This is a genomic window from Streptomyces triticirhizae, from assembly GCF_003696235.1.
GTDB lineage: Bacteria > Actinomycetota > Actinomycetes > Streptomycetales > Streptomycetaceae > Streptomyces > Streptomyces triticirhizae.
On sequence record NZ_RFFJ01000025.1, the window covers coordinates 1 to 44,882 of the forward strand.

Consider the following 44,882-nt stretch of genomic DNA (forward strand, 5'->3'; position numbering starts at 1 on the left):
CAGCCCGCGCAGCAGGTCGGCCCCGTCGCGCGCGACGACGGCCGCTCGGTGTGGCCCGCCGGCGTCAACGCGCGCCAGGGCGCGGGCGACGGCGGTCGGGTGTCGGCGCGTGGCCGGCTCGTCGAGGCCCTCGACGAGCCCGGTCAGCGCGGCGGCGTGGCGACGCAGCGAGGCGGGACCGGGAGCCGAGAGCGGCCACAGGGTCACCGGGGCGGCGGCAGGGGCGGCGGGGGCGAACTCGGGCTCTGGTGTCATGGGACTGGCCATTAATCCAGCATTGGGGTATCCCCTTAACGAACACTGATCGAGATCTTAATGAGCCGGCGATGTCCGGTTCCGCCATAGCGGCAGGTCAGAAGGGGAAGCGGCCCGTCTGCCACGGTTTGCCCGCTGGGGCGCCGCCACTCTTCCGAAGGGGGGCTAGGGGAAGCGATTAGGGGTAGGGGGAAGGGCTTGCCTTTGAGAGGCTCCTTCCGAAGTCCTTAATGGCCCCAGATTCACTGGGAATGGGGGAACATGAAGTACGAAGTGCTTGGACCGCTACGGGTGACCGGAGCGGGAGGGACCTCTTTCATCAGCCCGAGGAAGGCCGAGACACTCCTCGCCGTCCTGTTGACCAGGGCCGATCAGGTCGTCTCCACCGATCAACTCCTGAGCGAGATCTGGGCGATGGCCGCACCGCGCCGGGCCAACGCCGCACTGCACGTGTACGTCTCGCAGCTGCGGAAGATCCTGCGTGGCCCGGCCGGCAGCGGCACAAGCCCGATCGTGACCCGTCCGCGCGGCTACCTGTTGCGCACCGGCCGCAGCAGGATCGACGCCGTCGAGTTCCAGCAGTTGGCCCAGCAGGGCCGGGCACACGTCCGCGAGGGCCGCTACGAGGAGGCGGCCGCCGCCTTCGAGGCGGGGCTGAAGCTGTGGACGGGGTCGGCGTTCAACGGCCTGACCGACAGCCCGCTGGTCTACGGCTACGCGATCTGGCTGGAGGAGTCGCGGCTCGAATGCCTGGAGATGCTGATGGAGACCTACCTGATGCTGGGCCGGCACCGCGAGATCGTCGGCCGACTGCGGAAGTTGAGCGCCGAGCACCCCATGCGCGAGTCGTTCTACCGGCTGCGGATGATCGCGCTCTACCGGTGCGAACGACAGGTGGAGGCCCTGGAGGTGTACCGTGCGGCGCGCAAGCGGCTGACCGACGAGGTCGGCCTGGAGCCGTGCCAGTCGCTCCAGGAGGTCCACAACGCGATTCTGCTGGGTGAGGACCCGTCTCCCACGCGGATGCGGACGCTGGCCGAGACCGGGCCGGCCGCCGCGCACTCCGCCTGACGTCCTGACGTCGGAGCGCACGGGGGTGGGGGAGCCGGACCGGCCAACGGCCGTCAGGAGGAGGCCCGCTGGCGCCGCGTGGCGCGGTTCCGGCTCACCCGCAGAACGACGAAGGCGATCAGGGACAGCAGCAGGAGGATGGCGAACGCCCTGCTGAACGTTCCGACATACCCCTCGACCCGGTACCACTGGTCGCCCATCCAGTAACCGGTCATGATCAGCAGCGAGTTCCACACCAGGCTGCCGAGCGCGGTCATTCCGATGAACGTCGGCAGCGGCATCCGTTCCACCCCCGCCGGAACGGATATCAGGGCACGCAGCAATGGCAGAAGTCGCCCGTAGGCCACGGCACTTCGGCCGTGTTTCGCGAACCACGCCTCGGCCCGCTCCAGGTCGGACGCGCGCACCAGCGGCATCCGGTCCCACATCCGGTACAGCCGGTCCCGGCCGAGCTTGGCGCCCGCCCAGTACAGGCCGAGCGAGCCCACCACCGAGCCCAGGGTGGTCCAGAAGATCAGCGACCAGATGTTCATCACGCCCTGGGCGGCGGCGAATCCGCCCATGGGGAGAAGGATCTCGCTGGGGAGCGGCATAAAGAAGTTCTCAACGGCCACGATAATTCCGGCGCCGGGAGCGCCGATGGCGTCGACGAGGTCGGCCGACCAGCCGGCTATACCACCGTCGGGTTCATTGGGGAGTGCGAGGTGAACGGAGACCATGCGGGGACTCTAGGACCGCGTTCTTCGCATTCTCTAAAATTCCGCCGAAACCCCGGGGTTCGGCCGACGAAAGGGCCCCGGCCGCGCGGCCGGGGCCCTTCCGGGAGGGGAACGTCTCCTCAGCGCGTGACGAGTCCGATGAAGGTCTGCCAGGCGTGGGTGGAGACGACCAGGGGGGTGTGGTCCGGGGTCTTGGAGTCGCGGACGGGGACGATGCCGGGGTAGCCGTCAGCCACCTCGACGCAGTTGTTGCTTCCCCCGTTGCTGTAGCTGGACTTGCGCCAGCGGGCGGCGCTCAGGTCGGGGTGCGAGGCTCGCATGATCTCTAGATTTCCTTCATCAGCGTGCGGATGAACTCCAGGGAGTCCTCCTGGGATAGCGCACGTGCGCAGACCTCATCGTAGGAGAGTTTCAGCTGCCCGACCTCCTCCGGCTCCTCGATGACCTCGCCGCCCTTGGAGTGCTCCTGATAGGCGGCTGAGGACCCGTCCGGCAGCCAGAGCAGGGCGAGCGAGCCGCCCAGCAGATCGTGCAGTCCGGTGCCGAAGGGGAGCACCTGGAGCGTCACATTGGGCAACGCCGCGTCGTCGATCAGCCGTTGCAGCTGCCGCTTCCACGCCTCCGAATCGCGCAGCGGCCGCGCGAAGACCGCCTCGTCCAACACGAAGCGCACATGTGCCGGCGAGGCATCCCGGCGCAGCAGCAGTTGACGGGCGATACGCAGCGCCAGTTGCTCCGCAAGCGCCTCCTCCTCGTCCGGCCGGTGCGGGGTCGACCACAGCAACTCCCGCGCATACTCCTCGGTCTGAAGCAGTCCATGGATCGTCTGGGAGGTGTACGCCTGGATGATCTGGGCCTGGTCCTCCAGCTCCATGTACCGCTGGTACCGCCCCAGGTAGGCGTCGTCCTTCGCGAGCCACCACAGGTTCTGCAAGCCACGCCCGGTGCCGTAGAACTTGTCGAGTCGCCGGGCCGTGTCCAGGTCGCCGAGCCTTTCCCCGCGCTCCAGGCGGTTCAGGTACGAGCGGTCGAATCTGACCCGCTCCGACAGTTCCCCGAGCGACAGGCCGGCCTCCTCTCGGAGTCTGGCCAGTTCCTCCGCGTACCGCCGGCGGGCCGGTGCGAGCCGTTTGGGGTTCGGCCGTGCTGTGGCTATCAACTCCCCCTTACCGAGTGATGGTTGTTGTCCAGTCAAGGGGCATCGCGAAACCCCTGGTCAGCGTAGCGCCATCGGCCGAGGCTTGTAGTCGAATCGTCACAGGAAGCAAGAGGAAGCCCGATGTCCGCGCACCCGAGCACCCTTCAGGAACCACCGTCCGCTCTCTTCAGCTGCGAGGTCCTCGCGGACGCGCGGGGGATCGAGACATGGCGCCGGACGGTGGCTCAGGTGATGCGGTCCTGGGGGGCCTCGGACGCGGCGGTGGAGGTCGCCCGGATGGGACTCTCCGAGCTTCTCGCGAACGTCGTCCGCCACGTTCCCGTTCCCCGTTGCCGCCTGTGGGTCGTCTGCGACGGGCGGCGGGTCACGGTGGCCGTGGCGGACGGGTCGCCGGAGATGCCGGTGGTCCGCGAGCCCGACTGGGACGCGGAGTCGGGGCGCGGGCTGTGGCTGCTGCGGGAGATGGTCGACGCGGTCGGGTGCTACCCGAGGGGGTACGCGACGCCGGCCGGGCCGGCCGAGGGCAAGGTCGTCTGGTTCACGTGCGCCTTCTCCTGCGCCGCCGGCTGTGCGGAGGATGCGAACTGATGAACAGGGAGTGGGATTTTCTCCTCCCGATGCCGGGGCGTCCTGGCCCCGGCACCTGGGTCATCGGTCCGTGCTGGTTCTTCTGCGGCCACCAGGTCACGGCCGTGGTGTGGATCGGGGCGGTCACCACCGTGGGGGCCAACGCCCCGCTCTACGCCTGCGGCGGCTGCCTCGACCAACTCCACGCGATGGCCTGGGACTTCACCGAGTCGGGGTGGAAGGCGCGCTACCGACGGCCGCGCACCTCGTTCGGGCGGCGCCTGCGACGACTTGCCGACGCCTACCAACCAACGAAAGGAAACGACGGGGGATGACCGATACCGATAGCGAGAGCATCACCGGGATCATCGTGAAGGCCGCCGACTGGGTGCTGCGCGAGGAGCGCGGGCCGGGGGTGCCGGAGGGCATCCACGGCGCGGAGTGCATGTCCTGCGACGCGCGTTCGCCGCTCTTCGACAACGACCCGACGCCCGTCGCGGTCTGGAGCGTGCAGCACACCCAGGAGCACCCGGACCACACGCTCTATCTCGCCCGCACCGAGAAGCACTGGCGGGTGGTGCCCAGGCCGGACGAGGCCCCGGCCCCGGCCAACGACCGGACCGCGCGGGTCCTGGGACCGGCGTTCGTCGGCCTGATGTGCCTGCTGACGGCGCTGTCCGGGCTGCTGCCCGCCCTCACCTACTGACCGACCGAACCGACCGAGTAACCAACTCACCAACTCACCATCACAGCAAGGAACAAGGAACCCTCATGCGCACGACCATCCGCACCTCGCCCGTTCCGTTCACCTTCCACATCCTGGCCACCACCGCGACCAACCACGTGCTGATGGTGCGGGGGAAGCGGGAGGGGATGGACGACGGCTGGGTGCTGCCGCACGGCACCGTCCCGCAGGGGCGCTGCGCCATCCTCGCCGCGCGGGAGCTGCTCAACGAGACGACGGGGCTTGACCGTTCGCTCTCCGAGGTGCTGGCCGTCACGCCGACCACCGACGACGACGGCGCGTTGACCGGCTTCTCCTACGTCCTGGACGGCGGGGTGATCCCGGAACTGCCCTCCAACGACCCGGCCGAGGGCGCGAGTTGGGTGCCGATGCGCGAGCTGCACGAGCCGCCGGCGCTCTACCAGTACGCCATCATCGCCGCCGGCCAACGCCGCCGCCTCCCCCTCCTCGTCAACGCCGACCGCCCCGACGCGGCCTTCATCTGACCTCCGGCCTCAGGCCCCGTGGCGCCGGCCGACGAGCCGGCGCCGTGGGGTCGTTCAGTCGCGGTCCCCCGGGCGTGGCCGGCCCACCCGGACGCCGGCGACGGTCATCGGCACCCGCGCCAGGTGGCCCACCAGGAAGAAGCCGAGCACGCCCACCACCAGCGCGGCGACGCCGGCCTGGGTGAGCCAGCCGTCGAGCCACGCCCCGAGCACGTCCTCGCCCAGCCCGCCGCCAGCATCCCGAGGTAGGTGACCAGGCCCGGTATCCAGCCGAACCGGTGGATCGCCAGGCCGCCGAGCACGAACGCGAGCAACAGTGGCCCCAGGACGGCCAGTCCGCCCACCGCGATGCCGGCGATCAGCACGGCCCAGACCAGGTTCCACCTCGGGTCGCCCTCGGGCACGTTGCCGTCGAAGCTGCCGCCCAGCGCCAGGCCCACCAGCACCAGTGCCACGCCGACCCCGAGCCCGATCAGGATCGTCCGAACCAGCCGCTTCTCCCAGCGCGCGATGAAGGCGGGCCCGAACCGGTAGGGATACCCTCGCCGTTCGCCTCGTTCGCCTCGTTCGCCCCGTCCGCCCCGTGCACGTCCGTCTCGTCGGTCGTCCTTGGTCGTCATGCACCGAACCTAAGAGTGCGGTGAATGTCCACTCCAGGGCCCCGGCGGGACTGTCGCGCGACCGTTACGCCCGTTCCCGCTCCCGGGCCGGGGCCCTCACCACGTCGCGACGGTCGGCGCCCCGGCCGCGTGCTGCCGCCAGGTCGCGTTGACCCGCGCGAGCCGGCGGGCGCCGGCCATGCCGCGCAGGGCCGCGACCCTGCCGCCGCTGACCTCGAACACCACGCTGCCGACGACCCGTTCGCCGACCACGGCCAGCACGGCCGGCGAGCCGTTGACCGTCACGAAGTGGAACGTGGGCGAGCCGCCCGCCAACCGCCGCTTCGCGTCCGTCGGTTGGAAGCCGGCCCGCACAAAGGTCGCCACCCGCGCGGGCGTGCTGCGCCGCAGCAGCCGGCCGCCGAGGCCGGCGCCGTCCGAGACCGCCGTGACATCGTCGGTGAGCAGCGCGACGAGACGTTCGGTGCGGCCCGACACGGCGGCGGCCAGGAACTCCTCGACGACCCGGCGCGCCGACGCCGGATCGGCCTCGCGGTCCTGGCGGCGCTCGGCGGCGATCCGGGCCCTGGCCCGGTGCGCGTGCTGCTGGCTCCCCGACTCGGTGATGTCGAGAATCCCCGCGATCTCGGCGTGGCTGTACGCGAACGCCTCACGCAGCACATAGACCGCCCGCTCGACCGGCGACAGCCGTTCCAGGAGCGTCAGCACGGCCAGCGACACCGACTCGCGCTGCTCGAAGGTCTCGGCCGGGCCGAGCATCGGGTCCCCCGCGAGGAGCGGCTCGGGCAGCCAGGCGCCGGCCGGCCGCTCGTGGCGCGCCCGCGCCGAACGGAGCCGGTCCAGGCACAGGTTGGTGACCACCTTGGTCAGCCACGCCTCCGGCACCTCGATCCGTTCCCGCTCGGCGGCCTGCCAGCGCAGGAACGCGTCCTGCACGGCGTCCTCGGCGTCGGCGGCCGAGCCGAGCAGACGGTACGCCAGCGAGGCCAGCCGGGTCCGGCTGGCCTCGAAGCGTTCGACGGCCACGCTGTCCATGCGCCCGAGCCTAGGCGGCACCCCGCACCCCGGCCCGCTCGGGGACCGTCACCACGCGGCGCCGGCGCTTCGGCATCCCGAACGTCGGGTGCGCGACGCCCCAGCCGGCGCCCAGGAGCACGCCCGCCTTGAGTCGCGAGGTCGCACGGCCGCGCAGCGACCAGGACCTGGCCCGCGCCTCGCCGTCCACCATCTGGAAGACCGCGTCCCACTTGCCGAGGCTGATGTGGTTGCCGAAGTACTTCAGGTCGACGGTCGGCACCTCGCGGCCCGTCAGGCGCGCGATGATCGCGGCGGTCGCCTGCATGTTGGTCACGCCCGCCGAGGCGCAGGACATCGGCAGCGGCTGGCCGTGCTCGCCGATCGCGTGCACCGCGTCGCCGGCGGCGTAGACGTCCGGGTGCGAGACCGAGCGCATGGTGCGGTCGACGAGGATCTGGCCGGTCTCCGCGACCGCCAGGCCGCTGGCGGCCGCGAGGGGGTGCACGGCGAACCCGGCCGTCCACACGGTCACTTCGGCCGGCAGCGCCGTGCCGCCGGCGGCGATCGCCCGCGTCGGCTCGACCGCCTCGACGGTGGTGTGCTCGTGGACGGCGATGCCGAGCCGGTCGAAGGCGCGGCGCACATGGCGGCGTGCCTTCGGCGAGAGCCAGGCGCCCAACTCGCCCCGGGCGGCCAGCGCGACGGAGAGGTCGGGCCGGCGCTCGGCGATCTCGGTGGCGGTCTCGATGCCGGTCAGCCCCTCGCCGACGACCAGCACGGTGCCCGAGGCGCCCAGCCCGGCCAGGCGTTCGCGCAGCCGCCGCGCCGAGGCCCGGCCGGCCACGTCGTAGGCGTGCTCGGCCACGCCGGGCACGCCGTTGCGGGCGGCGGAGCTGCCGAGCGCGTAGAGCAGCGTGTCGTACGCGATCTCGTCGTCCCCGCCGTCCCCTTCGGTCACGGAGACGGTCGCGCGCTCGGGATCGACGGCGGTGACCCGCGCGACGCGCAGCCGCACCCCGCTGCCGGCGAACACCTCGGTGAGCGGGCGGAACGCGATGTCCCGGCCGGCGGCGAACTGGTGGAGCCGCATCCGCTGGACGAAGACGGGATCGGCGTTGACGACGGTGACCTCGACGTCGGCGGGGGAGAGCCGCCGGGCCAGGTTCCCGGCGGCGAAGGCCCCGGCATACCCGGCCCCGAGGACAACGATGCGGTGCTTCATGGCGTTGCTCCTGTCTCGTTCGCGTGCCCCCTGAACGAGACGGCGGCCCGAACCCTGACAGCGCCCGGGTGTGACGCCGGTCACTCGGTTGCGGGCGCGGGTATACGGTGGGCCGGGGGTTCGGCGTGCGGGCCGAACGCCCCCGTTCCGGTTGTTCGTTGAGGTTGTGTGGGGGTTCCGTGCGGTGGAGAGTCGCCCTCGTCGCGTTCTTCCTCGTGCCCGGGCTCTGGGGCGCGACCAACCTGGTGAGCGCCCTCACGGCGTCGACCGAGGTCGTGTGCCCGGGGGAGAACGTCGGCGAGGACGGCGAGGAACACCCAGGACCCATGCGGCCGGGGGACGCCGAGTGCGCGGTGCTGGACGGATCGGTCGCCGTGGGAACCCGCACCTACGAGCAGCAGCGGCAGGTCCAGTCCCTGGAGCGCCGGCGGGACGCCAGGAACGGCACCCTGCTCCTGGCCTACGGCGCCGCCGGATCACTCCTGTCCTGGCGCGCCACCCGCCCGACCCCCGGCCGGGACTGAACCCCACACCGGGCCGAGCGGCACCAGTCCGATCCGGCAGACGGGTGGTCACGAGGTGTGGTGCGAGCGGCCGGGAGCCCCCCAGGCACTTCCATGGCGGCATGACCCCACCATCCGAGCCCGCCGGGCCCGCCCCCGCCGCCCAGCCCGCCGCTCCCCCCCCCCAGCCCGCCCAGCCGTTCCTCGCCCGAGCGGCGTCGGAGCTGCGGGGACGACTGCCGTTCTCCGACACCCAGGACTTCGAGGACGCGACGCGCGGGCTGATCGCGCGCCGCGAGCCGGGCACCGTCACCGCCGAGGACGGCCGGGTCCTGTGGGACAACGACGCCTACGCCTTCCTGACGGGCGACGCCCCCGACACCGTCAACCCGAGCCTGTGGCGGCAGTCCCAACTCGTCGCCCAGCAGGGCCTCTTCGAGGTCGTCGAGGGCGCCGTATCACCTCCTGGGACCACCATGGCCCGCATCCTGTGGCGCAGACGGATCGCGTTCAGCGGGCTTCGGCCGCGGACCAGGGAGACCTCGGACCGCAGGCGACTTCGTCAGGGAAGCAGGGGCCTCGTCGCTCGACGAGATGACGCGTCGGCAGCCACCCGGTGGAGACGGGTGAGGACCTATCCGTACGTCGGGCCTGCCGAGCATCTGGCCAGAGCTTCTGTGGCAACCGCCGGCCGCCCCGTCACCACCGCCCACGCACTCGCGGTATGGCTCTCCGAGCAGCCTCCGGACGACGTGGCCGAGCCCTTCACCTACACGGTCGACACCGGCCTGCTGCTGCGCCTCGCCCCGCGACGAAGTGAACATGTGGTTTGCTCCGGTGGAGTTCCGGTGATCGCCGCTGGAGAGATGAGTTTCACCCGTCAGGGGGGAAACTGGGAAGTCGACGGCGTTACCAACCAGTCAACGGGCTACTGCCCGGACCCGGAATCCTGGGCGGCTGTCCACGCGGCACTGGAGACCGCAGGGGTCGAACACCCCGCGTACTTCACCCACGCCTTCACCTTTCGGAGGTGCGCGGGCTGCGGACACCAGAACATCGTGCGCGATGAGTACTTCTTCTGCGCTCTCTGTGACGAGCCGCTGCCCCCGTAGGGGGACCAACCGGGGACCGGATGGTGATCGGACCACCCAACAGGGCCGGCCCGTCCCGCGCGTTCCCGCCCCGCCCCGCGCCGAACGCGCGGCCACCCGGCTCCCGCCCCGCTCACAGCCCGCGCCCCCGCCCCGTGCGGGAGACGTAATCCCCGGCGCGCCCGCCGCGTGACGGGCCGGTAATGCGCGCTTCCTACCGTTCCTGATCACGGGCCGCCCCGGCAGGTGGGGCGGCCCGACAGGCAGCCGGGCGGCCCGCTCGACGGGAACGGGCCGGCCCGAGGGACCGGGGCGCCCCCGAAAGACCGGGGCGGCCCGGCAACGGACAGGCCGGGGAGGGAGGTTCGGTGGCGGCAGGCGCGAAGGACGGCGGGGCGCGTACCGTCTGCTCGTACTGCGGCGTCGGCTGCGGCATCGTGCTCGACGTGACGCGGGACGACGCGGACGGCCGCCGCCGCGCGACGCTCGCGACCGGCGACCGGGCGCACCCCGCCAACTTCGGCCGGCTGTGCACCAAGGGCGCCACCAGCGCCGACATGCTGGCCGCGCCCGGCCGGCTGGCCACGGCGCTGGTGCGCGCCGAGCGCGGCGCCCAGCCGGCCGAGACCGACGTGGACCTGGCCGTCGCCGAGGTCGCCGGCCGGCTGCGGGCCGTCCTGGACGAACACGGCCCCGACGCCCTCGCGTTCTACGTCTCAGGACAGATGTCCCTGGAGGCGCAGTACCTGGCGAACAAGCTCGCCAAGGGCTTCGTCCGCACCCAGCACATCGAGTCCAACTCCCGGCTGTGCATGGCCTCCGCCGGCTCCGGCTACAAGCTGTCCCTGGGCGCCGACGGCCCGCCCGGCTCCTACCAGGACCTCGACCACGCGGACACGTTCCTCGTCATCGGCTCCAACATGGCCGACTGCCACCCGATCCTGTTCCTGCGCATGATGGAACGGGTCAAGGCCGGCGCCCGGCTGATCGTGGTCGATCCCCGGCGCACCGCGACCGCCGAACGGGCCGACCTCCACCTCGCGATCCGGCCCGGCACCGACCTCGCCCTGCTCAACGGCCTGCTCCACCTGCTGGTCGAGAACGGCCACACCGACGAGGAGTTCATCGCCGAGTTCACCGAGGGCTGGGACGAGATGCCCGCCCTCCTCGCCGACCACCCGCCGTCGCGCGTCGCGGAGATCACCGGCCTCGCCGAGGACGACATCCGGCGGGCGGCGGAGTGGATCGGCGAGGCCGACGCGTGGACCAGCTGCTGGACGATGGGCCTCAACCAGTCCACCCACGGCACCTGGAACACCAACGCCCTGATCAACCTGCACCTGGCCACCGGCGCCATCTGCCGCCCCGGGGCCGGCCCGTTCTCGCTCACCGGCCAGCCCAACGCCATGGGCGGCCGGGAGATGGGCTACATGGGCCCGGGCCTGCCGGGCCAGCGCTCGGTCCTGGTCGACGCCGAACGCGCCTTCGTCGAACGGCTGTGGAACATCCCCGAGGGCTCGCTCCGCACCGAGGCCGGGCGCGGCACGGTGGAGATGTTCGAACGGATGGCCGCCGGCGAGATCAGGGCGTGCTGGATCATCTGCACCAACCCCGTCGCCTCCGTCGCCAACCGCGGAACCGTCATCGCCGGCCTTGAGGCCGCCGAACTCGTCGTCACCCAGGACGTGTTCGCCGAGACCGAGACCAACGCCTACGCCGACGTCGTGCTGCCGGCGACGCTCTGGGCGGAGTCCGACGGCGTGATGGTCAACTCCGAGCGGAACCTCACCCTCGTCCAGGGCGTCGTGGACCCGCCCGGGCAGGCGTTGCCCGACTGGGAGCTGATCGCCCGGGTGGCCCGCGCGATGGGCTTCGTCGAGGGGTTCTCCCACGCCTCGTCCGAGGAGGTCTTCGAGGAGATCAAACGGGCGTGGAACCCGGCGACCGGCTGGGACCTGCGCGGGATCAGCTACGAGCGGCTGCGCGCCACGCCCGTCCAGTGGCCGGCCGCCACCGCCGAGGGGCCCGACCGCAACCCGATCCGCTACCTCAACGACGGGATCAGCCAGGCCCCGCTCGAACGCGAGGACGGCACCCGGCCCCGGCTGGCCTTCCCGACCCCGAGCGGGCGCGCCAGGTTCTACGCACGGCCACACCTGCCGCCGGCCGAACTCCCCGACGACGACTACCCGTTCGTCCTCAACACCGGCCGCCTCCCGCACCAGTGGCACACCCTCACCAAGACCGGCAGGGTCGCCAGGCTGACCCGGCTCAACCCCGGCCCGTTCGTCGAGATCCACCCCGAGGACGCGGCGGCGCTGGGCGTCGCGGCGGACGACCACGTCGAGGTCGCCTCCCGCCGGGGCCGCGCGGTGCTGCCGGCCGTGGTGACCGACCGGGTCCTGCCGGGCACCTGCTTCGCGCCGTTCCACTGGAACGACCTGTTCGGCGAGTACCTCAGCGTCAACGCCGTCACCAGCGACGCCGTCGACCCGGTCTCCTTCCAGCCCGAGTTCAAGGTCTGCGCCGTCACCCTCACCAGGACGGCCGCGCCCGTCCCCGCCGCGCGGCCGGAGGCCGAGCCGGCGGGCGCCGCCCCGACGGCGCCAACGGAACGGGCCCAGGCCGCCGTTCACGCCCTGGCCACGCTCTGCGGCATCACCGACCTCGCCCCGCAGGCGCCCACCGAGCGGGAGCGCCGCTATCTCTCCGGCTACCTCTCGGGGCTCGCCCTGGCCCCGCCCGACGGCACCGTCCCCGTCCTGCCGCCCGACGCGGCCGTCGCCCCCGAGCGGGCGCTGTGGCTCAACGGGGTCCTGGCCGGCATGTTCTCCCGCGTCCCGGCGCCGGCCGCGGATCTCGCGTCGGCCACGGAACGGGGGCGCCGCGTTGTCGTGCTGTGGGCCTCGCAGACCGGCAACGCGGAGGAGTGCGCCACCGCCGCCGCCGGCCGGCTGGCGGAGGCGGGCCACGCCCCCGAACTCCTCGCCATGGCCGACGCCTCCCCGGCCCAACTCGCCGACGGCACCGACCTGTTGGTCGTCACCAGCACCTTCGGCGACGGCGAAGCCCCGGACAACGGCGCCGACTTCTGGCGGGCGCTCGCGGCGCCCGACGCCGCGCGCCTGACCGGCGTGCGGTACGCGGTGCTCGCCTTCGGCGACTCCAGCTACGACGACTTCTGCGGCCACGGCCGCCGGCTCGACGAACGGCTGAGCGCGCTCGGCGCCACCCGGCTGGTGGCGCGCGCGGACTGCGAGCCCGACTTCGGGGAGGCCGCCGAACGGTGGCTCCACGAGGTGCTCGCCGCCCTCAACGCGCCCCCGGAGCGGCCGACTTCGGCCACGACGCCCCGGCCGACGGGCGACCCCGCGCCCGCCCCCGCCCGTTACACCAAGGCGTCCCCGTTCCTCACCTCCCTCGTCGGCAACCGGCTGCTGAGCCTGCCCGGTTCGCAGAAGGAGGTGCGGCGGTTCGCCCTCGACACCCGCGGCGGCGAGCTGGCGTACGAGGCCGGCGACTCCCTCGGCGTCTGGCCCGTCAACGGCGAACCCCTCGTCGAGGAGTGGCTGGCCCTCACCGGACTCGGGCCCGAGGAGCCCGTCGACCTCGGCGACGGGGCGCCGGTCCCGTTCCGGGAGGCGCTGCGCGGCCGCCTCGACATCACCCGCCTCACCACCGACCTGCTCCGGTTCGTCGCGGACCGCACCGGCAGCCGCGAGCTGCGCCGGCTGCTGCGGCCCGACAACAAGGACGCGCTGGCCAGGTGGAGTTGGGGCCGGCAGGCCGCCGACGTCGTCGCCGGTTTCCCGGTCCGCGCCTCCGCCGAGGAGTGGGCCGGCGTCCTGCGGCCGCTCCAGCCGCGCCTCTACTCCATCTCCTCCAGCCCCCTCGCGCACCCCGAGGCCGTCCACCTCACCGTCTCCGTCGTCCGCTACACCAACGACCTGGGCCGCAAGCGCGGCGGCGTGTGCTCCACCTACCTCGCCGACGGCGCCCACGACGCGCCGGTGCGGGTCTTCGTCCAGCCCACCCCACGTTTCCGGCCGCCGGCCGACCCCGCCACGCCGCTGATCATGGTCGGGCCCGGCACCGGGGTGGCGCCGTTCGTCGGCTTCCTCCAGGACCGCGCGGCCCGTGGCCACACCGGCCCCAACTGGCTCTTCTTCGGCGAACAGCGCCGGGCCACCGACTTCTACCACCGCGAGGAGTTGGAGGCCCACCTGGCCTCCGGCCACCTGGACCGCCTCGACCTCGCCTTCTCCCGCGACCAGCGCAACAAGGTCTACGTCCAGGACCGGATGCGGGAGAACGGCGCCCGCCTGTGGCGCTGGCTCCAGGACGGCGCGCACTTCCTGGTCTGCGGCGACGCGGGCCGCATGGCCAGGGACGTGGACCGGGCCCTGCGGGACGTCGTCGCCACCCACGGCAACCTCACCCCCGACGAGGCCGCCACCTACGTCCGCCGCCTCACCACCGAACGACGCTACGTCCGCGACGTCTACTGACCGTTGACCCGCCGGGGGGCCGGCCACGCGACCTCCCACCAGGGGGGCAACGCGTCCACCGCGATGCGGACCTCCGAGGTCGACGCCAGCACGCTCCGGGCAGCCAGTTGCTGCGACAGGGCGAGCCCGGCACCCATGTGTTGGCGCTGCGGGGCGGGGTGACCAAGGTGGTGGCCGGGCGCCGAGCCTCGGACGGCGGCGCCTCGTTGCGCGCCCCGCAAATTTGCGAGGCAGGCAATTTTCGGTAGAGTGGGCCCGTGCCAACTGGACCGAGCGTCCCCCGCAGGGCAGGCGTGGCGCACCAGGTGGTCCGGTCCTGAGCCGCAGGCTGCGGGGAGCCGGACCGGGGCGCGCGCGATCCCCGTGAAGTCCCCATGGAACCTCGCGCTGCCACGGCGCGCGGCCACGGACATCGGCACCGGACGGTCGGTGCCCGAGAGGTGAGAGTTGGATGAACGAGATGCCGAACACAACGATGCGCGCCGTGCGTTACGACCGCTACGGTCCGCCCGAGGTGTTGAGGGTCGCCCACGTCCCCATGCCCAAGCCCGGGCCCGGGCAGGTGCTGGTGAAGGTGCACGCCTCCAGCGTCAACCCCATCGAGGCCCAGGTGCGCGCCGGCAAGATGCGCCCCATGAGCGGCCTGCGTCCCCCCAAGGGCATCGGCCAGGACTTCGCGGGCGAGGTCGTCGCCGCCGGCCCCAAGGTCGACGACGGGCTGGTCGGCAGGCGCGTGTGGGGCACCACCTTCGCCCTCGGCGCGGCCAACACCGCCGAGTACATCACCGTCAAGGAGTCGTTGGTCGCGCCCGTGCCCTCCGGCCTCGAACTGGTCAACGCCGCCGCCCTGCCCACCGTCGGGCTCACCGCCCTGGTGGCCCTCGGCGCGGCCAACGTCCAGCGCGGGCAGCGGCTGCTGATCGTGGGCGCCGCCGGCGGCATCGGCAGCGCACTCATCCAGATCGCCCACGCCAGGGGCGTCGAGGTCGCCACCGTCAGCAGCGGCGACAACCTCTCCTTCTGCTCCGACCTGGGCGCCAAGGAGACCTACGACTACGCCTCGCTGGCGGCCCTGCGAGAGGCCGACACCTTCCACGCCGTCGTTGACCTCTACGGCGCCAACCTCGGCACCTACCGCTCCCGGCTCCGGTCCGGCGGACGGATCGTCACCCTCGCCGCCAAGGGCATGGGGTACGCGATGGTCTCCCTGCTGCTGCCCGGCCCCCGCGTCCGGCTGGCGCGCGCCAAGCCCAGGAAGGAACTCCTCGTCGAGCTGGCGCAGTTGGTCGAGAGCGGCGACCTGCGGCCCGTCGTCGAGAAGGTCTACCCGCTGGAGGAGATCGGCGAGGCACACCGCTCGGTGGAGAGCGGACACAGCCGGGGCAAGCGCGTCATCCAGGTCGTGGGCGACGTCGAGAGCTGACCTCTTCCGGACGCTTCGAAGCGTTTCCAGCGCTTCCGGACGCTTCGAGGGGCGTCCTCCGGGCCGTCGGTTCTCCGCCTTCCCGTATTGCTCGTGCCGGGGGCTTGTCCCCGGGTGCTCGTGCCGCGTTGCTCGTGCCGAAAGTGACTCCGGCACGCCTGCTCGGGAGAATCGCGGCGCGCCCGCCCCGTCGAAGTACGCCGTGGAACGCGACAACGTGCCGCCCGCGCCCGGCGGAAGCAGTCTGCCGATCAGCACCGAGGGACCGTCGGCCGCGTTGGCGACGAACGCGCCGTGGACCTCGCGGTCTTCGATCAACTCGCGTGCCTCGTCGGTGGTTTCGACCCTGGTCACGTCGAAGTCCCCGGGGAGGCTCTCCGTCAGACGCTCGCTCAGTTCGTCGCCCGCCTGCCCCTCGCCGACCACGGCCACGGGAACGTCGTCGGGCCCGAGATGGATCCGCGGCAGCGCGAAGGCGAGCAGGATGCCGGCGAGGAACACCGTGACGATCGCCCCGGGCGGCCGGGCTCGCCGAGCCCCGCGCCGACCGCGCGCCGACCTCGCGCAGCACCGCGCTCAGCAGATCCGGACAGGAGCAGGTCTTCTCGGTGTCCAGCCAGTGGCACAGCGCCGCGCGGATCGCGCCGACGGCGACCGAGGCGGCCATGCCGGGGAAGAGGTCGGCGTGCGGGGTGGTACCGGTGCGGGCGGCGATGACCAGGGCGAGCGAACGCTCGATGTCGGCATACGCCTGGAGCTGCTCGGCCTCCAGCGAGGGGATGTCCCTGATCAGCCGGGCCCTCACCCTCCGATGTTCCGAGGGGGCGGGCCGCACGTGCTGGATCGCCGCCTCGGCGATCGCGGTGCCGATGCCGCCCGAGCAGGGGCGGTCGGGGCAGACCACCCCGCAGTCCGAAGTCGTCTCGTCGAGGCGGCGCACCACGCCGCGCCGGACGCGCGGCGTGGCGGCGGCCCCGTGGATCAGCGCCGGGCGACCCGTCCACCCGGCTGGCACCCGGTCGACGAACGGCGACGCCGCCCCCGCCGGGCGGGCCCCGGTGCTTGGCGCCGCCGGGGACGTCGGCCGCCCCGGGTTTCAGACCCGGCTGCCCTCCAGCGCGGCGAGCAGCTGGTCGCTGGTGGCGACCGCGCCGAATATGCCGCCCTGCATACTGATCATGTTCAGGGCCGCCCGGTGGTTGCTCAGCTCGGTGGCGCCCGTGCAGTCGGAGAGCAACAGGCACTCGTAGCCACGGTCGTTGGCCTCGCGCATGGTGGTGTGGACGCAGACGTCCGTGGTGATGCCGGTCAGCACCAGGTGGGTGATGCCACGGGTGCGCAACAGCAGGTCCAGGTCGGTGGCGTAGAAGGAGCCCTTGCCCGGCTTGTCGATGATCGGTTCCCCGGGTTCGGGGGCCACCTCGGGCACGATCTGCCAACCGGGCTCTCCCCGCACCAGAATCCGGCCACACGGACCGGCGGAGCCGATCTCGGCGCCCATCCGCGCCGAGCGCCAGCGCTTGTTGGCCGGCAGGTCCGCCAGGTCGGGGCGGTGACCCTCGCGGGTGTGGATCACGGTCATGCCGGCCGCGCGGGCTGCGGCCAGGACGCGCGCGGTGGGTTCGAGACCGGCGCGGGTGAGGGAGATGTCGTAACCCATGGCGTCGACATAGCCGTTGGGGCCGCAGAAGTCGGTCTGCCAGTCGATGCACAGGAGGGCGGTACGGGCGACGGTCACGTCGCCGTCGAAGGGCCAGGTGTAGGGGGTCGCGTCAACGGAGGCCATGGTTCTCGTTCCTTGCGGGTGCGGGTGCGGGTGCGGGTGCGGGTGCGGGTGCGGGTGCGGGTGCGGGTGCGGGTGCGGCGGTGGGGGTGGCGTCGGCGGGTGCGTCGGGCGCGTGGCCGCCGGCTGTGGCGGGGAGCAGCCGTTCGGCGAGGACATAGATGACGGCGGCGGCGACCATGCCGGTGACGGCCGAGCAGAACTCCGGCCCCTCGTAGTGCGCGAGCGTGGCCAGCGCGGCGCCGCCCGCCCAGGCGAGCAGCGGCGAGGGCCGCAGTCCCGGGACGACCGGCCGGGCCGCCGCCGCGCCGCGCCGCAGCAGCTGGTCGGTGATCATCACCGCGCCGATGGGCGGCACGAAGACGCCCAGCAGGGTGAGCCAGGTCTCGAAGTGCTCCCAGACTCCGGCGAGGGCGACGCCCAGGCCGAGCACCCCGATGACGAGCACCAGGCGTCGCATGGGCGCGCCCGTCAACTGCCCCCAGCCGACGGCCGCGTTGTACAGGCAGTGCGCGGAGACGGAGCCCAGGTTGACGAAGACGAAGACGACGGCCGCCGCCGTGAGCGCCCCGCCCTGGTCCGTCAGCAGGCCGAGGAAGTCCCCGCCCGCCGAGGCCGGCGCCACCGCCGCACCAGCGGCGACCACCACGGCGCCGACGACCAGCGCCACCAGGTTGGCCACGGGGAAGGCCGTGAGCGAGGCGAGCACGGCCTCGCGACCGCTCCTGGACCAGCGGGTGAAGTCCGCCGTCATGGTGCCGGAGTCGACGAACCCGGCGATGACCATGGTGACGCAGGCCCCGAAGGCCAGGGCGCCGCCGGCCGGAGCCTGTCCCTCGTACGACAGCACGTCGGACACATCGGCCTCGCGGAGCGCCAGCACGATGGCCACGGCGCCGAGCACCAGGTACATCGGTGCCGCGACCCAGCCGATGGCGGAGAGGGCGCGGATTCCGGCGTAGGCGAGGGCGACATAGAGCACGCCGGCGAGGAGCACGGTGCCCTCGGTGTGCCAGCCGAGGGCGGCGTGCAGGGTGGACCCGGTGAGGCCGACCTGGAAGGCGAACCAACCGATGACCACGGTCGCCAGGAACGCCGAGGCCAGGACGGCGCCGTGGGGACCGAAGGTGACGGCGGCGATCCGGGCGAAGGTGTTCCCCGTGCGGCCGGCGAGGAAGCTGAGCGCCCCCACGTAGCCGCCGAGGACCAGGCAGCCGACGAGGATCGCGAGCATCCCGACGGCGAAGCCGAGGTTGTAGGTGATGACCCCGCCGAAGACGGCGTTGGTCAGCACCATCGGGAAACCGAACCAGACGGACGAGACGGACAGCAGCGAGCGCCGGTGCTCCGGCGGAACGGGGCCGTCCTCGAACTCGTCCTGGAGCCGCACGCGGCGGTCGGGGGCCGAGGGAACGGGCGGGAAGTCGTCGGATATGTCGGCTTGCTGTGGGGTTGTGGGACGCACTGAGGGCATGAGGAGGCTCCAGACGGCCGGCGGAGGCCGAGCAGCGGTTGACGGAGGCCGGGGGACGAACGCGGTGGAGTGGCGGGGGTGTTCAGACCTGGTGCAGCGCCATCCGCGCGATGGCGTGCGCCGCGCGCTTCTCGACGACGTCGAGGGACTCCCCGATGTGCCGGCGAAGCGCGGTGAGCGCCTCGGGCAGGCGCCCGGCGAGGACGTGCTCGACGATGTCGAGGTGTTCGGCGACGGTCCGCTCGACCCGGTCCTCGGTGAGGTAGTCGTACATTCGCGCCGGCCGGATTCGGAGGGTGACCGATTCCAGCGTCTCCGTCAGCCGGGGGTTGCCCGACGAGCGCAGCAGGGTGTGGTGGAACTCCTCGTCCTGAAGCACGAACCCGGGGTCGGGGGCCGGCAGGTCGGCGCGCAGCGCCCGCCAGTGATCGCGTAACGGTTCGAGGAGGGCGGCATCGTGCGTCACCGCTTCGGACTCCAGGGCGCGGGCGATGCCCCGCAGTTCCACGGTGACCCGCAGCTCATACAGGTCGCGCAGCTCGGTGAGGTTGAGCCTGACGGTGTGGAAGCCGTCCGGCAGCCGCTGGAGCAGTCCGTCGGCGACGAGTCGAACCAGCGCCTCGCGGACGGGGGTTCGGGAGACGCCGAGTCGCTGGGCGAGGTGCAGTTCGACCAGCCGGGTGCGCATCCCGAACTCGCCCCGCAGCAGCATGTCGCGCAGTGCGACGTAGGTCTCCTCGCGCCGGTTCCGTCCGGCCCCGCCGGTTGCGGGGGTCCCGGACGGCTGTGTCGACACTCGTGTATGCGCGGCTGCATCCATGGCCGGAGACGCTAAGCAGCCGCAGTTTCCGTCGCTTTGATCGTTTATTTCTTCGCTGTTAAGGGATCGGCAGGACGCGAACGGGACCGGCCGGGCTCCCCGCCACCGCCAACCGGCCCGCTCGCTCCGGAGGCGCCCCGTGCTCTCTCCCATGGAGCGGCCGGGGCTGGTTCCGCTTCGCGGTCACCGCCCGCCGAGCGGCCCCTGGCACGCGCGGCGCGTGGGGTGGGGCCGGCGGCGACGTGGCGCCGCCGGCCGGCTCCGGTGAGCGGTGTCTATCCGCCGTATGCCGCGAGCAGGCGGTCATACTCGGCTGTGGTCACCGGGAGTACGGTGCCGTGGCGCGGGCTTCCCGGCATGGCGTGGTCGGTGACCAGGCGCCAGTCGCCGCTGGCCAGGTCGGTGGTTTCGAACGGCACATAGCCTCGGCCGCCGTACTCGTCGATGAAGAGGTACCACCTCTCCTCGGTGTTGGACCTGAAGACCAGCGGACCTTCGCCACTGCTGATGGCGCCGTGGCCGATGCCCTCGCGCACGGCGGTCCACTCGCCGGTGAGCGCGGTGCCCTGTTCCTGGAAGACCATCTTGCCGTACGGGTTCGCGTCGTCGGCACCGCGCTCGTCCTTGGAGAAACGCTGGTAGACACCGTTGTGCTGGATCACGGTCGAGTCGATCACCGACCAGCCGCGGTCGATCCAGACCCGCGCCTCGGTGAAGCTGACGAAGTCGGTCGTCGTGGCGTAGAGCATCCGGTTGTAGGAGTCGCCGGTGTGGTCCGGGTTGTCATAGAGCTTGGACGCCCAGTAGACGACGTACACGTTCCGCTCGGCGTCCCAAGTGGCCTCGGGGGCCCAGGTGTTGCCCGCCGCCTCCGGCGAGACCATGGCCAGCCGGGGCGCCGACCAGTCGACCAGGTCGTCGGACTCCCAGACAACGATGGCGCGACTGCCGTGGCGCTGCGCGCCGTCCCAGTCACCGTTGCCGTGGATGCGTAGATCGGTGGCGATCTGGTAGAAGCGCCCGCCGTCCGGGGAGCGGAGGATGAACGGGTCGCGCACGCCGCCCGTGCCGACGTCGGAGCGGAGCACCGGGGCGCCGCTGTTCAACTGCCGCCAGCGCAGCGGGTCGTTGCCCTCGCTCAGCGCGAAGTACACCTGCTCGCCGTTCTCGCTGCCCTCGCCGGTGAAGTAGCTGAAGAGGTAACCGCCGTACTCGTTCTCGTGGGGGCGAGGGCCCCCGGTGCTGCCGCTCGCCGTGCCGGTGAACGCCGTTCCCGCGAGCGTCGCGGCGGCGAGTCCGCCGGCGGCACCGCCCAGCAGCCGCCGACGGGAGGGGGAACGCGCGGCCCGGCCAGCGGCTGCTGGGTCGGGCGCGTGGGAGGTGTCTGTGATCACGAGGTCGGTCCCTTCGTTCCTGAGGTGTGAGGAGCGGAGCGCGCCCACGTCCCGGCGGCGCGCCGGAACGTGGGCGTCGCGTCAGGCCCGTGCGCCGGTGCGGGACGCCGCTGCCGCCCGTCGCCACGCGCGGTGGTCGGTGGGGCTGGCGCGGCATCCCCGGCGGCGACGCGCACGCTCACCTGGCCCGTCGCTCCCCTCCGGCGAGCGGAGCGACGGGCCAGGCGTCCGTGCCGTGGCCGGCGCACCCTGATGCGAGGCGTTTCGCCCACGCGGGGCGGGGTGCGCCGCCACGTCTGGGCCGAAGGGCAGCGCGGACGGTGGTTCACCACGGCCGAACGGCGAGGGAGGACGTGCCAGCCCGCGGCTCTGGGGGTCAGTTCCGGCGAACGGAAGGGGTCCCCCGGGCGGCAGCCCCACCAGGACTCCGTGGGCTCGGCACGAGGGGTGCGTCGGGGGTCAGCCCTGGCCCCAGGCGTGGTGCAGCCGGTCCAGGCCGCTCTGGTTGGTGACCTCAAGGGTGAGGTCGGTGCCGCTGCCTCCGAGCGTGGTCAGCGAGTAGGAGTCACCGTTGCGGAGGCCCGGCCAGTAGACCGAGCCCAGGCCCAGCTCCCGGACGGCGTCGGTCGCCGCCTGGATGTAGGCGATCTCGTTGGAGCCGTTGATCGGGCCGTTGTAGTCCAGCCCGGTGGTCATCGCGGCGCCGAACTCGTCGAGCACGGTGCGGGAGGCGCAGGAACCTATCCGGTCGCGCAGGTCCGAGGCCCACTGGTCGTAGCTGGTCCAGTCCTCGTGCCAGAACCCGTACTGGTGCAGGGCCAGCAGCGTGCCGTCCAACCTGCTGTCGGCGCAGACCGGCGTGACGTCCTCGCTGTATCCGGTGCCGCCGATGAGCACGCGCTCCCTGGGCACCGACGGATAGGTCGACAGCCAGTCGGCCGCGATGTCCAGCCACTCCGACTCGGCGTAGCCGTGCGGCTCGTTCATCGGCTCGAAGTAGACCCCGTCGTTGCCGACGTAGTCCGAGGTGATCGCGTCCCACATCGCGTCGTAGGCGGCCCCGTCGTCGATCCGGCCGTCCTTGGAGTTGTCCGCCTCCCAGTACCCCAGGATGACCTTGAAGCCCTGGTCGGTCGCCGCGTCGATCGCACCGGTGTAGGAGCCCCACCAGTCGCCGTTCACGGACGGCGGGTTGACCGGCAGCCGGACCGTGTTGGCGCCCAGCGCCGCGAACTCGGAGATGATCGACTCAGCCTTGGCGTACGTGGTCGCGTAGTCGTCGCCGGTGGACAGTCCCGAGGGGACCACGGCGTCCGAGGCGAAGTTGTCCCGGGGGTCGGCCCAGTTGACGCCCTGGAACTCGCTCACGGCCAACGGCGCCGACGGCTCCTCCTTCGGCTCGGCGGTCGCGAGGGGCGACACGGCTCCCAACAGCAGCGCGGATGTGCCGATGGCGGCCGCATAGTACGCTTTCGGGCGGCTCTTTCGTGACATGACGTGCCTTCCTGATGAGTTGTGTGTGGTGCGCGAGAGAGCGGGCGTCCGGACGATTCGCGGTCGTTCCGGAGCCCGCGCTGGTCTCGTCACCCGCTGCCGGGCCCTCCTGGGGCCCGCTGCTCCGTGGGAGCGGTTGATGCCGGGTGGCGAGGCCAAAGCCTGTCCCTGCCAGGGAAGTTGCCTCCCCAGGGGAGAGCAACGACGGGATGTTTACGCAAACATGGGTGACCTGAAAAAAGACGCCACCGGCGACGAAGAGGTCCTCCCGCACGAAGATGGCGCCACCCAGGGGGAGATGGCCGGCATTCGCGCCAGCTCCTGTGTGTACGTGCGCGAACGACACGAGCCCTCCCGGAGAGCGTCCCGTCCCACCCCAACCCGCCATGGGGGCAGTGACATCGCCCCGAAGGCTAGAAGCAGCCCCAAAAAGGAGTCAACACGTCTGCGCGACATTCATCAGATGCCAACGCCGTCCGGCGCGCCATCCGTTGCCCCGACGCGTGCCGTCGGCGCCTCTCGGAGCTGCTCCCCGACGGCTGCCGCCGGCTCTGCCGTCGAGCGGCGGGGGCGGGCCTCGTTGTTGCCGCGCGGAGTGAGGGCGAGCTGGGGCCGAGTGGGTGCCGAGGTGTCGGTGGAAGTCCTCCTGACCGCGCTGCCACCGGCCGGTGCGGGCGGTGGTCGCGGACGTGAAGCACGGGGACGGGACCGTGGCCGACCGCGACACGTTCGGCGTGCCGTGGGCGCGGATGCGCGAAGCACCCGGCGAGGGACGCCCGGACTTCTCCGCGCTCCATCCGGCACGCCAACGCCGCGTGCAGGCCGTCGCCGCAGGGGGCGCGGCGGGGCCGCCGCCTGCGGTCAGGCGTCCGGGGGCGGGGACCCGGCCCCGGGGGAGCGGTGGGCGTGCTGTGCCGCGCGGGACCGCGTGGCCGCCCAGATGGCGAGGAGTTCGAGCCGGTCCTCGGACGCGGTGCCTGGTTCGGCGGTGTAGACGACCAGGTCGTGCACGGCTCGGTCCGACACGTGGAGGTCGAGGGACTGGAAGGTCAGCTCCAGATGGCCGACGTCGGGGTGCCGGAGCCGTTTGACGCCGTCGTGGCGCATCAGACGACGGCCGGCCGGGCGACGGCCACTTCGGAAGCCGGTGGAGCGCGTCCGACCTGCGGGAGGTCGCCGAGAGGGCGCGGTCGAACGGCTTCACCTTGTGGGACACCGCCGCTGTGTACGGCATGGGCCGCTCGGAGACGGCCCTCGCCCAGGCCCTCACGGGCCAGGACCGTGGCGCGTACCTGCTGTCGACGAAGTTCACGCCGCAGATCGCGGGGGACGGCGACGATCCGGTCGCCGACATGCTGGAGCAGAGCCTCGCCCGCATGGGCACGGACTACGTGGATCTGCTGTGGGTCCACAATCCCGCCGACGTGGCACGGTGGACGCCGCCTCTGATCCCGCTGCTGAGGAGCGGCGGGGTCAGGCATGTCGGCGTCTCGAACCACACCGTCGAGCAGGTCGCTCTCGCCGACCGGCTCCTCGGTGAGGCCGGCTTCCGCGTGGAGGCCGTCCAGAACCACTTCAGCCTCCTGCACCGGGCCCCCGACCGCGCGGGTCTCCTCGACTACTGCCGTGACCACGACGTGCGGTTCTTCGCCTACATGGTCCTCGAACAAGGGGCGCTGACCGGCAGGTACGGTCCGGCCCGTCCGCTGCCGGAGGGCAGCGGACGGGCGGCGGCGTACAACGGCGTCCTGGACCGGCTCCAGCCGCTGACGGAGCGGACGGGGGCGATCGGTGAGGACCGGGGCGCGTCCGCCGCCGAGGTCGCCACCGCCTGGGCCCTCGCCAAGGGGACCACCCCGATCGTCGGGGTGACGAAGGCGGCTCATGTCGACGGGCTGGTACGCGCGCGCGAAACGCGGCTCACGGCCTCGGAGATCGCGGAACTGGAGGCGCTGGCGGACGCCGCGGACGTGGACACACGCGGCTGGTGGGAGCGGGAGACGCGGTAGCGGCCACCGGCTCCGCTGCGGTGCGTCGCCGCCGCCTGCCCCGAGAACGGGCTCGTCGTGGACCCGTTCAACACGCCACCTGCGGGCGGCGACGGTTCTGGGGGGCACCCGCTATGCCGACGTCTCCCAGGCGCTCGCCAGGCACCGCTGTTTCTCCGCCGCGCGGGGCAACATCCTCACCACGCTCGGCCAGGCGGACATCGACCGGTGGCAGAATGCTGGCGGTCACCGACCCGCCGCGTCACACGCGGCTGAAAGCCACACTCGTACCCCACCTGAGCGAACCAGCGTTCCGCGCTCTCTGTTCCGTCGGCGGTCCGGAGCCGGTGCAGCAGGTGGTCGAGGTAGGTGGGCCTGTCGATCAGCGGCACGGTGAAGCGGTGGCCGGAGGAGAACCCGGCGGGGAGTTCGGCCCGTTCGCGGGCCGGAAGTCCGGCAGGGCGGTGGCCCGGTCGGGCGCGTCGTCCAGCGTCAGGGCGTCAGGAGGTGGGCGCCCTCACCGACCTCGTAGGCCTCGGCGATCCAACCGGCGAACTCGTCGTCGAGCTCGCTCATCGCGCTGACACTCACCTGGTGGACGAAGAGTCGCTTGGTGTAAGGCGCCACCGAGCCGAACCTGGGGTCGTCCACCCTCCGTTGCAGGTCCAGGTAGCCGCGCAGGCCGTTGCGGGTGGGGCGTGCGCCGGCGAAGCCCCTGCGGGAGCCCTTGAAGGTGACGCACGACTTCGAGACGGCGAGGCTGAACGGCCCGCAGTGGCCGACCAGTTCGGCGAACCGGTGGTAGAGGGCGACGGCCTCGGCGGGCTTTCCTGCCAGATGGTCTTCGACGGTCCAGTCGCGTGTGGTCATGCCGGGGAGTCTAGGGAGCGCGTTCTCCCCCGGCCAGCCTGTGGGCCGCTCGCCATAGTTCCCTGCAAGGCGGCCCGCGCACGATGGGGGGCCGGGCGTGGCCCGTGCCGCCCGGCGCGGGCCTGTCGAGACGGAGGAGTCCCGATGTTGATCTGCGGTGTGAAGGCCTCGCACGACGGAGGCATCGCTCTTCTGGACGGCGACCGCCTCGCGTTCAGCGTCGAGATGGAGAAGCTGGACAACGCGCCGCGTTACAGCCCGCTCGGCGATCTGCGGCGCGTCACCGGGGTGCTGCGGGACCAGGGGGTGGACCCGGCCGACGTCGATCGTTTCGTGGTGGACGGGTGGTGGCCGGAGGCGGGACGTGACGAGCCGGGCGTGATGATCGGGGACGGCGAGGAGCGCATGTTCCTGCCCGTCGCGCCCTATGTGGAGGGGTTCGGCCAGGACGGCCCGCTGCACCGGCACACCTTCAAGGAGTACGACTTCACCCCGGGAAGCCCCGGGTACGCCAGCTACTGCCACGCCGCCAACCACCTGCTGGCCGCCTACTGCACCAGCCCGTTCGCCGCCCGTGGCGAGGACGCGCTCGTGCTGGTCTGGGACGGGGGCACGACGCCGAGGCTCTACCTGGTCGACGCCGGCGCGCGCTCGGTCCGGCTGGTGTCCTCGCTGCTCCCGCTGTCGGGGAACTACTTCTCTGACTTCTGCTCGCACTTCGAGCCGTTCCACCGGGACACCTCGAAGATGGACAAGGACACCCGCATCCGCTACCAACTGTCGGTCGCCGGCAAGGCCATGGCCTACGCCGCGCTCGGCACCCCGCAGCCGGCGGCGTTCCCCGTCTTCGACCGGCTCGTCGCCGACTTCCCCACGGTCTCGCCGGACAACGCGTTCGCGCTGGGCGAGAAGGTGGCCACGGAACGGGACCGGCTGCTGCCCGGGCTGTCCAACGCGGACATCATCGCCACGCTCCAGGAGTACCTGGGGAGGGCCGTGACCGACCGGCTGGTGCGGCTGGTGCGCCGCCGCTTCACCGGCCGTCGGGTCAACCTCTGCCTCGGCGGCGGCTGCGCGCTCAACATCAAGTGGAACAGCAGGATGCGCGCGACGGGCCTGTTCACCTCGGTCTGGGTGCCGCCGTTCCCCAACGACGCGGGGGCGGCGATCGGCACCGCCTGCTGCGAGATGTTCCGGGAGACGCGGCACACCGCGCTGGAGTGGGACGTGCACAGCGGCCCCGAGGTCTCTGTCGGCACACTGCCGGCGGGGTGGACCGGGACCGCCTGCGACGAGGAGGCCCTGGCCGCCCTGCTGCACACCGAGGGCGAGCCGGTGGTGGTGCTGTCCGGGCGTGCGGAGTTGGGGCCGCGTGCGCTGGGCAACCGTAGCATCCTCGCCCCGGCCGTCGACCCCGCGATGAAGGGCCGGCTGAACCGGCTGAAGGGCCGCGAGGACTACCGCCCGGTCGCTCCGATCTGCCTGACCGAGCGCGCGGCCGAGGTCTTCGACCCGGGCGGGGCCGACCCCTACATGCTCTTCGAGCACCGGCTGCGCGGCGACTGGGCCGAGCGGGTGCCGGCCGTCGTCCACCTCGACGGCACCGCCCGGCTCCAGACGATCGACGCGGACGCGTCCAGCGCCACGGCCCGGGTGCTGGCCGCCTACGCCCGGCTGAGCGGGGTGCCGGTGCTGTGCAACACGAGCGCCAACCACAACGGGCGGGGCTTCTTCCCCGACGTGGCGTCGGCGGCCCGCTGGGGCGGGACCCGCTACGTCTGGTCCGGCGGAGTGCTGTACACCCGGCCCGGTCCCGCCGGCGACCGCGTGAGCCGCTGACTCCTCTCCGCTCTCGTGTGGTTGGCCCCCGCCAAGGCGGGGGCCAACCACACAGGGTGAGCCGTCAGCGCGCGCGGAGAGCCCGGGTGAGCTCCGCCAGTCCCCTGGCCAACTCGTCCGTGGGACCGCCGAAGCCGATCCGCACCCGGTCGGGGTGGCCGAAGCAGTCCCCCGGCACGGTGAGCACCCCGCGCTCGTCGGCCAGCCACTCGCACAGCCGACGAGTGTCGTCGAGACCGCGCAGCCGGGGGAAGGCGGTCACCCCGCCGCGCGGCCGGGGACAGTCGATCAGGTCCGGGTGGGCCGTCGCCCAGGACAGCAGCGCGTCCAGGTTCGCGCGGGCGGTCCGCAGCCGTGGGGCCAGCACCGCGTCGGCCCCCCGCAGCACGGCGGTGGCCAGGAACTCGTTCAGCGGCGAGGAGTTGAGCGTGGTGTAGTCCCGCAGCCGCACCATGTCCCGCACGAGGTCGGGCGGCGCCACGCACCAGCCGATGCGCAGCCCGGGTAGTCCGAACGCCTTGGAGAAGGAGCCGGTGGAGATCGCGCGCGGCAGCACACCGGTCGGATCGGGCAGGCGGTCCCCGTCGTACACCAGCTCCGCCATCGCCCCGTCCCACAGCAGGAACGCGGGGTGACGGGCCATCAGGTCGAGGAACCGGCCGTGGTCGTCCGGGGTGAGAGAGGCCCCGGTGGGATTGTGCGGGAAGTTGGCCACCACCAGCCGGGTGCGGGGGCCCAGCAGCGCGGCCAGCCGGTCCAGGTCCGGCGCGAAGCCGTCGGCCGGGGCCAGCTCCCAGGGCACCGGCCGCGCGCCGAGCGCCTCGACCGTGGAGACCAGGGACTGGTAGGCGGGCCGGGGAACGACCACCTCGTCGCCGGGCCGCAGCAGCGCGGAGAGGGCCAGGAACAGGGCCTCGCTGGAGCCGTGGGTCACCATCACCCGGTGGTCGGGGCCCGGCCGGTAGCGGTCGGCGACGGCGTCGGTCAACTCCTGCCGCCCGCAGGACGGGCTGTCCCGGAAGACGAGCCCGTCCAGCTCGGCCACCGAGACGCCCAGCAGCTCCCTGAGTTCGCCGAGGGCCCAGTTCCGCACGCCGGAGCTGGAGATGTCGGTCGTGGCGGCGAAGTAGCGGTCCCGGAACCAGTCCTCCAGTAGCGCGGGGGCGATCCCGCCCAGTGCGGCGGTCACCGTCCCACCACCCGCGTGTCGGAGGTCAGGCGCTCCGGCCTGGTCCTGCGCAGGTCGGTCACCACGTTGACGCGTTTCAGCCAGCGGTCCGTGCCGTCGTAGCGGGGCCGGAAACGTGAACGGCCGTGCACCACGGTGCGGTTGTCGACGAAGCACAGGTCCCCTGGCCTGAGCGGCAGCTCGTACAGGTTGGCGTCGATGTGGGCGACGAGTTCCGCCAGGGCCCGCTCCGCCTCCGCGTCGCCGGGGACGGCCGAGGTGTAGTCGCGGTCCACGCACAGCTGCGGGGCGTCCTCGGGACCCGTCAGCACCGGAACGGGACGCGGCACGGCGGTGCCGCCGCGCCGGGAGTGGGAGGGGTCGGGCTCGATGAGGAAACGCGCCTGGGCCAGCACCTCCCTGGCCGCGTCGCCGAGCGCGGCCGGCACCACATGGGAGACGGTGGTCGTGGTCCGGTCGGGGTTGCGCAGGCAGAGCAGGCCGATGTGGTCGCCACGGGAGGGGGAGAACGCGTCCTCGGTGTGCCAGCCCAGGGGAGCGTGGCTGCTGGAGCTGATGGGGCTGTTCTCCTGGCCGCGGATCGGCAGGACGTCGGTGACCAGCCGGCCGTCCTGCTGCGTCGCCCAGCCGATGACGTCCCCCAGCAGGGCGGCGTGGAGCATCAGCAGGAAGGCGTAGGCCCGGCTGCGCTCGGTGTCCGCCTCCCGCCAGTGCCGGGGCGTCGGCTCGGGCCCGAGCGCGTCCAGGGCGTGGCCGGACACCACCACGGTGTGGCCGATGTCGTCCAGCCGGGCCCGGTTGAGGAAGGACCGCACACGCCGAGGGAGTTCGTGGGCGATGACGGTGGACTCGGCAAGGAACTCCGGGTTCGCGACCGAGCGGTACTCCGCGGTGACCTGGGCTGCGAGGCCGCGCAGCCGCGCGGCCTCGAAGTCGTCCAGAAGCAGGGTCGCCGTTCGCTCGACGGGGGCGGCCGTGGCCTGTCGCGCTTCGGTGAGCATGGGACGAGCCTTTCTCGTGTTCCGGTTCAGAGCGCGACCGGCCGGGGCACGGACGCGAGGTGGCGGTGCAGCACGGGGCTGATCACGGAGAGCGGTTCGGGGCCGGTCATCTCCTCGTGGGCGCAGTCGACCCGCTGGGTCACGAGCGGGCCGGTGAGCAGCCCGCGCCAGAGGTCCGCCGAACGGCCACCGCCGTCGCCGGCGGCGGCCGTGAAGAGCAGCGTCGGGCCGTCGTGCGGCTCGACCCTCGCCCGGCGCACCAGGCGGACGGTGCGCGCCGCCGCCGAGGCGACGGCGGCGACCAGGTCCGGGTCGAGTCCCGACTCCGCGAGCCGGGGCCCGGCATGTCGCAGAAGGACCTCACCGGGGGTGTCGTCCCACGGCGTTTCGCTGTCGGGGGCGGCGCCGAACTCGGCGAGCACGACGGCGAAGACGTCGTCCTCGCCCTCGCCGCGCGTGCCCGGCGGGGCCCCGGCGTCCCAGGTGTGGGCGGGGAAGGAGTCCAACAGGGCCAGGAGATCGACCCGTTGGCCCTCGCGGCGCAGCCGGACGGCCATGGCCTGGGCGATGTTGCCGCCCAGCGACCAGCCCAGCAGCCGGTAGGGGCCGTCCGGCTGGACCGCGCGGATCTGGCCGAGATAGTCCGTGACGAGCGCGTCCAGGTCGGCGGGTTGACGGCCCGGAGCGTTGATGCCCCGGTTCTGGAGCGCGTAGAGCGGGACGTCGGCGGGCAGGTGACGAGCCAGGCCGGCATAGCACCAGCCGAGCCCGGTCACCGGGTGGACGCAGAACAGCGGGGGCTCCGTTCCCGACGGGCGCAGCGGAAGCAGGACGTCGTAGTCCGCGCGTCCGGTCTGCCTCCGGTCCAGCAGGCGGGTCAGGCCGCGCGCCGTCGGCTCCTGGAAGAAGCCGCGCAGCCCGATGTCCAGCCCCCACTCGGCGCGCAGCCGGGCCAACAGGCGGATGGCCAGCAGCGAGTGGCCCCCCAGGTCGAAGAAGTTGTCGTCCCCGCCCACCCTCTCCACGCCCAGCACCTCGGCGAGGAGCCGGGTGACTGCCGCCTCCCGGGAGGGCGGACGGTCCCGGCCCGCCCCGGTCGTCGGCCCGCCGGCCGCCGGCGGCGGGGGCAGGGCGGCCCGGTCGAACTTGCCGTTGACGGTGAGCGGCAGGGCCGGCAGGACGACGAAGGCGGAGGGGACCATGAACGCGGGCAGCACGCTCTCGGCGTGGGCCCGCAGCTCTCGCGCGGAGGGGGCGGCGGCCCCGTCGGCGAGGACCAGGTAGGCGACCAGCCGCCGGTCGCGCGGCCGGTCCTCGCGGACGACGGCGACGCACTGCCTGACCGCCGGGTGGCGGGCGACACCGGCCTGGACCTCGGCCAACTCGACGCGGAAGCCGCGCAGCTTGACCTGCTGGTCGACCCGGCCCCGGTACTCCAGCCGGCCGGCGTGGTCCACCCGGACCAGGTCGCCGGTGCGGTAGCAGCGCGCGCCCGGCGGGCCCGAGGGCGAGGGAACGAAGCGAGCGGCGGTGGCGCCGGGTTGGCCGAGGTAGCCGCGCGCGAGCCCGCCCTCGACGTACAGCTCCCCCGTGCCGCCCGGGGGGACCGGGCGGGCCCGGCCGTCCAGGACGTGCACCCGGACCCCGGGCAGCGGGGTGCCCAGGGGAGGCGTCGCGACCTCGGGCGAGCCGGCCGGCTCCAGGCGGAACGTCGTCGTGGTGCAGGTGGCCTCCGTCAGCCCGTAGACATGGACCAGCGGCACGCCGAACTCCCGCCAGGCGGCGACCTGTTCGGGCTCGACGCGGTCGCCGCCCATGGCGACGAAGCGGACGGGGGAGGGGATGCCCCGCCCCTCCCCGCCGAGCGTGGCCACCCACTCCTGCCAGTAGGGGGCGGTCAGTTCGAAGCCGGTGATCCGGTGCCGCGCCACGTAGTCGGCGAGGTCGGCCCCGCTCTCCAGCAGGGGCGTCTCGGGGATGACCACCGTGCCGCCGGCGACCAGGACCGGCAGCACCTCCTCCAACAGCACGTCGAAGCCGAACGGGGCGAGTTGCAGCACCCGGTCGTCGGGACCCAGCCGGAAGGCGTCCCGCATCGCGAGGCTGAACGCGGCCAGCTCGCGGTGGGTGAACATCACGCCCTTGGGCGTCCCTGTGGAGCCCGAGGTGTGGAAGACGCAGGCCAACTGGCCGGCGTGGGCGCGCCGTTCACCCGGGGACTCCGTCGCTGGGTCCGCGTCGTCCCCGGCGGTGACCGTGAGGCGGGGGCCGGCGAACGGCGGGGCGTCGGCGGGGGACCGGTCGGTCAGCAGCAGGCGCGCCCCGGACGAGGCCAGGACGGTGGCGGTCCGCTCGCGTGGGCTGCGCGGGTCGAGCGGCAGGAACGCGGCCCCGGCCTCCCACACGCCGAGCAGGGCGACCACCAGTTCGGGGGACGGGGAGAGGTGGAGGGCCACCACCGACTCGCGGCCCACACCGACGGCTCGCAGCCGCCGCGCGAGGGCCGCGACGCGGGCGCGCAGCCGCGCGTAGGTGAGGGTGGCGCCGTCCTGTTCGACGGCCACCGCGTGGGGGGCGCGGGCGGCGGCCTGGGCGACCAGTTCGCCCACGGGCCGCCAGTCGCCCCCGTCGACCGCCTCGCCGGCCGTGTCCTCGGCCGCCGTGCCCTCGCCGGCCGTGTCCTCGGCCGCCGTGCGGAGGGCCGTCAGCCGGGTGGCCAGCCGGCGGGCGGTCTCCTCGTGCCAGAGATCGGCCGAGGCGAAGAGGTGCCAGCGGCCGTCCCGTTCGATGAGACCGAGGTCGGCCTCGGCGACCGGGTCGCTGCCGGCCGCGCAGGCGACGCTGGCCACCACGGCCCCGTCGGGTCGGTCGTGGAGGTGGCCACGCGCCGGCACGGTGGCTGCCTCGGGCAGCGGCCGACTCAGGGACCGTTCGGCCTCGGCGGTCGGCGGCAGACGAGGCTCGGTCCGCTCGGCGGGGAACGCGTGGAGCGGAGCCGTGGCCTGGTGCTCCGTCCGGCAGGCGCCGGTGAGCAGGACCGTGCGCGCCTCGCCCAACTCCCTCACCAGGGCGACGAGCAGGGCGGTCGCCGTGGCCACCGGCACGCCGTCGGGGGCCGGCGGGGTCGCCCAGCCGACGGGGGCCGACCACCGCCCGGGCCGGTAGGGGTCGAGGGGGGTGCGGTCGAGCGGCAGGCTGAGGTAGAGCGGCGAGCGGCCGGTCGTCATCGGGGCCGGTCTCCTTTCCCGGGTCGTTGGAGGGCGGGACTCGTCAGGGAAGGGCGTCAGCCCAGGGCGTAGACCAGGGCGGCCAGCCGTTCGGCGACGTCGTCCGACGGGACGCCGGGAACGTCGCAGGGCCCCAGGGACAGCGGCCTCCGATGGCCCGTCAGCCGTCGCCAGGCCGCGTCGGCCGCGTCGGCCTCGGCGGTTTCGGGCCCGGCGTCGTCGGCCCGTCCGCCGGTCAGCCGCACCCACTGGACCAGTTCGCGCGGCGGGCGCCGCCCCGGCGGTGGGCCGGAGGGGCCGGCCGGGTCGACGATCACCAGGGGCGGCCACGCGCCGTGCGCGGCGCGGGCCTCGGCCGCGACGCGAAAGGCGGCCGACGCCCCCCGCCGCAGGCCCGCCAGCAGGAACGGGGCAGCGGGAGGCCGCGTGGCGTCGGGCGGGGCCGTGGGATCGAGCAGCCAGACCGGGCGGGTCTCCTCCAGGGCGGCGATCCAGCCGTCCAGGGCGCGAGCCTCCTCCCGGCCCTCCGCGACGAACACCACCGCCGGCACCCCGGGGCGCCCCGCCCGCCGCCGGGTCAGCCGGCCACGGAGCAGCGGGCCGAGGTCGGGCGGGGCGGCGTCGGCCGCCGAGGGAGCGGGGGCGGAGTGCCGCGTCGCGGCCAGGGCGGCCAACAGGGCCCGGTTCACCTTCCCGTTGACGGTGAGCGGCAGCTCGGGCAGCAGCGCGTAGTCGGCCGGCCGCATCGCCTCCGGCAGGGCCGCGGCCACGCGCTCCCGGACGCCGGCCAGCAGGCGGCGCGCGGCCTCGGTCGTCGGGACCGGAACGCCCGGGCACACGACGGCGGTCAGGGACGCCGTCTCGCCACGGACGGCGACGGGCACGACGCAGGCGGCGGTCAGGGCGGGATGCCCGGTCAACACGTGTTCCACCTCCGCCGGTTCGACCCGGTGACCACGAATCTTCACCTGCCGGTCCGCCCGGCCCCGGAGTTCGAACTCGCCGTCGGCGCGCCGGCGGGCCAGGTCGCCGGTCCGGTAGAGACGACCGCCCACCGTCCCGGGCGCGGGTACGAACCGCAGGGCCGTGGCGCCGGGCCTCCCGTGGTAGCCACGGGCCAACGCGACGCCGCCCACGCACAGTTCGCCGGTCGCGCCGGCGGGCGCCTCGGCCAGGTCGCGACCCGTGACCCGGGCGGTGACCCCGGCGATCGGGGCACCGGCGGGGAGCACGCCGGGCTGGGGGCCGGGGGGCAGGAGACGGGAGAGGACATAGAGGGTGGTTTCCGTGGGCCCGTACAGGTGGCGGACGCCCGCCGTGCGGGCCGTCAGCCGGGCGGCGAGGCGGGGCGAGACCACGTCGCCGCCGCACCACGCCTCCAGGGCGAGGTCACCCGGCCAGCCGGCGAGCAGGAGGATCTCCCACAGTGCCGGTGTCGCGTGCAGGAAGCGGGGCCGCGTCCGGTCCAGGAGGGCGGCCAGCCGGTGCCCGTCCCCGGCCTCCCCGTCTCCGGCGAGCACGGTCTCGCCGCCGGCGACCAGGGGGAGGAACGTCTCCAGGAACGCGATGTCGAACGTCCACCCGGTCACGGCGAGCAGCCGGTCGCCGGGGCGGATGCCGGAGTCGGCGGCCGTCGCGGTCAGGCAGTTGGCCAGCGCCCGGTGGGTGACCGCGACGCCCTTGGGCTCGCCCGTGGAGCCCGAGGTGTAGAGCAGATACGCGAGTTGGTCCGGGTGGAGCGCGTCGCGCGCCGCGCACGGGCCGTCCGCGTTCTCTTCGTTCTCTTCGCTTCGGTCGTCGAGGAACGCGGCGGCGGGGACGCTCGCGGTGCCCTCGGGCAGGCTGGAAGGGGCGTCGGCCACCACGAGGTGGGGGGCGCTGTCGGCGAGGACGCGTGCGGTGCGGTCCGCCGGGTGGTCGGGGCCGAGCGGCACGAGGACGCGGCCCGCCCGGAGCACCCCGAGGAACAGGGCCACGGTGGCGACGGTGCGGGTGGCGAGCACGGCGACGCGGCCCTCGGGCGGCACGCCAAGGGCCCGCAGTCGGGCCGCCGCCCGGCGACTGAGCCGGTCGAGCGTCGCGTGATCCAGGGTCGTCCCGGCTGCCAGGACCGCCGTGGCGTTCGGCCGTTCGCTGGCCCAGCGAGCCACCAGCTCCGGAAGGAGAGGTACGTCCAGGGGCGGGCGATCGACGAGGTCAGGCACGGGACACGACTCCTTCCCCGGCGGGCGAAGCGGGCCGCTCCGGCGTGGTCGCCGGCCCGGCGGGGCCATGGATCTCCGCGTGCCGGTCGCTGACCAGCCGCGCCAGCCGGGTCAGTCCCTCCTCCGCCCGGTCGGGGGAGAGTTCGCTGAACGACAGGCGCAGGACGTGGTCGAAACAGGTGCGCTCGCCGGCGCCCCGGGCGCCGACGGCGAAGTACCGCATCGGCGTCCACAGCACCCCGTAGTCGCCGGCCGAGCGGGCCAGCAGCGCGTCGTCCGCCGGGAAGGGCACGGTGAGCGCAAGGAAGAAACCACCGTCGGGGCGGGTCCAGGACACCCCGAGCCGTTTCCGCTCCACCGGGGGGAAAAGCCGCTCCAGGGTGGCCAGGACGCGGTGCAACGTGGCGTGGTAGCCGGCCCGTTGCGCGTCGTTGGCCCGGTGCAGGTCGTGGCCCGAGCGCAGCAGCAGCCCCGCCACGGCGGCCTGGCTGAGCGTCGAGGTGTTCAGGGTGACCATGCCCTTGAGGGCGGCGAGGTCGTCGGCCAGCAGATGGCGGCCGGTTGCCTCGGCCACCCACTGGTCGGCGACGGCGAAGCCCAATCGGGCGCCGGGGAAGGCGGACTTGGCGAAGGAGCCCAGCCGGACCACCCGACGAGCGCGGTCGAGGGACTTGAGGGTGGGCTGGGGCGGGGCCAGCGTGAAGGGCCGGTAGGGCGTGTCCTCCAGCAGCAGCAGGTCCACGTCGGCGGCGGTCGCCAGCAGCCTGGCGCGGGTCGCCGCGTCCAGCGTCGTGCCCCGTGGGTTGGCCGCGTCCGGCACCACGTAGCAGGCCACCGGCCGCAGCCCACGGGCCCGTTGGGCCAGGGCCACGGCGGCGACCCGTTCGGGGAGCCCGGCCGGGTCGCCGTCGGGAACGGCGGCCACCCGCAGGTCCAGCAGCCGGGCCGCCCCGGTCGCGCCGACATAGCAGGGCTCGGGAAGCATCAGGACATCGTCGGGCGAGCCGAACAGCGCGCGCAGGGTGAGGAAAAGCGCCTCCTGGAGGCCGTTGGTGACCACGACGGAAGCGGGGTCGACCGCCGTGTCCTCCTCGGTGCGCAGCAGCCGCGCGACGTGGTCGCGGACCAGGCCCGCGCTCGGGCCGTACTGGAGGAGGGTGCGCTGCGCCTCCTGTGGGCCCACCCGTGCGCTCAGGTCCGCCAGCCAGCGTCGGACGTCGGCGATGACCTGCTCGCTGTCGAGCGGTTCGGTCCTGGGCCGGCCCGGCGCGAAGGAGATGGCCTCGGGGTGGCGCAGGGTGATCTCGTTGAGGAAGGACATGGTGCCCAGCACCGGGTCCCGCAGGCTGCCGTGCAGGTCATCGACGGCGATGACCTTCTCCCCGACCTCCCCGACCTCCCCGACCTTCCCGACCTCCCCGGTCTCCCCCGCCGCCGCCCGCGCGGGGGCGGAGGGCGCGGCGGTCGGGGGCCGGGCCGGCGGGGTCAGCAGCGAGACGTCCAGGTCGGCCGCCCGTGGCTGGCCGCTCAGCAGGAGCGTGTCCTCGAACTCGGCGCACAGCAGCCCCAGCAGGTCCCGCACCCCGTGCTCGCCCCCGACCGCCAGCGCCTCCAGCACCGGGCGGCCGACCAGAACGCCGGCGCCGCCCAGGGCGAGCGCCGTCGCCACGTCCCTGCCCCGGCGCACCCCGCCGTCCATCAGTACCGGCAGCCGTCCGGCGGCTGCCGCGACGGCCTCGGGGAGCACATCCAGGGCGGCAGGCGCACCGTCCAGCTGCCGCCCGCCGTGGTTGGAGACGATGACGGCGTCCGCGCCGTGGCGGGCCGCCAACTCCGTGTCCTCCCCGGTCAGTACGCCCTTGACCACCAGGGGCAGCCGGGTCGTCCGGCGCAGCTCGGCCACCACCGACCAGTCAAGGCCCGGGCGGAACGCGGCGCGGGCGTGGCCGCCGGGGTCGGCGGTCCCGGCGGCCTCGGGCAGGTTGACGGGCCGCAGGGTCGGTGGGACGCGGAAGTCGTTGGCGGCGTCCCGGTGGCGGCGCCCCAGCCGGGGCGTGTCCACGGTGACGACCAGGGCGTCACAGCCGGCGGCCTCGGCCCGCCGCACCAGCTCCCGGGTGACGTGCCGGTCCCGGAACACGTAGAGCTGGAACCACAGCGGTGCCGGGGTCAGCGCCCGCAGCTCACCGACGGCGACGCCGGCCATACAGCTCACCACCATGGGCAGCCCCAGCGCGCCGGCCGCCGCGACGGTGGCACGCTCCCCCTCGGGGTGGCACAGCCCGTGGTAGGCCATGGGGGCCACGGCGAACGGCGCGGCCCAGGTGCCGCCGAGCACCTCGACCGAGGTGTCGCAGGTGGCGGTGCCGGTCAACACCCGGGGCCGCAGTGTGGTCCGGTCGAACGCCTCGGTGTTGGCCCGCAGGGTTCGCTCCTCTCCCGCGCCGCCCTGGACGAAGTCCCAGACGTTCTCCGGCAGTCGCTCGCGCGCCGCGCGGTGGTAGTCGGCCGCGGTGCGGGGCCGGAGCGCCCGGCCCGGGCGGACGGGGCGGGTGGGGGCGGTCACCGGCTCGACGCCCCGGCGGCCTCGGTGCGCCGCACGGCCTCGTAGAGGGCGCGGATGTTGGCGCTGCCGAAGCCGCGGGCGCGCTCACGCTGGATCAGCTCGTAGAAGAGGCCGCCGTCGCGGTGCGGGGAGCGGGTGAAGATCTGCAACAGATGCCCCCACTCGTCCTGGTCGAGCAGCACCCCCGCCGAGCGGATCGCCGCGAGCCGCCCGGCCGGTGCGGCCCCGGTCTCGACGAGCCGGTCGTAGTAGGCGTCCGGCGTGGACAGGAAGTCCACGCCGCGCGGCCCGAGCCGGCGCACCGCGTCGACCACGTCGTCGACGAGGAAGGCCAGGTGCTGGACGCCCGGGCCCCCGTTGGCGGCGAGGAACGCGTCGATCTGGCCCGGGGCCCGCGTCGCGTCCGGCTGGATCATGGTGAAGGTGACCGAGCCGGCGGGGTCGCGCACCACCAGGGACTCCATCGCCTGGTCGCCCACCTCGGTGTACTCCGAGGAGAAGCGGTTCAGGCCGAACGCGCACCCGTAGTGCGTGGCGGTGGACTGAAGCGTGCCGGCCGTCAGGCAGACCGCGACATGGTCCAGCTGGCGCGCGGTGGCCGGGCGCGCGGCCCCGGTGGTCCGCCAGTCGCCGGGCGGCAGCGGTGCCGTCGGGGGCACCAGGGTGTGCGAGACGGACCCGAACCCGCCGACGCGGGCGGTCGGTTGGTCCCCGGTGGGCGGGCGCAGCGGGGCCGCCCCGGCCGCGACCGCGCGGCCGTAGGCGGCCGGCACGTCGCGGCAGCCGAAGGCGATGTCGACGACGCCCTCCCCGTGCCGCGCCAGGTGGGCGGCGACCTCGTCCGCGGGGCCGGTGGGCGCGGTCACCACCAGCCGCACCGACCCGCCGGTGAGCAGGGTCGACCTTCTGGCCTTGCCCCCGGGGCCCCGGTGGGAGACCGCGGTCGGCGTGAAGTCCAGGGCGGACGTGAAGTGGGCGAGGGCCTCGGCGTCGTCGTGGACGTACAGCTCGACATGGGCGAGCGAGTCGGCGGTCATCTCAGCTCCAGAAACGGACGGTGGAGGTGCTTGCCTGCCACGCCAGCCTCACCAGGCCCGCTATGGCCGGCCTATACCGCCCGGCCCGCCGTATAGGCCGGCCATAGAGGTCTGTCCCAGGCTCCTTCACGTCGGGCGGTGCGCCCTCGGACACGGATCGTGTCGGGTGCCTCGCCCTGCCCACCAGGCGTCCACACCGTCCACCGCGTCGAGAACGGGATGACCAGATGCGTCAACGAATCCATGTGATCTCCAGCGACAGTGTGGCGGGCTGGCTGCCCGAGTTCCGGGTGGCGGAGGCGGACCGGCCCCGGCTCGCCGCGCCCACCGACCGCGCCGAGCTGGCCGCCCTGGAAACCGCCCCGGGTGAGCGGGAGTTCGTCTTCGTCTCCGACCACGACACGCTGGCCCGCGACCTGGCGTGGGCCGGGGAGTTGCGACGGGCGGGCCACCCGGTGCGCTGTCAGTCGGCGACGGCCGTCGGACTCGCCCTGGACAAGGTGGAGATGAAGCGTTTCCTGCGCCGCTCCGGGGTAGCGACGCCGCCCTGGCGGGCGCCGCGACGCGCGGCGCCCGACTGGCCGATGGCCCCGGCCGACGCCGTCTGGAAGCAGCGCACCGGCACCCAGAGCCGGGGCATCCGCCTGGGGCGCAGCTCCGACACCCCGTCGGCCGACGAGTACGGCGAGGTCTACCGGGACGGCGTGGAGTTCTCCGTCAACGTCTTCGCCCGGCAGGGGACCGCCACCGTGCTGCCCCCCGTCTGGAAGGGGCCGACCAGCAGACAGCTGGTGCCGCCCTGGCAGCGCACCCGGCTGTGCGCACCGGGAACGGTCGCGCCCGAGCTCGCCGCACGGCTGGTCCGGACGGCGGCCGACCTGGCCGGGGCCCTGGAGGCCGACGGCTTCCTGGAGGTCGAGTACCTGGTGGGCGACGACGGCGTGGCCCAGGTGCTGGAGATCAACCCCCGCGTCTCGGGCACGCTGCGGATGTCGGCGCTGGCCGCCGCCGAGCCGATCCTCTCCTGGTACGACGCGCGGCCCCTGCCCGAGTCCCTGCCCGCGCTCCGCTGCGCGGTCGAGGTTCCCCACGCCGGCCCCCGGTTCGTGCTGCCCGAGCGCGGTGTCTACGCGACCAGTCGCCTGACCGTGGTCGCCGCGACGCCGCAGGAGTTGCTGCACCGGATCGACGGGCTGCGCGCCCTGGGGGTGTCGGACGCGGCGGTCGACGCCCTGCTCGACGAGACCGCCTCGCCCCTCCTCACCGACCTGCCGGCCATGGCTGGTGTCTGACGGCGGTCCGCACCGGACCGTCCCCCGCTCCCACCCGCATCCCACCTCCCTCCCGCTCCTCCCTCCCGACCCGTTCCCACCCCTTTCCACCCCTTCCCACCCCTTCCCACCCCTTTCCACCCTTCCTCTCCTTCCTCAGACAGGAGCACCACTGTGACCACCCAGACCGACCCCACGACCTCGCTCGACGCCCGCATCGGCGCGCATCTGGAGCGCGCGTTCACCCCCGAGCAGGTCGCCGACATGGCCCGGCACTTCGAGGAGGAGGGCTTCGTCCGGCTCAACGGCCTGGTCCCGGACGACGTCTTCCAGGGGCTGCACGCCGAGGTCGACGCCCTGGTCGACCGGGCCAGGCGCATCGACATCACCATCCCGACGACCAGCAACACCAAGCGCTCGATGAGCACCGTCCACCAGGGCGCGATCCACGAGCAGTCCGACCTGATCCCCGAGCTGTACGGCTCGCCGGCCCTGAAGACGTTCCTCGGCCGGGTCGCCGGCGAGGAGGTCATCGACTGCCCCTTCGACGACGAGCAGTACGTGATCACCCGTCAGTACCGCGCGGGTGACACCCACGGCTGGCACTGGGGCGACTTCCCGTTCACGGTCATCTGGCTGTTCGAGGTCCCGGACCTCAGCGCCGGCGGCGCCCTCCAGACGGTGCCCCACAGCACGTGGAACAAGGACGACCCGCAGGTTGAGCGGTGGCTGGCCAGCCGCGAGCCGAAGACCTGGACGTTCACCTCCGGCGACATCTACTTCCTGCGCAGCGACACCACGCTGCACCGCACCACCCCGCTGACCCGCGACACCAGCCGGGTCATCCTCAACACCTGCTGGGGCTCGATCGCCGACCTGGGGCGTGAGATGACCCACGAGACCATGAGCGCGATGTTCGGCGGCGCGGAGGACGGCCGATGAGCGGCGCGGCCCCCGACACCGAGGAGCAGTTCGAGGTCAGCGTCTTCGACCGGCCCGACGTCGCCTTCGACGTGGTGCGCAACATCGAGGAGCAGTACTCGGTGTGGCCCGACGGCTGGCAGCTGCCGGCCGGTTGGGAGCGCACCGGGTTCAGCGGGCTCCGCGACGACTGCCTCGCCCACATCGACGAGGTCTGGACCGACATGCGTCCGGCCAGCGTGCGCCGCTGGATGGAGTCGACCGGGGGTGGCGACTGAGATGACGATGGTTCAGGCACCGGCCCCCGTCTCCTCGACGGGCGGCGACCTGCTCGATGTTCTGACACGCGGCGCCGACCGGCACGCCGACCGGGTGGCGGTGCGGGACGCCGACGGCACCGTACTGACCCACCGGGAGTTGTGGGCCGCCGCCCGCGCCGAGGCCGCCGGCCTGGTCGCACGGGGCACCGGGCCCGAGGACCGGGTCGGTGTCCTGGCCGAACGCACCGCCGGCACCGTGGTCGCCGTCCTGGCCGTGCTGCTGACGGGGGCCGCCTATGTGCCGGTGGACCCGGCCACGCCCCGCGAGCGCCGCGAGGAGTCCCTGACCCGCGCCGGCGTCAGGGAGGTCGTCGACGGCGCGCGGCTGGGCCGGGTCCCCCGCCACCCGGAGGACCACGCCGGCGGTCGCTCAACCCCCGTTCCCGCCGCCTCGCTCGCCTATGTGCTGCACACCTCGGGCAGCACCGGCCAGCCGAAGGGGGTGATGATCGAACGGGGCTCGGTGGCGAGCTTCGTGACGGCGGCCAGGGAACTGTTCGCCGTCACGGCCGAGGACCGGGTGTTGCAGTTCTCCTCGTTCGCCTTCGACACCTCGGTCTTCGAGGTGTTCACGGCCCTGGCGGCCGGTGCCGAGCTGGTCGTCGCCGGGCGCGCGGAGCGGTCCGACGTGTTCGCCCTGGCCCGGATGATCCGTGACCACGGCGTCACGGTGGCCGACATCCCGCCCAGCGTCCTGGAGTTGATCGACCCGGCCGAGGTGCCGGGGCTGCGGCTGATCCTCTCCGGCGGCGAGCCCTGCTCCGGCGCGCTGGCCGAACGGTGGGCCCCCTCGGTGCGGTTCTGGCACGGCTACGGGCCGACGGAGACGACCGTGGCGGCGGCGGCCGGGGTCCCCGACCGGGGGCGGGCGGCCGGCATGGCCCGGGTGCCGCTGGGCGAGGGCATCGGCGAGGCGGAGCTGCGCGTCGTGGACGCCCACCTCGCCCCCGTCGGCGATGGGAGCGTCGGCGAGCTGTGCGTCGGCGGGCCCGTCGTCGGCCGAGGCTACTGGCGGGCTCCCGCCGCCACCGCGCTGGCGTTCGTCCCCGACCCGGAGCCGACGGCCCCCGGGGCCCGGCTCTACCGGACCGGCGACATGGTGCGCCGCGACGCGCACGGGCAGTTGCTCTATCTGAGCCGGCGCGACCGACAGGTGAAGGTCAACGGGGTGCGCGTCGAACCCGGCGAGATCGAGACCGTGCTGCGCCGGGACCCGGCGGTGCGCCAGGCCCTGGTCGACGCGTTCGAGGTGCGCGGCCGTGAGCTGCTGGCCGCCGTGGTGACCGGCCGGGGCCTGGACGCGGCCGAGGTGCGGGCCCGGCTGGCGGCCTGGTTCCCCACCTGGATGGTTCCCGAGCGGGTCCTGGTCCTGGACGCGATGCCCCGGACCCTCACCGACAAGGTGGACCGGCTCGCCCTCACCACGCTGCTGGAGGGCGAGGCCCCCGGGGCGGCCGGGAGCCCCGGCGGGCTCGACGGGTTCACCGCGCTGGAACACCGGGTGGCGACCGAGCTGTTCGCGCCCGCCCTGGGCAGCGTGCCGGCCTCCCCGCTGGAGGACTACTTCGGCATGGGCGGCAACAGCCTGGAGGCCATCCGGATGTTGGCGGCCGTGCCGGAGATCTTCGGGGTGGAGGTTCCGGTGGCCGACTTCATCGCGGACTCCTCCGTCGCCGCCGTGGCCCGGGCCGTGGCCGGGGCGCAACGGAACGAGGCGGCCCGCGATGACGGTTGACGACCTGCGCGAGGTGGACATCCACCCCGGCGGCCCGCTCTCGGTCGCCCAGGCGGAGTGGTGGCGCGCCCCGGTGCGTGACCTGTCGATGGCGGGCCTCGGGCTCACCGGTCCCCTCGACGAGCCGGCCCTGGAGCGGGCGCTCGCCGCGCTGCACGTCCGGCACGAGGGGCTGCGGTGCGTGGTGCGGACGTCGGACGACGGGCCGCCGCGCCAGCGGGTGCTCGGCGTGGTCAACGGGTCGCTGGACCGCGTCGGGCCGCTGCCCGAGGGCGCGTTGACGGCCTCCGCGCGGCGGCTCGTCGGCACGGCGGACGGCCCGGCCGGCCCCGGGCTGCGGGCGCTGCTGGTGCGCCAGGCGCCGCAGGAGCACCTGCTGGTGCTGGCCGCCCACCCGCTGTGGGTGGACGAGTGGTCCTGGCAGATCCTGCTCCGCGACCTGGGGGAGGCATACGCCCGCGAGAGCGGCCTGACCACCGGGCCCGCACGGCCGCTGCCGCCCGGGGTGCGGGAGGCCACCGCGCGGGTGGCGCGCCGCCAGGCGGACGGCTCCTGGGAGCGGCACACCGCCTACTGGCGGGACCGCCTCGCCGAGGCCCCGCCGACGCAGCCGTTCCCGGCCGGCGACGGCGGGCGGCGGGGGCACGGCGCGGTGTGGGAACACCGCGTCAACTCCGAGACGGCGAACGGCCTCAGCGCGCTCGGCCGCCGCCTCGGCACCGCCGACTGGCTGAACCTGCTGCTCCTCTACGCCTGGGTCGCCGGGCCCGAGCTCGGCACGGACCACCCCGTGGTGGGCGTGCCGGCCGCCGGGACTCGGCTGTTGCCTGGCCTGGCGGACACGGTGGGGCGGCTGAACGGGATGCTGCCCGTGCCGTTCCGGCTGGACGGCGGGGCGGGCTTCGCGGCTGCCGCCATGGCGGCCCAGGAACTGGCCCGCCGGGACTTCGCCCACCAGGAACTCCCCTACGACCTGGCCGCCGGCCCCGGCCGACGCACCCCGGCCGCGTTCAGTATGCGCTATCCCCTGCACGAGCCGCCCGAACTCCCCGGCCTGCGGACCCGGTTGCTGCACTTCGACGACCCGCCCGCCCCGTTCGACGTGTGGCTGAGGGCCAGGGCCGACGCGGACGGCCTCCGCCTGGCCTGGTGCTTCGACCCGGCGGCCGTCGGCGGCGAGCGGGTGGCGGCGATGGCGGAAACCTACGGCCGGCTCGTCGGGGCGGTGGTGCGCGAGCCGGACTCGCCGTTGGACGTGCTGGCCAGCGCGGCGCGCGCCCCGGGCGCCGGGGGCGAGGGCGGCTCGCGGTCCGGGAGCGGCGCGGTGCGCGTGGTGCCGACCCGGTTCCGCCCGGGCACGCCGACCGTGGTGGTCGCGCCGGCGCCGAACGGCCCGGCCGACGCCTGCGCCTCCCTGGCCGCCGACCTTCCGCCGGACGTCTCGGTGATCGGCTTCCGCGTCGACGCCGATCCGGGCGGCGACGTCGCGCGGTTGGCGGCGGGCGCGTTCGCCGCCCTGCCGCCCTCGGTGCTCGCCACGGGCGTCGTCTTCGCCGGCTGGGGCGACGGCGGGCTGGTCGCACAGGAGTTGGCGCGGCTGGCGACGACCAGGACGCGGGAACTCGCCCCGGTGTTCGTCGTCGACTGCGAGCCGGGGCCCAAGGCCGGCTCCGCCCGCGCCTCCCTGATCCGCCCCGCCCATCGACCTGTCTTCCACGGCGGCCCGCTGCACCTGGTGCTGACCCGCCCGGCGCGTGGCGAAACCGCCTGGCGTCCGCTGACGGAGCGCCTCTTCGTCCACCTGGTGGGCGGCACCACGCCCGTGCCGCCCCAGCGGCGGATCGCGGACGTGCTGGCCGAGGTCGCCCGCGACCAGGCGCGCGGCGCCCCCGGAGACCGCAACGAGCCCACCACATCCCGGACGCGCACCCCGCTGGGGCCGTACGGGAGCAGGAACCACCGGAGCGTGAGTGACACATGACGACTACTGACACGGCCGCCCGCGCCGACGACCTCGCCCCCGCCTCGGCGGCGACCGTGCACGAAGCGGTGGCCCGACGCGCCGTCGAGGCCCCGAACGCGGTCGCGCTGAGCGAGGGCGACCGACGGACCAGCTACGCTGAACTCGACGCCGCCGCCGAGCGGTTGGCCGCCCGGCTGCGCGCCGTCGGCCTGGGCCGCGAGGCACGCGTCGGGGTGCACGTCCCGCGCGGCACGGACTTCGTGGTCGCGGCGCTGGCCGCGCTGAAGGCCGGCGCCGCCTACGTGCCGCTCGACGTCGGCTACCCGCCCCAGGCCCTGGCGCGCGTCGCCCGCGAGGCCCGTCTCGGGGCGGTGGTGACGGCCGAGGGCGGCCCGGCCGGC

At 73.8% G+C, this 44,882-nt stretch carries 37 protein-coding genes and 1 pseudogene; 17 read left to right on the forward strand and 21 right to left on the reverse strand.

Translation table 11 applies throughout. From position 1 onward, the window contains the following. Positions 1-255 (reverse strand): annotated as a pseudogene (locus tag EBN88_RS07365) (hypothetical protein); the annotation flags it as partial. A 261-nt stretch (positions 256-516) separates the two neighbouring features. Between EBN88_RS07365 and EBN88_RS07370 the strand changes: the two are divergent. Continuing rightward, positions 517-1,326 (forward strand): AfsR/SARP family transcriptional regulator, encoded by an 810-nt coding sequence (locus EBN88_RS07370; protein WP_122183009.1) that lies wholly within the window; start codon positions 517-519, stop codon positions 1,324-1,326. A 53-nt stretch (positions 1,327-1,379) separates the two neighbouring features. Here the strand turns inward: EBN88_RS07370 and EBN88_RS07375 are convergent, their stop codons facing one another. The 3 genes from EBN88_RS07375 to EBN88_RS07385 all read right to left on the reverse strand — a co-directional run bounded on the left by EBN88_RS07375 (position 1,380) and on the right by EBN88_RS07385 (position 3,204). Continuing rightward, positions 1,380-2,045 (reverse strand): DedA family protein, encoded by a 666-nt coding sequence (locus EBN88_RS07375; RefSeq protein WP_122183010.1) that lies wholly within the window; start codon positions 2,043-2,045, stop codon positions 1,380-1,382. Between the two features lie 119 nt (positions 2,046-2,164). After that, complete coding sequence (locus EBN88_RS07380; RefSeq protein ID WP_122183011.1) at positions 2,165-2,365, reverse strand: DUF397 domain-containing protein; 201 nt, start codon at positions 2,363-2,365, stop codon at positions 2,165-2,167. Positions 2,366-2,370: 5 nt separating this feature from the next. Continuing rightward, on the reverse strand, positions 2,371-3,204 hold the full coding sequence (locus tag EBN88_RS07385) for a helix-turn-helix domain-containing protein (RefSeq protein ID WP_158621331.1): 834 nt from the start codon (positions 3,202-3,204) through the stop codon (positions 2,371-2,373). A 120-nt stretch (positions 3,205-3,324) separates the two neighbouring features. On the opposite strand from EBN88_RS07385, the gene EBN88_RS07390 reads away from it, so the two are divergent. The 4 genes from EBN88_RS07390 (at position 3,325) to EBN88_RS07405 (ending at position 5,001) form a co-directional block, all read left to right on the forward strand. Beyond that, complete coding sequence (locus tag EBN88_RS07390) at positions 3,325-3,792, forward strand: ATP-binding protein (RefSeq protein ID WP_122183013.1); 468 nt, start codon at positions 3,325-3,327, stop codon at positions 3,790-3,792. After that, positions 3,792-4,106: a hypothetical protein gene (locus EBN88_RS07395; RefSeq protein WP_147472674.1), complete on the forward strand. Its 315-nt coding sequence runs from the start codon at positions 3,792-3,794 to the stop codon at positions 4,104-4,106. The genes EBN88_RS07390 and EBN88_RS07395 overlap by 1 nt, the downstream gene beginning before the upstream one ends. Then, positions 4,103-4,477 carry a DUF7848 domain-containing protein gene (locus EBN88_RS07400; protein WP_122183015.1) on the forward strand — a complete coding sequence of 125 codons (375 nt, stop codon included), beginning with the start codon at positions 4,103-4,105 and terminating at the stop codon, positions 4,475-4,477. Before EBN88_RS07395 ends, EBN88_RS07400 begins: the two co-directional genes overlap by 4 nt. 65 nt (positions 4,478-4,542) lie before the next feature. Continuing rightward, complete coding sequence (locus EBN88_RS07405; RefSeq protein ID WP_122183016.1) at positions 4,543-5,001, forward strand: NUDIX domain-containing protein; 459 nt, start codon at positions 4,543-4,545, stop codon at positions 4,999-5,001. Positions 5,002-5,105: 104 nt separating this feature from the next. On the opposite strand, the gene EBN88_RS07410 is transcribed toward EBN88_RS07405, so the two are convergent. The 3 genes from EBN88_RS07410 to EBN88_RS07420 form a co-directional block, all read right to left on the reverse strand. Beyond that, positions 5,106-5,621: a hypothetical protein gene (locus tag EBN88_RS07410; protein WP_122183017.1), complete on the reverse strand. Its 516-nt coding sequence runs from the start codon at positions 5,619-5,621 to the stop codon at positions 5,106-5,108. Positions 5,622-5,717: 96 nt separating this feature from the next. Continuing rightward, complete coding sequence (locus EBN88_RS07415; protein WP_122183018.1) at positions 5,718-6,656, reverse strand: sigma-70 family RNA polymerase sigma factor; 939 nt, start codon at positions 6,654-6,656, stop codon at positions 5,718-5,720. 10 nt (positions 6,657-6,666) lie between these two features. Next, positions 6,667-7,860 (reverse strand): NAD(P)/FAD-dependent oxidoreductase, encoded by a 1,194-nt coding sequence (locus EBN88_RS07420; RefSeq protein ID WP_122183019.1) that lies wholly within the window; start codon positions 7,858-7,860, stop codon positions 6,667-6,669. A gap of 179 nt (positions 7,861-8,039) precedes the next feature. Between EBN88_RS07420 and EBN88_RS30440 the strand changes: the two genes are divergently transcribed. From EBN88_RS30440 to EBN88_RS07445, 4 genes are all read left to right on the forward strand, one after another. Further along, positions 8,040-8,384, forward strand: coding sequence for a hypothetical protein (locus tag EBN88_RS30440; RefSeq protein WP_158621332.1), 345 nt, complete (start codon positions 8,040-8,042; stop codon positions 8,382-8,384). 101 nt (positions 8,385-8,485) lie between these two features. Beyond that, positions 8,486-9,475 carry a hypothetical protein gene (locus EBN88_RS31670; protein WP_233580518.1) on the forward strand — a complete coding sequence of 330 codons (990 nt, stop codon included), beginning with the start codon at positions 8,486-8,488 and terminating at the stop codon, positions 9,473-9,475. Between the two features lie 347 nt (positions 9,476-9,822). Further along, positions 9,823-13,962: a bifunctional nitrate reductase/sulfite reductase flavoprotein subunit alpha gene (locus EBN88_RS07440; protein ID WP_122183021.1), complete on the forward strand. Its 4,140-nt coding sequence runs from the start codon at positions 9,823-9,825 to the stop codon at positions 13,960-13,962. 460 nt (positions 13,963-14,422) lie between these two features. After that, a complete protein-coding gene (locus EBN88_RS07445; RefSeq protein ID WP_158621333.1) occupies positions 14,423-15,385 on the forward strand; it encodes an NAD(P)-dependent alcohol dehydrogenase in 963 nt (320 codons plus the stop codon). On the opposite strand, the gene EBN88_RS32660 is transcribed toward EBN88_RS07445, so the two are convergent. The 7 genes from EBN88_RS32660 to EBN88_RS07475 form a co-directional block, all read right to left on the reverse strand. Further along, positions 15,354-16,400 carry an acyl-CoA-like ligand-binding transcription factor gene (locus EBN88_RS32660; RefSeq protein ID WP_158621334.1) on the reverse strand — a complete coding sequence of 349 codons (1,047 nt, stop codon included), beginning with the start codon at positions 16,398-16,400 and terminating at the stop codon, positions 15,354-15,356. The genes EBN88_RS07445 and EBN88_RS32660 overlap by 32 nt on opposite strands. An 81-nt stretch (positions 16,401-16,481) precedes the next feature. Next, entirely contained in the window at positions 16,482-17,171 is a 690-nt protein-coding gene (gene biuH, locus EBN88_RS07450; RefSeq protein ID WP_122183023.1) for a biuret amidohydrolase, read from the reverse strand. After that, the gene (locus EBN88_RS07455) at positions 17,158-18,642 is read right to left on the reverse strand and encodes a cytosine permease (RefSeq protein WP_122183024.1); all 1,485 of its coding nucleotides are present in this window, start codon (positions 18,640-18,642) and stop codon (positions 17,158-17,160) included. The genes biuH and EBN88_RS07455 overlap by 14 nt, the downstream gene beginning before the upstream one ends. 82 nt (positions 18,643-18,724) lie before the next feature. Continuing rightward, the gene (locus EBN88_RS07460; RefSeq protein WP_122183025.1) at positions 18,725-19,462 is read right to left on the reverse strand and encodes a GntR family transcriptional regulator; all 738 of its coding nucleotides are present in this window, start codon (positions 19,460-19,462) and stop codon (positions 18,725-18,727) included. Positions 19,463-19,737: 275 nt separating this feature from the next. Next, the gene (locus EBN88_RS07465) at positions 19,738-20,856 is read right to left on the reverse strand and encodes a glycoside hydrolase family 43 protein (RefSeq protein WP_325052732.1); all 1,119 of its coding nucleotides are present in this window, start codon (positions 20,854-20,856) and stop codon (positions 19,738-19,740) included. Between the two features lie 459 nt (positions 20,857-21,315). Then, positions 21,316-22,350, reverse strand: coding sequence for a glycoside hydrolase family 5 protein (locus EBN88_RS07470; RefSeq protein ID WP_122183026.1), 1,035 nt, complete (start codon positions 22,348-22,350; stop codon positions 21,316-21,318). An 861-nt stretch (positions 22,351-23,211) separates the two neighbouring features. Beyond that, a complete protein-coding gene (locus EBN88_RS07475) occupies positions 23,212-23,457 on the reverse strand; it encodes an MmyB family transcriptional regulator (RefSeq protein WP_122183027.1) in 246 nt (81 codons plus the stop codon). 56 nt (positions 23,458-23,513) lie between these two features. On the opposite strand from EBN88_RS07475, the gene EBN88_RS07480 reads away from it, so the two are divergent. Continuing rightward, complete coding sequence (locus EBN88_RS07480; RefSeq protein WP_233580519.1) at positions 23,514-24,359, forward strand: aldo/keto reductase; 846 nt, start codon at positions 23,514-23,516, stop codon at positions 24,357-24,359. A gap of 471 nt (positions 24,360-24,830) precedes the next feature. On the opposite strand, the gene EBN88_RS07490 is transcribed toward EBN88_RS07480, so the two are convergent. Then, positions 24,831-25,208: a DUF5655 domain-containing protein gene (locus tag EBN88_RS07490; RefSeq protein ID WP_122183028.1), complete on the reverse strand. Its 378-nt coding sequence runs from the start codon at positions 25,206-25,208 to the stop codon at positions 24,831-24,833. A 144-nt stretch (positions 25,209-25,352) separates the two neighbouring features. Between EBN88_RS07490 and EBN88_RS07495 the strand changes: the two genes are divergently transcribed. Next, complete coding sequence (locus tag EBN88_RS07495) at positions 25,353-27,047, forward strand: carbamoyltransferase N-terminal domain-containing protein (protein WP_122183029.1); 1,695 nt, start codon at positions 25,353-25,355, stop codon at positions 27,045-27,047. Between the two features lie 64 nt (positions 27,048-27,111). On the opposite strand, the gene vioD is transcribed toward EBN88_RS07495, so the two are convergent. From vioD to hppD, 6 genes are read right to left on the reverse strand one after another with little or no spacing between them, the layout of a single operon-like run. Next, positions 27,112-28,236 carry a capreomycidine synthase gene (gene vioD, locus EBN88_RS07500; protein ID WP_158621335.1) on the reverse strand — a complete coding sequence of 375 codons (1,125 nt, stop codon included), beginning with the start codon at positions 28,234-28,236 and terminating at the stop codon, positions 27,112-27,114. Beyond that, positions 28,233-29,237, reverse strand: coding sequence for a guanitoxin biosynthesis L-enduracididine beta-hydroxylase GntD (gene gntD, locus EBN88_RS07505; RefSeq protein ID WP_122183031.1), 1,005 nt, complete (start codon positions 29,235-29,237; stop codon positions 28,233-28,235). Before gntD ends, vioD begins: the two co-directional genes overlap by 4 nt. 26 nt (positions 29,238-29,263) lie before the next feature. Continuing rightward, positions 29,264-32,464 carry an amino acid adenylation domain-containing protein gene (locus tag EBN88_RS07510; RefSeq protein WP_122183032.1) on the reverse strand — a complete coding sequence of 1,067 codons (3,201 nt, stop codon included), beginning with the start codon at positions 32,462-32,464 and terminating at the stop codon, positions 29,264-29,266. A 56-nt stretch (positions 32,465-32,520) separates the two neighbouring features. After that, positions 32,521-34,668, reverse strand: a complete 2,148-nt coding sequence (locus EBN88_RS07515; protein WP_158621336.1) for an amino acid adenylation domain-containing protein — start codon at positions 34,666-34,668, stop codon at positions 32,521-32,523. Then, a complete protein-coding gene (locus EBN88_RS07520) occupies positions 34,661-37,234 on the reverse strand; it encodes an aminotransferase class I/II-fold pyridoxal phosphate-dependent enzyme (protein WP_122183034.1) in 2,574 nt (857 codons plus the stop codon). Before EBN88_RS07520 ends, EBN88_RS07515 begins: the two co-directional genes overlap by 8 nt. Beyond that, positions 37,231-38,271 carry a 4-hydroxyphenylpyruvate dioxygenase gene (hppD, locus tag EBN88_RS07525; RefSeq protein WP_122183035.1) on the reverse strand — a complete coding sequence of 347 codons (1,041 nt, stop codon included), beginning with the start codon at positions 38,269-38,271 and terminating at the stop codon, positions 37,231-37,233. Before hppD ends, EBN88_RS07520 begins: the two co-directional genes overlap by 4 nt. A gap of 227 nt (positions 38,272-38,498) precedes the next feature. Between hppD and EBN88_RS07530 the strand changes: the two genes are divergently transcribed. The 6 genes from EBN88_RS07530 to EBN88_RS07555 all read left to right on the forward strand — a co-directional run. Next, positions 38,499-39,563, forward strand: a complete 1,065-nt coding sequence (locus EBN88_RS07530) for an ATP-grasp domain-containing protein (protein WP_122183036.1) — start codon at positions 38,499-38,501, stop codon at positions 39,561-39,563. Positions 39,564-39,716: 153 nt separating this feature from the next. Then, entirely contained in the window at positions 39,717-40,484 is a 768-nt protein-coding gene (locus EBN88_RS07535; RefSeq protein ID WP_122183037.1) for a HalD/BesD family halogenase, read from the forward strand. Then, the gene (locus tag EBN88_RS07540; RefSeq protein ID WP_122183038.1) at positions 40,481-40,741 is read left to right on the forward strand and encodes an MbtH family protein; all 261 of its coding nucleotides are present in this window, start codon (positions 40,481-40,483) and stop codon (positions 40,739-40,741) included. The genes EBN88_RS07535 and EBN88_RS07540 overlap by 4 nt, the downstream gene beginning before the upstream one ends. Before the next feature lies 1 nt (position 40,742). Then, positions 40,743-42,518 (forward strand): non-ribosomal peptide synthetase, encoded by a 1,776-nt coding sequence (locus EBN88_RS07545; RefSeq protein ID WP_122183039.1) that lies wholly within the window; start codon positions 40,743-40,745, stop codon positions 42,516-42,518. After that, entirely contained in the window at positions 42,508-44,499 is a 1,992-nt protein-coding gene (locus EBN88_RS07550) for a condensation domain-containing protein (RefSeq protein ID WP_122183040.1), read from the forward strand. Before EBN88_RS07545 ends, EBN88_RS07550 begins: the two co-directional genes overlap by 11 nt. Next, on the forward strand, positions 44,496-44,882 hold a 387-nt coding region (locus EBN88_RS07555; RefSeq protein ID WP_147472675.1), incomplete at its 3' end, for an AMP-binding protein. The genes EBN88_RS07550 and EBN88_RS07555, both read left to right, overlap by 4 nt.

Bases quoted from the DNA above. Each gene is read 5' to 3' on its own strand.
- EBN88_RS07495 (WP_122183029.1), top strand. From the start codon at position 25,353: ATGTTGATCTGCGGTGTGAAGGCCTCGCACGACGGAGGCATCGCTCTT.
- EBN88_RS07405 (WP_122183016.1), top strand. From the start codon at position 4,543: ATGCGCACGACCATCCGCACCTCGCCCGTTCCGTTCACCTTCCACATC.
- EBN88_RS07490 (WP_122183028.1), bottom strand. From the start codon at position 25,208: ATGACCACACGCGACTGGACCGTCGAAGACCATCTGGCAGGAAAGCCC.
- EBN88_RS07530 (WP_122183036.1), top strand. From the start codon at position 38,499: ATGCGTCAACGAATCCATGTGATCTCCAGCGACAGTGTGGCGGGCTGG.
- EBN88_RS07370 (WP_122183009.1), top strand. From the start codon at position 517: ATGAAGTACGAAGTGCTTGGACCGCTACGGGTGACCGGAGCGGGAGGG.
- EBN88_RS07380 (WP_122183011.1), bottom strand. From the start codon at position 2,365: ATGCGAGCCTCGCACCCCGACCTGAGCGCCGCCCGCTGGCGCAAGTCC.
- biuH (WP_122183023.1), bottom strand. From the start codon at position 17,171: ATGGCCTCCGTTGACGCGACCCCCTACACCTGGCCCTTCGACGGCGAC.
- EBN88_RS07510 (WP_122183032.1), bottom strand. From the start codon at position 32,464: ATGACGACCGGCCGCTCGCCGCTCTACCTCAGCCTGCCGCTCGACCGC.
- EBN88_RS07390 (WP_122183013.1), top strand. From the start codon at position 3,325: ATGTCCGCGCACCCGAGCACCCTTCAGGAACCACCGTCCGCTCTCTTC.
- EBN88_RS07400 (WP_122183015.1), top strand. From the start codon at position 4,103: ATGACCGATACCGATAGCGAGAGCATCACCGGGATCATCGTGAAGGCC.
- hppD (WP_122183035.1), bottom strand. From the start codon at position 38,271: ATGACCGCCGACTCGCTCGCCCATGTCGAGCTGTACGTCCACGACGAC.
- EBN88_RS07475 (WP_122183027.1), bottom strand. From the start codon at position 23,457: ATGCGCCACGACGGCGTCAAACGGCTCCGGCACCCCGACGTCGGCCAT.
- EBN88_RS07395 (WP_147472674.1), top strand. From the start codon at position 3,792: ATGAACAGGGAGTGGGATTTTCTCCTCCCGATGCCGGGGCGTCCTGGC.
- EBN88_RS07540 (WP_122183038.1), top strand. From the start codon at position 40,481: ATGAGCGGCGCGGCCCCCGACACCGAGGAGCAGTTCGAGGTCAGCGTC.
- EBN88_RS07445 (WP_158621333.1), top strand. From the start codon at position 14,423: ATGCCGAACACAACGATGCGCGCCGTGCGTTACGACCGCTACGGTCCG.
- EBN88_RS07410 (WP_122183017.1), bottom strand. From the start codon at position 5,621: ATGACGACCAAGGACGACCGACGAGACGGACGTGCACGGGGCGGACGG.
- gntD (WP_122183031.1), bottom strand. From the start codon at position 29,237: ATGCTCACCGAAGCGCGACAGGCCACGGCCGCCCCCGTCGAGCGAACG.
- EBN88_RS07460 (WP_122183025.1), bottom strand. From the start codon at position 19,462: ATGGATGCAGCCGCGCATACACGAGTGTCGACACAGCCGTCCGGGACC.
- EBN88_RS07375 (WP_122183010.1), bottom strand. From the start codon at position 2,045: ATGGTCTCCGTTCACCTCGCACTCCCCAATGAACCCGACGGTGGTATA.
- EBN88_RS31670 (WP_233580518.1), top strand. From the start codon at position 8,486: ATGACCCCACCATCCGAGCCCGCCGGGCCCGCCCCCGCCGCCCAGCCC.
- EBN88_RS07420 (WP_122183019.1), bottom strand. From the start codon at position 7,860: ATGAAGCACCGCATCGTTGTCCTCGGGGCCGGGTATGCCGGGGCCTTC.
- EBN88_RS07550 (WP_122183040.1), top strand. From the start codon at position 42,508: ATGACGGTTGACGACCTGCGCGAGGTGGACATCCACCCCGGCGGCCCG.
- EBN88_RS07470 (WP_122183026.1), bottom strand. From the start codon at position 22,350: ATGTCACGAAAGAGCCGCCCGAAAGCGTACTATGCGGCCGCCATCGGC.
- EBN88_RS07415 (WP_122183018.1), bottom strand. From the start codon at position 6,656: ATGGACAGCGTGGCCGTCGAACGCTTCGAGGCCAGCCGGACCCGGCTG.
- EBN88_RS07455 (WP_122183024.1), bottom strand. From the start codon at position 18,642: ATGCCCTCAGTGCGTCCCACAACCCCACAGCAAGCCGACATATCCGAC.
- EBN88_RS07545 (WP_122183039.1), top strand. From the start codon at position 40,743: ATGACGATGGTTCAGGCACCGGCCCCCGTCTCCTCGACGGGCGGCGAC.